The 45,964-nt window shown below is 63.6% G+C and carries 47 protein-coding genes and 4 pseudogenes; 23 read left to right on the top strand and 28 right to left on the bottom strand.

The features are described from left to right. Positions 1-413 precede the first annotated feature (413 nt). The 4 genes from FJ548_RS10540 (at position 414) to FJ548_RS10525 (ending at position 4,267) form a co-directional block, all read left to right on the top strand. Positions 414-1,319, top strand: a complete 906-nt coding sequence (locus tag FJ548_RS10540; RefSeq protein ID WP_140694717.1) for a Ku protein — start codon at positions 414-416, stop codon at positions 1,317-1,319. Then, positions 1,316-2,437 (top strand): tetratricopeptide repeat protein, encoded by a 1,122-nt coding sequence (locus FJ548_RS10535; RefSeq protein WP_140777828.1) that lies wholly within the window; start codon positions 1,316-1,318, stop codon positions 2,435-2,437. Before FJ548_RS10540 ends, FJ548_RS10535 begins: the two co-directional genes overlap by 4 nt. A gap of 232 nt (positions 2,438-2,669) precedes the next feature. After that, positions 2,670-3,323 (top strand): alpha/beta fold hydrolase, encoded by a 654-nt coding sequence (locus FJ548_RS10530; protein WP_140777827.1) that lies wholly within the window; start codon positions 2,670-2,672, stop codon positions 3,321-3,323. A gap of 173 nt (positions 3,324-3,496) precedes the next feature. After that, entirely contained in the window at positions 3,497-4,267 is a 771-nt protein-coding gene (locus tag FJ548_RS10525) for an exodeoxyribonuclease III (RefSeq protein ID WP_140694708.1), read from the top strand. Positions 4,268-4,417: 150 nt separating this feature from the next. On the opposite strand, the gene FJ548_RS30715 is transcribed toward FJ548_RS10525, so the two are convergent. From FJ548_RS30715 to FJ548_RS10500, 4 genes are all read right to left on the bottom strand, one after another. Further along, a complete protein-coding gene (locus tag FJ548_RS30715; protein WP_281407064.1) occupies positions 4,418-4,540 on the bottom strand; it encodes a hypothetical protein in 123 nt (40 codons plus the stop codon). A 460-nt stretch (positions 4,541-5,000) separates the two neighbouring features. Beyond that, complete coding sequence (locus FJ548_RS10510; RefSeq protein ID WP_140611413.1) at positions 5,001-5,207, bottom strand: hypothetical protein; 207 nt, start codon at positions 5,205-5,207, stop codon at positions 5,001-5,003. 343 nt (positions 5,208-5,550) lie between these two features. Further along, a complete protein-coding gene (locus tag FJ548_RS10505; protein ID WP_140611415.1) occupies positions 5,551-5,835 on the bottom strand; it encodes a hypothetical protein in 285 nt (94 codons plus the stop codon). A 116-nt stretch (positions 5,836-5,951) separates the two neighbouring features. Next, positions 5,952-6,692: a sulfotransferase family protein gene (locus tag FJ548_RS10500; RefSeq protein WP_140611417.1), complete on the bottom strand. Its 741-nt coding sequence runs from the start codon at positions 6,690-6,692 to the stop codon at positions 5,952-5,954. 122 nt (positions 6,693-6,814) lie between these two features. On the opposite strand from FJ548_RS10500, the gene FJ548_RS29810 reads away from it, so the two are divergent. The 4 genes from FJ548_RS29810 to FJ548_RS10480 all read left to right on the top strand — a co-directional run bounded on the left by FJ548_RS29810 (position 6,815) and on the right by FJ548_RS10480 (position 9,638). Then, positions 6,815-7,258: a hypothetical protein gene (locus FJ548_RS29810; protein ID WP_181165688.1), complete on the top strand. Its 444-nt coding sequence runs from the start codon at positions 6,815-6,817 to the stop codon at positions 7,256-7,258. Positions 7,259-7,374: 116 nt separating this feature from the next. After that, positions 7,375-7,593: an exopolysaccharide production repressor protein gene (locus FJ548_RS10490; protein WP_319022913.1), complete on the top strand. Its 219-nt coding sequence runs from the start codon at positions 7,375-7,377 to the stop codon at positions 7,591-7,593. Between the two features lie 688 nt (positions 7,594-8,281). Continuing rightward, positions 8,282-8,581 (top strand): DUF1236 domain-containing protein, encoded by a 300-nt coding sequence (locus FJ548_RS10485; protein WP_140611421.1) that lies wholly within the window; start codon positions 8,282-8,284, stop codon positions 8,579-8,581. Positions 8,582-8,843: 262 nt separating this feature from the next. Next, a complete protein-coding gene (locus FJ548_RS10480) occupies positions 8,844-9,638 on the top strand; it encodes a hypothetical protein (protein WP_246671570.1) in 795 nt (264 codons plus the stop codon). A gap of 47 nt (positions 9,639-9,685) precedes the next feature. Here the strand turns inward: FJ548_RS10480 and yghU are convergent, their stop codons facing one another. Then, positions 9,686-10,552, bottom strand: coding sequence for a glutathione-dependent disulfide-bond oxidoreductase (gene yghU, locus FJ548_RS10475; RefSeq protein WP_140611423.1), 867 nt, complete (start codon positions 10,550-10,552; stop codon positions 9,686-9,688). Positions 10,553-10,743: 191 nt separating this feature from the next. Here yghU and FJ548_RS10470 point away from each other — a divergent pair, with 191 nt between their 5' ends. Further along, on the top strand, positions 10,744-11,649 hold the full coding sequence (locus FJ548_RS10470) for a S1C family serine protease (RefSeq protein ID WP_140611425.1): 906 nt from the start codon (positions 10,744-10,746) through the stop codon (positions 11,647-11,649). A gap of 98 nt (positions 11,650-11,747) precedes the next feature. Here the strand turns inward: FJ548_RS10470 and FJ548_RS10465 are convergent, their stop codons facing one another. Next, on the bottom strand, positions 11,748-12,203 hold the full coding sequence (locus FJ548_RS10465; RefSeq protein WP_140611427.1) for a MarR family winged helix-turn-helix transcriptional regulator: 456 nt from the start codon (positions 12,201-12,203) through the stop codon (positions 11,748-11,750). 65 nt (positions 12,204-12,268) lie between these two features. Between FJ548_RS10465 and FJ548_RS10460 the strand changes: the two genes are divergently transcribed. Beyond that, a complete protein-coding gene (locus FJ548_RS10460) occupies positions 12,269-12,742 on the top strand; it encodes a cupin domain-containing protein (RefSeq protein WP_140611429.1) in 474 nt (157 codons plus the stop codon). Between the two features lie 142 nt (positions 12,743-12,884). Here the strand turns inward: FJ548_RS10460 and FJ548_RS10455 are convergent, their stop codons facing one another. Then, a complete protein-coding gene (locus FJ548_RS10455; RefSeq protein WP_140611431.1) occupies positions 12,885-13,229 on the bottom strand; it encodes a VOC family protein in 345 nt (114 codons plus the stop codon). A 184-nt stretch (positions 13,230-13,413) separates the two neighbouring features. On the opposite strand from FJ548_RS10455, the gene FJ548_RS10450 reads away from it, so the two are divergent. Further along, complete coding sequence (locus FJ548_RS10450; RefSeq protein ID WP_140611433.1) at positions 13,414-14,013, top strand: YdeI family protein; 600 nt, start codon at positions 13,414-13,416, stop codon at positions 14,011-14,013. 5 nt (positions 14,014-14,018) lie between these two features. Here FJ548_RS10450 and FJ548_RS10445 read toward each other — a convergent pair. Beyond that, positions 14,019-14,635 (bottom strand): annotated as a pseudogene (locus FJ548_RS10445) (glutathione S-transferase family protein). 239 nt (positions 14,636-14,874) lie between these two features. Then, on the bottom strand, positions 14,875-15,186 hold the full coding sequence (locus tag FJ548_RS10440) for a hypothetical protein (protein ID WP_181165689.1): 312 nt from the start codon (positions 15,184-15,186) through the stop codon (positions 14,875-14,877). Between the two features lie 409 nt (positions 15,187-15,595). On the opposite strand from FJ548_RS10440, the gene FJ548_RS10435 reads away from it, so the two are divergent. The 3 genes and pseudogenes from FJ548_RS10435 to fusA all read left to right on the top strand — a co-directional run. Further along, the gene (locus FJ548_RS10435) at positions 15,596-17,218 is read left to right on the top strand and encodes an ABC-F family ATP-binding cassette domain-containing protein (protein WP_140777826.1); all 1,623 of its coding nucleotides are present in this window, start codon (positions 15,596-15,598) and stop codon (positions 17,216-17,218) included. 165 nt (positions 17,219-17,383) lie between these two features. Continuing rightward, positions 17,384-17,725, top strand: a complete 342-nt coding sequence (locus FJ548_RS10430; protein WP_246678610.1) for a hypothetical protein — start codon at positions 17,384-17,386, stop codon at positions 17,723-17,725. A 106-nt stretch (positions 17,726-17,831) separates the two neighbouring features. Further along, positions 17,832-18,725: pseudogene (gene fusA / locus FJ548_RS10425) on the top strand (elongation factor G); the annotation flags it as partial. A gap of 2 nt (positions 18,726-18,727) precedes the next feature. Here the strand turns inward: fusA and FJ548_RS10420 are convergent. The 7 genes and pseudogenes from FJ548_RS10420 to FJ548_RS10390 all read right to left on the bottom strand — a co-directional run bounded on the left by FJ548_RS10420 (position 18,728) and on the right by FJ548_RS10390 (position 26,152). Further along, a pseudogene (locus FJ548_RS10420) lies at positions 18,728-19,371 on the bottom strand (glutathione S-transferase family protein). Positions 19,372-19,511: 140 nt separating this feature from the next. Continuing rightward, positions 19,512-20,234 carry a hypothetical protein gene (locus FJ548_RS10415; RefSeq protein ID WP_140777824.1) on the bottom strand — a complete coding sequence of 241 codons (723 nt, stop codon included), beginning with the start codon at positions 20,232-20,234 and terminating at the stop codon, positions 19,512-19,514. A 183-nt stretch (positions 20,235-20,417) separates the two neighbouring features. After that, a complete protein-coding gene (locus tag FJ548_RS10410) occupies positions 20,418-21,596 on the bottom strand; it encodes an ABC transporter ATP-binding protein (protein ID WP_181168753.1) in 1,179 nt (392 codons plus the stop codon). Next, on the bottom strand, positions 21,589-22,731 hold the full coding sequence (locus tag FJ548_RS10405) for an ABC transporter substrate-binding protein (protein WP_140777823.1): 1,143 nt from the start codon (positions 22,729-22,731) through the stop codon (positions 21,589-21,591). Before FJ548_RS10405 ends, FJ548_RS10410 begins: the two co-directional genes overlap by 8 nt. Then, positions 22,728-23,570, bottom strand: coding sequence for an ABC transporter permease (locus FJ548_RS10400; protein WP_140777822.1), 843 nt, complete (start codon positions 23,568-23,570; stop codon positions 22,728-22,730). The genes FJ548_RS10405 and FJ548_RS10400 overlap by 4 nt, the downstream gene beginning before the upstream one ends. Continuing rightward, on the bottom strand, positions 23,567-24,445 hold the full coding sequence (locus FJ548_RS10395) for an ABC transporter permease (RefSeq protein ID WP_140741370.1): 879 nt from the start codon (positions 24,443-24,445) through the stop codon (positions 23,567-23,569). Before FJ548_RS10395 ends, FJ548_RS10400 begins: the two co-directional genes overlap by 4 nt. 156 nt (positions 24,446-24,601) lie before the next feature. Next, positions 24,602-26,152, bottom strand: coding sequence for a winged helix-turn-helix domain-containing tetratricopeptide repeat protein (locus FJ548_RS10390; RefSeq protein WP_140777821.1), 1,551 nt, complete (start codon positions 26,150-26,152; stop codon positions 24,602-24,604). Between the two features lie 186 nt (positions 26,153-26,338). On the opposite strand from FJ548_RS10390, the gene FJ548_RS10385 reads away from it, so the two are divergent. Then, entirely contained in the window at positions 26,339-27,040 is a 702-nt protein-coding gene (locus tag FJ548_RS10385) for an alpha/beta hydrolase (RefSeq protein WP_140777820.1), read from the top strand. Between the two features lie 77 nt (positions 27,041-27,117). Here FJ548_RS10385 and htpG read toward each other — a convergent pair whose 3' ends face one another. Both htpG and FJ548_RS10370 read right to left on the bottom strand, forming a co-directional pair. After that, positions 27,118-29,004: a molecular chaperone HtpG gene (gene htpG / locus FJ548_RS10380; protein ID WP_140777819.1), complete on the bottom strand. Its 1,887-nt coding sequence runs from the start codon at positions 29,002-29,004 to the stop codon at positions 27,118-27,120. A 388-nt stretch (positions 29,005-29,392) separates the two neighbouring features. Next, a complete protein-coding gene (locus FJ548_RS10370) occupies positions 29,393-30,280 on the bottom strand; it encodes a hypothetical protein (protein WP_140777818.1) in 888 nt (295 codons plus the stop codon). 708 nt (positions 30,281-30,988) lie between these two features. On the opposite strand from FJ548_RS10370, the gene FJ548_RS10365 reads away from it, so the two are divergent. Continuing rightward, positions 30,989-31,300, top strand: a complete 312-nt coding sequence (locus FJ548_RS10365) for a hypothetical protein (protein WP_181168752.1) — start codon at positions 30,989-30,991, stop codon at positions 31,298-31,300. Between the two features lie 138 nt (positions 31,301-31,438). Here the strand turns inward: FJ548_RS10365 and FJ548_RS10360 are convergent, their stop codons facing one another. Together FJ548_RS10360 and FJ548_RS10355 are read right to left on the bottom strand one after the other, a co-directional pair. After that, positions 31,439-31,927, bottom strand: coding sequence for a hypothetical protein (locus FJ548_RS10360; RefSeq protein ID WP_140777816.1), 489 nt, complete (start codon positions 31,925-31,927; stop codon positions 31,439-31,441). A 186-nt stretch (positions 31,928-32,113) separates the two neighbouring features. Further along, the gene (locus FJ548_RS10355) at positions 32,114-33,133 is read right to left on the bottom strand and encodes an NAD-dependent epimerase (protein ID WP_140777815.1); all 1,020 of its coding nucleotides are present in this window, start codon (positions 33,131-33,133) and stop codon (positions 32,114-32,116) included. A gap of 324 nt (positions 33,134-33,457) precedes the next feature. Here FJ548_RS10355 and FJ548_RS10350 point away from each other — a divergent pair, with 324 nt between their 5' ends. Next, positions 33,458-34,210: a DUF1236 domain-containing protein gene (locus FJ548_RS10350; RefSeq protein ID WP_140777814.1), complete on the top strand. Its 753-nt coding sequence runs from the start codon at positions 33,458-33,460 to the stop codon at positions 34,208-34,210. A gap of 508 nt (positions 34,211-34,718) precedes the next feature. Here the strand turns inward: FJ548_RS10350 and FJ548_RS30815 are convergent. Next, complete coding sequence (locus FJ548_RS30815; protein WP_181168751.1) at positions 34,719-35,042, bottom strand: hypothetical protein; 324 nt, start codon at positions 35,040-35,042, stop codon at positions 34,719-34,721. Between the two features lie 175 nt (positions 35,043-35,217). Here FJ548_RS30815 and FJ548_RS10340 point away from each other — a divergent pair, with 175 nt between their 5' ends. Continuing rightward, on the top strand, positions 35,218-35,418 hold the full coding sequence (locus FJ548_RS10340; protein ID WP_226890652.1) for a hypothetical protein: 201 nt from the start codon (positions 35,218-35,220) through the stop codon (positions 35,416-35,418). Positions 35,419-35,629: 211 nt separating this feature from the next. On the opposite strand, the gene FJ548_RS10335 is transcribed toward FJ548_RS10340, so the two are convergent. Next, a complete protein-coding gene (locus FJ548_RS10335) occupies positions 35,630-36,607 on the bottom strand; it encodes a nucleoside hydrolase (protein WP_140777813.1) in 978 nt (325 codons plus the stop codon). Between the two features lie 276 nt (positions 36,608-36,883). Here FJ548_RS10335 and FJ548_RS10330 point away from each other — a divergent pair, with 276 nt between their 5' ends. Both FJ548_RS10330 and FJ548_RS10325 read left to right on the top strand, forming a co-directional pair. Continuing rightward, on the top strand, positions 36,884-37,945 hold the full coding sequence (locus FJ548_RS10330) for a hypothetical protein (protein WP_140777812.1): 1,062 nt from the start codon (positions 36,884-36,886) through the stop codon (positions 37,943-37,945). Between the two features lie 41 nt (positions 37,946-37,986). Next, on the top strand, positions 37,987-38,721 hold the full coding sequence (locus tag FJ548_RS10325) for a hypothetical protein (protein ID WP_140777834.1): 735 nt from the start codon (positions 37,987-37,989) through the stop codon (positions 38,719-38,721). Between the two features lie 240 nt (positions 38,722-38,961). Here the strand turns inward: FJ548_RS10325 and FJ548_RS10320 are convergent, their stop codons facing one another. The 4 genes and pseudogenes from FJ548_RS10320 to FJ548_RS30710 form a co-directional block, all read right to left on the bottom strand. After that, entirely contained in the window at positions 38,962-40,194 is a 1,233-nt protein-coding gene (locus tag FJ548_RS10320; protein WP_181168750.1) for a peptidoglycan-binding protein, read from the bottom strand. A gap of 401 nt (positions 40,195-40,595) precedes the next feature. Beyond that, positions 40,596-40,871, bottom strand: a pseudogene (locus FJ548_RS10315) (LysR substrate-binding domain-containing protein); the annotation flags it as partial. Then, the gene (locus FJ548_RS10310; RefSeq protein WP_140777810.1) at positions 40,807-41,715 is read right to left on the bottom strand and encodes a transcriptional regulator GcvA; all 909 of its coding nucleotides are present in this window, start codon (positions 41,713-41,715) and stop codon (positions 40,807-40,809) included. The gene FJ548_RS10310 and the pseudogene FJ548_RS10315, both read right to left, overlap by 65 nt. A gap of 22 nt (positions 41,716-41,737) precedes the next feature. Further along, on the bottom strand, positions 41,738-41,872 hold the full coding sequence (locus tag FJ548_RS30710) for a hypothetical protein (protein WP_281407063.1): 135 nt from the start codon (positions 41,870-41,872) through the stop codon (positions 41,738-41,740). Positions 41,873-41,928: 56 nt separating this feature from the next. Between FJ548_RS30710 and FJ548_RS10305 the strand changes: the two genes are divergently transcribed. The 3 genes from FJ548_RS10305 to FJ548_RS10295 all read left to right on the top strand — a co-directional run bounded on the left by FJ548_RS10305 (position 41,929) and on the right by FJ548_RS10295 (position 44,403). Next, a complete protein-coding gene (locus FJ548_RS10305; protein ID WP_140777809.1) occupies positions 41,929-42,111 on the top strand; it encodes a DUF1127 domain-containing protein in 183 nt (60 codons plus the stop codon). Beyond that, positions 42,108-43,004 carry an NmrA family NAD(P)-binding protein gene (locus FJ548_RS10300; protein ID WP_140777808.1) on the top strand — a complete coding sequence of 299 codons (897 nt, stop codon included), beginning with the start codon at positions 42,108-42,110 and terminating at the stop codon, positions 43,002-43,004. Before FJ548_RS10305 ends, FJ548_RS10300 begins: the two co-directional genes overlap by 4 nt. 283 nt (positions 43,005-43,287) lie before the next feature. Further along, positions 43,288-44,403, top strand: a complete 1,116-nt coding sequence (locus FJ548_RS10295; protein ID WP_140777807.1) for a KamA family radical SAM protein — start codon at positions 43,288-43,290, stop codon at positions 44,401-44,403. Positions 44,404-44,837: 434 nt separating this feature from the next. Here the strand turns inward: FJ548_RS10295 and FJ548_RS10290 are convergent, their stop codons facing one another. Then, the gene (locus FJ548_RS10290; protein WP_140777806.1) at positions 44,838-45,482 is read right to left on the bottom strand and encodes a 4'-phosphopantetheinyl transferase superfamily protein; all 645 of its coding nucleotides are present in this window, start codon (positions 45,480-45,482) and stop codon (positions 44,838-44,840) included. Then, on the bottom strand, positions 45,479-45,955 hold the full coding sequence (locus tag FJ548_RS10285; protein ID WP_140777805.1) for a GNAT family N-acetyltransferase: 477 nt from the start codon (positions 45,953-45,955) through the stop codon (positions 45,479-45,481). Before FJ548_RS10285 ends, FJ548_RS10290 begins: the two co-directional genes overlap by 4 nt. Between the last annotated feature and the right edge of the window lie 9 nt (positions 45,956-45,964).

The raw sequence follows: 45,964 nt of genomic DNA, 5'->3' as shown, positions 1-45,964 counted from the left end.
GCCGTGCAGAACTTGTCCCATAACGCATCCTTCCAGTCGGAAGAAAATATCGCACCATTAAAGCTCGGGATCAAACACCTAGGGTCTGCGCCGCGTCGCTTCGCTCCTTGCTACGCCCTAGGATGACGAAGCTTCGAGACATTCGCCTAATCGCAAGCACCCCGCCTGCCGTCGACTGCCATCGACGCTTCTTACATTTTGAATTATCCTCACCTCCGACCCCGCCGGCGACCTAAAACATTTCGTCAGGATTTGCCGGTATCGTGCGGGGCCGGTGTAGGATTTGCGCAGCCTTATTCGTCCTGCGGACGAACAGCGCTGCTTGGAGCATGGTCCCCAAAAGTGGGAACCGGTTTTTGGACAAGACCCATGCTCCAACATATTGTCAGTGCATGGCCGCGTAGGAGTGTATCATGGCGCCCAGGGCAAGTTGGAAAGGTTACCTCAAACTCAGTCTGGTCAGCTGTCCGGTGCGGCTCTATCCCGCCACCAGCGCCAGCGAACGCATCTCGTTCAACCAGCTGCACAAGAAGACCCACAACCGCATCAACATGAAGCCGGTCGACCCGGAACTGGGGCTCGTCGAGCGCGCCGATCTGGTCAAGGGCTACGAGTATGAGGACAAGCAGTACATCATCATCGATGACGCCGACCTCGACGCGGTGCGCATCGAGTCCAACCATACGATGAACATCGAGGCCTTCGTCGACGAAGGCGAGGTCGATGTGATCTATCAGGACGCGCCCTATTACCTGGCCCCCGATGGCGCAATGGCGGAGGAAACCTTCGCGGTGCTGCGCGAAGCGATGCGCAAATCCGGCAAGCTGGCGATCGCCCGGCTGGTGCTGTCCAGCCGCGAGCGGGTGGTGACGATCGGCCCGCGCGAGAACGGCATGTTCGTGTGCACGTTGAGGAACCCGAACGAAGTGCGCGGCACGGCTGAGTATTTCGGCAACATCCCGGCCGGCAAGCCCGATCCGGAAATGCTGGAACTCGCCGAAGCGCTGATCAAGCAGAAGGAAACCACCTTCGACCCGAAGAACTACGAGGACCGCTACGAGATCGCGCTGATGGCGATGATCCGCGAGAAGCTCAAGGGTCATAAGCCGATCATCGCGGCCGCACCCGAGCGCGGCAATGTCATCAACCTGATGGATGCGCTGAAGGCGAGCCTGTCGCAGTCGAAGCCGCCGGCCAAGTCGAAGAGCAAGGCCGAGGAGGCGCCTGCCAAGCCCGCCAAGAAGGCGGCAGCGGGCGGTGCGCCTGAAAATCCGCTGAAGGCCAATCTGCTGAAGGCGGTCGGCAAGAGCAAGAAATGACGGCACGAGCCGTCTCGGTCCCGGGCGCCGTCTTCGGCACGATCGGCGCACTGGCGGCGTTTCCGCTGCGGCTCGCCGCGCGCGAGGTCGAACGCCAGCACGGCCAGCTCCGGCGCGGCATCACCAGGCGCACCACGCACATCGTGTTCGGCCGGACTTTGCTTGCCAAGGCAGGGCTGACCCGGAACGGCGATGCCGGGATCGAGCGCCGCATCGCTGCCGAACGCGCCGCCGGGCGCACGCTGATCAGCGAGAACGGTTTCCTGCGCCTGCTCGGGCTGATGAAGGCGCCGCAGGCGTCCCTTTCCAGGCAATCGCTGATCGAGCAATCGCGGCTCTCCGGCGCCGACCTTGACCTTTTGTCGCTGTTCGATGCCTTCGAGCACGACGCGGAACCCTATTCCTTCCGCGACCTGATCCTGGCACGCAAATATGCCGGGCTGGTCGCCGGCGGGGCGACGTGGGGCGCCATCGCGCGTTCCGTGCACCGCTCCGGCCCGGTCGCCTCGCTCACCGCCAAGTCGCTCAATGTCGGCTCGCAGCATGGCCGGCCGGACGCGATCTATCTCGAAGGCGGCCAGAGCGAGCTCGACGGGCAGTTGCTGTTCGATCTCGGCGCGGCCGCGCAAGGCGACGACACGCTGGAAGAGCTGTTCGCCGACGCCGAAGCGGCGGAGGAGGGCGGCGACCATGACGGGGCCGCCGCGCTCTACCAGCGCTGCCTCGCCATCGACCCCACCGACGCGATCGCCGCCTTCAACCGCGCCAACTGCCTGCGCGCCGGTGGGCGTGTGGCGGAGGCGGCGCACGACTATGCCCGCGCCATAAAACTCGACCCGGCCTTCGTCGAGGCCTGGTTCAACCTCGCCGGGCTGATGAGCGAAGAGGGCCGCGACGCTTCGGCGCGAAGGCACCTGCAGAAGGCGATCGCGCTGGACAGCAATTATGCCGACCCGGTGTTCAACCTGGCCAGGCTGGAGTTCGATGCCGGCAATCTGGTTGAGGCACGGCGAAATTGGGTGCGGTATCTTGAGCTCGACGCGGAGTCCGAATGGGCCGGGGTTGCAGCCAAGGGCGTGCAGTTCGTGGACATGCAACTGGCGCGGACGGCGGTGTGAGCATGATTGGCGAAGGCCGAGATGACAGCCAATCTTCCCCCTTGTGGGGGAGATGTCCGGCAGGACAGAGGTGGGCGCTGCCCCGCCGACAGATCGGCCTTTTTCAAAGGAATCCGCCTCTTGGACATTTGACCGAAGGCTGGCATTCCTTCGCGCCCCCCTCTGCCCTGCCGGGCATCTCCCCCACTAGGGGGGAGATCAGCAGCGTCGGCGTCGCGCGAGTCATCACCCCATGACCAGCTTCCTCTTCGACGGCGACGACACCGCGCCTGTCACCATCCTGCTCGCGCATGGCGCCGGCGCGTCGATGGATTCGCCCTCGATGACCGCCACCGCCAAGGCGCTGGCCGCCGCGGGCTTCCAGGTCGCGCGCTTCGAGTTCCACTATATGGCGGCGCGCCGCTACGGCCACCGCAAGCCGCCGCCGCGCGCCGAGACGGTGAACCCGGAATACATCAAGGCGATCGCCGACCTGAGGGCGAGGGGCGTCGCCGGTCCGCTGATCATCGGCGGCAAGTCGATGGGCGGGCGCGTCGCCTCCATGGTCGCCGACGAGATGCTTGCCAAGGGCGAAATCGCCGGGCTGGTGTGCCTCGGCTACCCCTTCCATCCGCCGGGGAAGCCGGAGCAGTTGCGGACCAAGCATCTCACCGGGCTGAAGACGCCGACGTTGATTTTTCAAGGCACGCGCGACGAGTTCGGCACCATGGACGAGGTGGCGGGTTATGGGCTGTCCGACAGCATCAAGGTGATCTGGCTGGAGGATGGCGACCACGATTTGAAGCCGCGCAAGAGCGTTTCGGGTTTCTCCACCGCCGATCATCTGAAGACGGTGGCAAACACGGTGAAGGCATGGGTGGCGCGACAATCACTGTCGTCATCCTAGGGCTGAGCAAGGAGCGAAGCGACGCGCGCAGATCCTAGGATCCATGCCGTGACGCCAAGGCGATGCAAAGGTTCGGAGTTTTGCCCCGCCGCGTTCCACGGCGAGGGTCACGGCATGGATCCTCGGGTCAAGCCCGAGGATGACGAAGCGAGGGTCGCCTTCGGCATTCAAAAATGAAACTCGCCACCTTCAACATCAACAACATCAACAGCCGGCTCGAAAACCTGCTGGCGTGGCTGGCGACGGCAAAACCCGATGTCGTCTGCCTGCAGGAGCTGAAGGCGCGCGACACGCAGTTTCCGCTGACCAGGCTCGCCGCGGCCGGCTATGGCGCGGTGTGGAAGGGCGAACCGACCTGGAACGGCGTCGCCATACTCGCGCGAGGATCCGAACCCGTCCTGACCCGCGATGCGCTGCCCGGCGACGATGCAGACCGGCAGAGCCGCTACATCGAAGCGGCGGTGGACGGCATCGTCGTCGCCTGCCTCTATGCGCCGAACGGAAACCCTCGGCCGGGGCCGAAATTCACCTACAAGCTCGCCTGGCACGCGCGCCTGGAAGCCCATGCCGAACAGCTGCTCGACACCGGCCTGCCGGTGGTGCTGGCCGGCGACTTCAACATCGTGCCCGAGCCCCGCGACATCTACGCCACCCGCTCCTATGACGACAACGCGCTGGTGCAGCCGGAAAGCCGCGCCGCCTTCGCCGCCCTCCTCGAACAGGGCTGGACAGATGCGCTGCGCAAGAAGCATCCGAAGGAAACGCTCTACACTTTCTGGGATTACCGGCGGAACCGCTGGCCGCGCGATGCCGGGCTGCGGCTCGACCACATCCTGTTGTCGAAGACGCTCGCCCGCCGGCTGAACGGGGTGGGCATCGACCGCGAGGTGCGCGGGCAGGACGGCGCCAGCGACCATGCGCCGGTGTGGGTGGAGCTGAAGTAATCAGTCGACGTCGTCGGCCAGCGCCGTGATCCGCTCGCCCGGCGCCTACCGCTTCGCGGTTTCGACCCCGCCGGGCTGGCGCTTGCCGGCGCCAACGCGACGCAATCGCAGGATTTCCGGCTGACGCCCGGCTCGCCCGCCGGGCTGGTGTCACAGGACCTGCCACGGCCGGTCGGCCTGGCGCCGGCGCGCCTGGCCGGCAGGCTGGCCGACGCCACGCTTGAGAAGCTGTATGGCGCTGAACGCCATGGCCGACGCGGGCGGGGGGCGCATGTTGGGGTGTGCTGGGCGCCCGCGTCAACCAGGGCGGCTCGTACCGCCGCAACGACACCATTGCACATTGGCTGATGTTTGAAACTTCCGCGAAAGCGGAATAGGCAGGACCAGCAGCGCGGATCCGACGCCTGCTTCGCCGAAGCGCGAAGGGCTGGAAGGCCATGGCATCGTGGTTGGCGCCAGCGCCGACTTCGTCGCCATGCGGGCGCGGCACGTGCCCAAGCGGTCGCGGCCGTGGCAAAGGAGCGGTCGGTGGATCGACGTGGCAAGGCGGTGGCGAAGGACGGCAAGATAGCGCGCTGAGCGCGTCGCCGGCGGGCAGGAAAAGTGGCCCGGCGACCAGGTGCAAACAAAGGCACACCGGGCCAAGCCGGCTTCTGGCACTGGCCGGTTGATCATTATATTCGCAATATCTAATGTTTATTGCAAGGCGACCGCGCCGCCTGCCGCGCTTTCATCAGTTTTCCGCCGCACGATCGGCCGTCTGCACTGATCGGGCCGGCACGGAGGAAAGCGCATGCTGATTGGACGGCTGTTCGCCGAAATAGAGCGCGCCGCCCAGGACGAGGAACACGATGCCGACCACCACCAGCCCAACCGCCAGCACGGCAACCGCCGTGCCCGGACCGTGACCTGTCTTGATGATGATGGACCGATGGGACATCACGCTCCCTCCGGGGATGAGCCCGGTTCACAGACCTTTGCAAACGGCGGCAGGGGCCGGATGTTCCCGGAGGAGGGGCCCTCATCGGCCCTTTGCGTTTTCTTCTGGGACTAAGGTCTTGGGTCGCGCACGCAAAGGTCCGAGGGGGCCTGTTCGGTTCCGGCAATGTCCATTGGACGTTCCGCTATTTTAGCCAATTGCAATATAAAGCCTTTACCTTGTTGAGAGGCGAATACGGGCGTTGGACGGGCAAAAAGGCGACGCGCCACGGCTATTGTCGGCCGGGGTAGCTCCAAGCATTACGCGAACATTGCGGGGACGGCGGGAGTTTTTCGATGATCAATTACGTCTCGTCGAACCGGCCCTCCCGGGTCGGGTTTCGCGTGATCGCGGCTTCTTCCTCGTCGTCGGGCAGGGCCTCGTCACTCTCCTGGTAGGGATTGTCGTCATCCTCTTGCGGCAGGTCGCCCTCTTTCTCGGTGCCGTAGCGCATGTCGCCGTTTTCCGGCACGCTATCAGGCAGGATCTGGCCGCCCTTGACGGCGTCCCAATCCTGCTGCTCGATGGTCGGGCTATCCGCCTGCGGGCCGTCATCATCGTCGGTGCGGGGTTTGCCGCGCGGTGCCATTGTGGCCTCCAATACCTGTGAAGACTGGAGGCAAAACTCGGGCTGCCGGCGTTTGTTCCCGCACTCGCGAGTACGGGCCTGGCCCATCACGGATTGCCGTCTGCCTTGGTGGCGGGCTACCGCAGCCACAACCATAATGCGGCGACCACCGCCGCGACGGCCGCCACGCTCAGCCCCAGCATGATGTAGGAGCCCTTGATGATGTCGCGGATGATCTTCTTGATCGTTTCGCGGTCGTTGAGGTTGGGGAAGGGATCGTTGGGCACGGCGACGCCCAGAAAATCGCACAGCGGCCCCCAGCCTTCGGTCACCTTGTAGACCAGCAGCTTTTCGGGCGGCACCGCGGCCTTCACTTCGTCGATATAGGCGTTGTAGCGGGCCACCGCCCTGGCGCGATCGTCCATCACGCCCTTGAGCGCGCGGCCCCACACCAGCTTTTTCGACATGTCGCCGAATTTCCAGCCGAACGGCGTCAGCCATTCCAGGATCTTGAACTGCCAGACATTGTTGGTGAAATAGATCGTGTCGATCGTGCTCTCGTACCAGGCTTCGGCGCCGCGCGGGTGCAGCGTCAGCAACACCTTGGCGTCGGGATAGGCCACGAGCAGTTCCCGCCATACGCAGCAACCGGGATTGTCGACGGTGGCCGTATAGTTGGCGAACACCCGGTTCCAGTCGTGCTGGGTGCCGGGCGGACTGTTGGCCACCATGCGCCAGAAGTCGAGATGGCCCTTGTTGGCCTTGTTCATGATGACTTCCTGCATGTGGTAGGAAGGCAGGCCGAGCCTGTTCAGCGCGGCAAAGGTCGACCACGTGCCGGTGCGGCCGAAACCGGCCCCGATCAGCTTGAGCGTCATTTCCCAATCCCCATCGGACTTGTTTTTGCCCGGTCCGTGAGCAGCAAATTGCTCCCGATAGGGCCAGGGTGCAACAAATTTCGAGAGTCGGCGCCAAGCCGATCCTATAGGGGCCGGTCGTAGTGGGTCAGTTTGAAATTTCCGACAGCCGCCGGGTCTTTGCCGTCATCGACAGGTTCGGCGGTATCGCCCGTAACGAGATCTACTATCGATTTCGCCAACTGATTGGCATCGCGCGGGCGCTTTGGGTGCTTACCGGTCATAGTAACCAAACCTCGCCTGGCTGGACCCCCAACTTGTCAGCGGTGGGATTTGATACGGGGGACGGGCTGCCAATGTTGGCTTCCCCTATTTTTCGCCTTACTGCCTCTTGCGCCTCGATTGGGGCGCCATATCCCGCGATCCAGCAAAAAGCCATGGGTGGCTCATTCTCGGTCCAAACGGGGACGATCCAAGCCTTGATCTGTATTTTGGGGTTCATGCCAGGAATATGGCACTGCCATGCGCCACTTCAAAGGCTGGATTTCAAACTGACCCACTACCGGGCCGGTCACATACTTGCGTAGCTGCTAAAATAATGAAACGTTGGGCGCGGGTATCGGGAATTCGGGCAGGGGAATCGGCCGAATTGGAATGTTCGGCGATTTGGGCGTCGATGTATGTTGGGCGGTTTCTCGTGGGGATGTCGGCGACGACCATCCTTGTCGCGGTCTGGACCTATATGGCCACCGGTTCCTTCTGGAAGGCGCTCACCTGGACGGTGGTGACCCTGGTTGTCCTGCAGGTCGGATATTTCGTGCTCGTCGTGGGGCTGATCCATAGGCGCGCACAAGATGCCGTAAGGAGCCAGGATTCGATCGACGCAGTCCCGCCATTACATCGGGACGGTGTCTCGTTCTGACGCCCGGGCTCGGCCTGGACCGTGGCCGAGATGGCGCCGGTCGGCACGGCGATCTTGCCGAGCTGGCTGTAAGCGCAGCCCTACCTCATCCACCATCCATTCGGCCAGTGCGCCCGCAAATCCCTGCAAGGGCACCATCAGCGCGATGACGACAGACATCAGCGGGAAAAATCACGCAAGGTCGGGGGCCACATTGCCTCCTTCGGGGGAATTAGGACGACGTGGTTGCATCACACCGGCAGGCCACGCCGCCTGTCGGTGGAACCATAAGCCGAAGCGGGCGTTTCCCGATGCGACCGGTGAGGTTGCCACCTCCGCCGGTTATTGACGGCTCGTCCTGCTCCCGGCAGGGCGGGCCTTTTTTTTTGTGCACAGGGTTGTGGCACCTGGAACGACACCGCACGCTCCACGTTAGCTGTTGCTAAGGCAGGACAGCGGGTTCAGCATCGACGCAGCACGGCTGTGCTGTTCCGGGAAGGGAACCTTGTGTTCCATCTCCGATTGTTCCGTATCTGTAATCCACGAAATTTAGATGCGAATTTTAAGCATATTCGCTGATGCTATCAATAGAAGCCATCTTGTGATCTTGCGATAGCCACATTTGTTCCAAAATTGCGGATGGAACTTCGGAGCGGCGATGGAGTTTCCTTGCAGGGTGGCTTTCAGATATCCCGACAAGGAGGTTGTTATGAAGTATTATCTTTCAAGTGCGGCTGCTGCGATCATTCTGATGGGCGGCGTTGGTGCGGCCCTGGCCGAAACCGTTGTCCTGCAGCCGGAACAGGAGACAGTCGTACGCGAATACGTCAAGAAGGAGCCGTTGGCGTCGGTGAACCTTTTGGGCATCGAACTTAAGCTCGGCTCGCCGGTACCGGACAGGGTTGAGCTGCGCGAGGTGCCGAACGTCAAGTACCGCGTCGCGGTCATCAATGACCAGACCGTGCTGGTCGATCCCGACACGCGTCAGATCGTCGAGGTTCTGCACTGAGTTGCATCGCAGGCCCGCCTTGGAAAAGCCCGTCACGGTCCTGTGACGGGCTTTCCTTTTTGAATCCCTTTTGAAACAGGCTTGTTGAACCAGGCCTTGGGTGGGCATGGATCGTCTGTACCAGCCGCGTGGCCGGGCTGGCAAAGCGGCCCGCCAAGGTGCATGGTTGCGCTCGTGCGAAACTTCCCGCGCCAGCTGCGCCCGAGGCGGCAGACGATGGCAGGCGCGACCTGTCGCTCGGCTGAGACCTGAAAGCCCTTCGATGACCATCCAGCCAGCCGAGATGAATGTTCGCGAGGGCGCCCGCATTATCCTTCTGCTTGGCAGCGCGCCCGACGCGGTGCGTTGCGAGCCCTGGCCGAAGCAGGCCTTCAGCCGGATCGTCGCCATCAACAATGCCTGGCGCGTGCGCCCCGACTGGGATTTCCTCGTCCATGCCGGTGATTTCCCGCCGAACCGCCTGCCTCACGACGCGACCTTGCGGCAGGCTCAGATATTCAGCGCCACGCAGTATGTCCCGGCCCAGAACGCCTTCGGTGGCTTCGTCTATGCCGGCGCCACGATGGCGCTGACGGCAGCCTATTGGACCATTCACAGCCAGAAGCCGGATGTGCTGGCATTCCTGGGCTGCGACATGATCTACGACCAGCCGGGCAAGACGCATTTCTATGGCATCGGCCGTGCCGACCCTTTGCGCGATGACGTTACCCTGCGCAACCTCGAGGCCAAGTCGGCGCGCCTGCTTGTCCAGGCCCTGAAGCACGACTGCCTGTGCATCAACCTGTCCGACCTGCCGCGCAGCCGGCTGGTCTTTCCCAGCCTCGCCTTTGACCAGCTCGGCGGCCTGTCGCCGGCGCGGATCGCCGAAATGAAAGCGGAAATTCTGGGAACCATTCAACTCGACCAGGCCGAAAAGGCCGAACAGGTCGAGAAGGATCTCGGCTATTTCTATGAGGACGGCATGTACTGGAACCATCTCGACGAGATCGACGAGACGGTTCTTGCCGACATCGACCGGCTATGGATATCGGCCGTCGAGCAGAGAGCTGTGGGTTGAAGCGGCTGACCTCCCGCACGGGGAGGCCGGCGCGTCGTCCGTTCAGCTCACTCCGCCGCCAGTCTGTCCTGCGTCCTGGTTTCGAAATCGCTGGCATCGTGGCGCTCGTGCAGCTGCATGGCCGGTTCGCCGAAGGCGCGGTTGACCATGCGGCCGCGCTTGACCGCCGGACGTGCATCGATCGCCTTCGCCCAGCGCTGCACGTTCTTGTAATCCTGCACCGACAGGAAAGTGGCGGAATCATTATACTGCCGACCGAGCGCCAGTCCGCCATACCAAGGCCAGACCGCCATATCGGCGATGGTGTAATCCTTGCCGCCGAGATATTCCACCTCGGCCAGCCGCCGGTCGAGCACGTCGAGCTGACGTTTCACCTCCATCGAGAAGCGGTCGATAGCATATTCGATCTTCTCCGGCGCGTAGGCATAGAAATGGCCGAAGCCGCCGCCCAGATACGGCGCCGAGCCCATCTGCCAGAACAGCCAGGACAGCACTTCCGCGCGGGCCGGCTGCTCGGCAGGCAGGAATTCGCCGAATTTCTCGGCGAGATAAAGCAGGATGGAACCGGATTCGAAGACCCGCACCGGAGTGGCGCCGCTGCGGTCCATCAAAGCGGGGATCTTGGAGTTGGGATTGACCTCCACGAAGCCGCTGCCGAACTGGTCGCCATCGTTGATGCGGATAAGCCAGGCGTCGTATTCGGCGCCCCGGTGGCCGCGGGCCAGAAGCTCCTCCAGCATGATGGTCACCTTCACGCCATTCGGCGTCGCCAGCGAATAGAGCTGCAGCGGGTGCTTGCCGATGGGCAGTTCCTTGTCATGCGTCGGCCCGGCGATCGGTCGGTTGATGCTGGCAAAGGCGCCGCCATTTGCCTTGTTCCAGGTCCATACTTTCGGCGGGGTGTAATCGGTCATGTCGAGCCTCGGGCGGTGGGGAGGAATGAATAGGTCGCTGTACAACTAGGGTTGGCGAGGTGGAAGTTCAACTTGTGTTGAACTATTGTTGATGTGGCGCTGGGGCTTCTTCCCTTCTCCCCTTGCACCATGCCCCCCGAGGCATACCTATAGGAGAAGCCGCCAGGGCATTTGCATCGCAGGACAAAAGCATGACCATCAATCCCAATCCGCGCTCCGTCGTCGCCGTGCGGGCCACCGTGCCGGAGGATGCCTTCACGGCCGGCGCGCTGGGCACGCTGCGGGAAGGCAGCGGCGTCGTCATCAGGGATGACGGGCTGGTGCTGACCATCGGCTACCTTATCACCGAGGCCGAGGAGGTCTGGCTGACCTCGCATGATGGCCGCGTCATCCCCGCGCACGCCCTGGCCTATGATCAGGAATCGGGCTTTGGCCTTGTCCAGGCGCTGGCGCCGGTCGGCCTGCCGGCGGTTGCGCTGGGCGATGCCGGCAAGGCCAGGATCGGCGACGCGGTCGTGCTTGCCGACGGCATCGGCCGGGCGGTGGAGGCCAGGATCGTCACCAAGCAGGAATTCGCCGGCTATTGGGAGTATCTGCTCGACGAGGCGATCTTCATCGCGCCCGCGCACCCCTCCTGGGGCGGCGCGCCGCTGTTTGGCGCCGACGGCACGCTGCTCGGCATAGGCTCGCTGCGCCTGCAGATGAGCCGCGCCGGCGAGGTCGCCGACATCAACATGGTGGTGCCGATCGACCTGTTGCCGCCCATCCTCGACGACCTGCTGACGCGCGGCCAGGTGGCCAAGCCGCCGCGTCCGTGGCTCGGCGCGCTGTCGGCCGAAAGCGACGGCAAGGTGGTGGTGATGAGCGTGACCGAGGGCGGCCCGGCCGCCAAGGCCGGCCTGCGGGAAGGCGATGTCATTTCCGAGGTGCGCGACGGCGCGGTCGACGGGCTCGCTGATTTCTATCGCAAGCTGTGGGACAGCGGCTCGGCGGGTGCGGAGATCCCGATGCGCGTCGTGCGCGATGGCCGCGAGACCTGGCTGCGCGTCAAATCCGCCGACCGCGGCAGCTTCCTGAAGAAGCCGCAATTGCAATAGGCCGGGCGACAGCCACCCGATGCATGTCGATGGTGAAGCGCAACGGCGCGGAACGGCAACGCGCGGAACCGAGTGCCTTGTCGATGCGCGCCGCTCGTTCAGCGCACCAGCGGGCTGTCCCAGACGACGAACAGCAGCGCCTTGAGCTGGGCAAAGCGCTCCGGCCCGAGTTCGGTGCACCACTCCTCCTCGATGTCGCGCAATATATCGACCATTTTCCAGAAGGCGGCATGGCCGCGTTCGGTGGACCGCACGACGCGCGCGCCGCCTTCGCCGTCGGAGCGGACGAGATAGCCATAGGCTTCAAGACTGCTGAGCAGCTGGTTGATGGCCTGCTTGCTCATGCCGGCACGCTCGGCAATGGTGCCGGGCCGCGCGCCGTCGGGGCCGGGGAATTGCAGCACCGCCATGTGCGGCAGGCGCAACTCGTCGAAGCCGGCGGCGTTGAGCTCCTTGATCAGCCGGCGCTGGATCGCCTGGGCCGACACGCGCAGCAGGGCGCCGATCAAAAGATCATCGGTCTTGGTCTGCAGAACTTCAGTGGATGTGGCCATTGACCGCTTGGTAAATTGAGTTTACTGATTGCTAGTAAATGTAGTTTACCGGAGGAGTTTGCGCAATGCCAGCCATGGACCTTCAGGTCAATCCAGCCGACGAGACCATCGGTACCAAGGGATTGTCGGTTCGTTTCCTGGTGTCGGGCGAGAGTTCGAACGGCAGCGTCGCCACTTTCGAACTGATGGTGCCCGGCGCACAGCGCTTGCCCGCGCCGGCGCACAGCCACGATCACTACGAGGAGACGATCTACGGCATCGACGGCATGCTGACCTGGACCGTGAACGGCAGGCCGATCGAGGTTGGGCCAGGGGAGGCACTGTGCATTCCACGCGGCGCGGTTCACCGCTTCGACAATAACGGCACCACGGATGCGAAGGCGCTGTGCGTCATCACCCCAGCGGCGATCGGTCCGGATTATTTCCGCGAGGCCTTCGGCCTGCTCAACGCTGCCGCCGGCGGACCGCCGGACAAGGCCAAGATGATGGAGATCATGCGTCGCCACGGATTGACGCCGGCAGCGCCGCCACCGGCATAGGCATCTTGCCCTTCGAGGCGGGAGGGATATGCCCAGCGGCATTCCGGCATTCCTGGAGCGGTTCAGCGATAGAATCGTTGACCCGCTCTAACTCTTTGTTTTTACGGACGGAAAACCGCTACGCACTTTTCTTGGAATTGCTCTAGTCCCGCAGTGCGCTCGCGAACACCACCAGGTTCCCGTCGGGATCGCGCATGCGCATGATCCAGAAATCGTCGGCTTCTTCGATCGGGCCGGGTTCGAGGCCCGCCTCCACCAGCCTCTGCCTTTCGGGCGCCAGCGGCAGCACGCCGAGCGTCAGCGTCGAGGTGCCGGCCTTGTCCTTGTCCTCGAAGAGCTGCACCTCGGCGCTTTCGGTGAATTGCCATTCGGCCAGCCCCGGCATCGGCTGGCGCAGCGGCGCCTTGCCGAAGAGCTTTTCATACCAGCCGATGCTGGCCTTCAGGTCGGAGCAACTGACATGGGCAAAAATGGTTTGTATTGCCATGGCGATCTCCTTGGGCGTTGCACTCTTGCCGCAACGCGACGGCGGTTGGTGCGTTCCGTTGCTTCGCGGCAGCGTGTCCCGCTGCTGACGAAAGCTGACAGTGAAACATGCAATAATGCCGGAAATCGCATGATGCCGGAGGCAAGATCACAGTGACGCCAACACCGAACAGGCAGGCCGCCTGATGGCGCCGGTCAAGGTCGATCCCGGCAAGGTCCGGGAATTTCCGGATGCCGCGAGTTTCCATGCCTGGCTCGGCCAGCATCACGCGACGGAAACCGAAGTGTGGATCAAGGTGCACAAGGTGGGATCGGGGCTGAAGTCGATAACGCCCAAGGAGGCCATCGACGTCGCGCTGTGCTTCGGCTGGATCGACGCGGTGCGCAAGGGACTCGACGAGCACAGCTTCCTGCAGCGCTACACGCCGCGCGGCAGGAAGAGCATCTGGAGCAAGATCAACATCGACAATGTCGCGCGGCTGGTCGAGGAGGGCCGCATGACCGAGCATGGGCTCAAGCAGGTCGAGGCGGCCAAGGCCGACGGGCGCTGGGCGCGCGCCTATGGCAGCGGCAAGGAGATGAAGATCCCCGACGATCTGCAGGCGGCGATCGATGCCGAACCCGAGGCAAGGGCGATGTTTGAAAAACTCAGCGCGCAAAACCGCTTCGCGCTCGCCTTCCGCACCCACAACATGAAGACAGAGGCCGGCCGCAGGAAGAAGATCGAGACTTTCGTCGCGATGCTGAAGCGTGGCGAGACGATCCACCCACAGGGCAAGAAGTAGAGCCCTCAGGCTCCGGAATGTGGGTCGATGCCATAGGGGTGGACGGGATAGCCGGGGCCGATTGCTTCGCGCACGCGGGGAATGCCGGATAGTCCGGGAGATGGAATCCGCAATCCTCGGCGCGGTGGCTGTAGGCATAGACGGCGATGTCGGCGATGGTGAGATCGTTTCCGGTGAGGAAGCGCGTCTCGCCAAGGCTGCGGTTCAGGGCGGCGAGCGTTCGTGCTCCGGCTTCGCGCTTGCCGGCCACCATGGCCAGGTTGCGCTCAAGTCGTCCGGTCAGGGTCCAGAAGCGCAGCGAGCCGATGACGGGCTCGACATTGTACTGTTCGAAGAACAGCCACTGCATGACCTTCGCCTGCCGGTAACGGTCATCAGGCAGCAGGGGCGTGCCTTCGGCAAGGTAGGTGAGGATCGCATTGGATTCGGCGATGGCGCTGCCATCCTCGAGCTGAAGCACGGGAACCGCACCGGCCGGGTTGAGCGCCAGGAACGCGTCGGTATGGCTCTCGCCCTCGAAAATCGAGACGATGCGCGTGTGGTGAGGGATCTTCAGCAGCCCAAGCAGGGCCCGGACTTTCCAGCCATTTTGCGACGGCAGATAATCGTGAAGCGTGAGCATGGCCGATCCTCGTGATGGATCGATGCTCGCATGGTGCGCTGCGCGCCGACACCCGATTCATGCTGATGGCTTTCCTGCCACCGGCAAGGGGACCGCCGTGGTGATGTCTTGAACGGCAAGCACCGCCCCGGAGGTGACGCTGTGTGTTTCACGGTCTGAATCGTACAATTGCCGTAAGTGATTGTTTTTGCGGGCTTCTGCGGGTGGCGGCTTTTTCCGGGAGGAAGTCAAGGTTGCCGTCACTGGTCGAGGTCTACCGGCGTCACGCCCAGAAGCTTCAAGGCGTTGGCGTAGGTCCGGATGCCTTGCGCCTGCTTGCGCTCGGTACAGAACCGGTTCGCTCTGTCCTGGAGGGCCGTTGCCTGGGCGATCCGGCTCGCATTGGCACCGGGGGCGGCTTTGGTCCGGATGGCTCCGTCGAGTTGAAGACCGAGCCGGCTGCAATATTCGCTCCGGGTAACCGCCGCTTCCGCGCCCGACTGTGCGACCGCAAGCATGGCGAGAGAAATGCCGGCTACGGCACCCATCCATTCGGTCGAACGTCGTTGCATTATTGGGACCATCCCTTCGCGTTGATGTGGCGACCGCTGTTCGGTTGCCGCGCGCTGCATATGCCTGCTGATGTTTTCCTCAGTTTTTCTGAAGTGTTGAATCTTGTTTCCGGAATGTTTCCGGGAGGCTGAAGCTGCCAATCTCCCCCCTTGTGGGGAGATGCCCGGCAGGGCAGAGGGGGGCGCGAAGGATCACTAACTTCGTAGGCGTTGCCATAGTTACTAACGCTTCCGCACATGCCGACGGCCAGAGGGGCGGCGGGACAGCGCCCCCGCTCTGGCCTGCCGGCCATCTCCCCGCAAGGGGAAGATCGGCTATCTGCGGCGCTTCTGCCTCTTCCCCCCGCACTGTCATTCGCGTAAGGGCGCGGGCAAATCCTCCAATCCGCTTGAGCTTCCCGGACCACCCATGATCAGACTTGAAAGCATCGGCAAGCAGAACGGCCGACAGATCGTCTTCATTGAAGCCTCGGCAGCCTTGCAGAAAGGCGAGAAGGTCGGGCTTGTCGGTCCTAACGGCGCCGGCAAGACGACGCTGTTTCGCATGATCACCGGCCAGGAGCAGCCGGACGAGGGCCAGGTGCAGGTCGATCGCGGTGTCACCATTGGCTATTTCAGCCAGGATGTCGGCGACATGGCGGGCCACAGCGCGGTCACCGAAGTGATGAACGGCGCCGGGCCGGTGAGTGACGTGGCGGCCGAGATGGCGGAACTCGAGGCCGCCATGGCCGATCCCGACCAGGCCGATCGGATGGACGAGATCATCGAGAAATATGGCGAGGCGCAGCACCGTTTCGAGGAACTCGACGGCTATGCGCTCGACGGACGCGCGCGGGAGGTTCTCGATGGCCTCGGCTTCAGCCAGGAGATGATGGACGGCGATGTCGGCAAGCTGTCGGGCGGTTGGAAGATGCGCGTGGCGCTGGCCCGCATCCTGTTGATGCGGCCCGACGTCATGCTGCTCGACGAGCCGTCCAACCATCTGGACCTCGAAAGCCTGATCTGGCTGGAGCAGTTCCTGAAGGGCTATGACGGCGCGCTGTTGATGACCTCGCACGACCGCGAGTTCATGAACCGCATCGTCAACAAGATCGTCGAGATCGATGCCGGTTCGCTTACCGCCTACTCGGGCAACTATGAGTTCTACCAGCAGCAGCGGGCGATCGCCGACAAGCAGCAGCAGGCGCAGTTCGAGCGCCAGCAGGCAATGCTGGCCAAGGAGATCGCCTTCATCGAGCGCTTCAAGGCGCGCGCCTCGCATGCCGCGCAGGTGCAGAGCCGGGTGAAGAAGCTCGACAAGATCGACCGCGTCGAGCCGCCCAAGCGCCGCCAGGTGGTGAATTTCGAGTTCCAGCCGGCGCCGCGCTGCGGCGAGGATGTCGTGACCTTGAAGAACGTCCACAAGGCCTATGGCAGCCGCACCATCTATGAGGGGCTCGACTTCCAGGTCCGCCGCCGCGAGCGCTGGTGCATCATGGGCGTCAACGGGGCGGGCAAGTCGACGCTGCTCAAGCTGGTGGCCGGCGCTTCCGATCCCGATACCGGCACGGTGGCGCGGGGGCCGAGCGTGAAAATGGGCTATTTCGCCCAGCACGCCATGGAACTGCTCGACGGCGAGCGCACCGTGTTCCAGACGCTGGAGGACAATTTCCCGCAGGCCGGCCAGGCGTCGCTTCGCGCACTCGCCGGCTGCTTCGGCTTTTCCGGCGACGAGATCGAGAAGAAGTGCCGGGTGCTGTCGGGCGGCGAGAAGGCGCGGCTGGTGATGGCGCTGATGCTGTTCGACCCGCCCAACCTGCTGGTGCTCGACGAGCCGACCAACCATCTGGACATTACCACCAAGCAGATGCTGATCGAGGCGCTGTCACAGTATGAAGGCACCATGCTGTTCGTCTCGCACGACCGGCATTTCCTGGCGGCACTCTCCAACCGCGTGCTGGAACTGACCCCGGAAGGTATCCACACCTATGGCGGCGGTTATACGGAATATGTGGAGAGGACGGGGCAGGAAGCGCCGGGACTGCGGAGCTAGGGGCGACCGATCGCAGCCACCCGGCTCGCGATTGTATGCGCCGGCCTGGTGCAACCGCGTCCCGGGCTGCCCTATCAGAGCGATCTCCTTGTGGGGCAAGAGTTCCGTGTACTCTCCACAATGGTCGGGAAGGGGCTTCCGGATGGAATTGCGGTGAGACTTGCAATGTCCGCATTGGCCGCGACATTAGCTGGATGCGCGACCTCTCCGGTCGACTATGGAGCGTCGCTTTCGCCGCAGGACCAGAAATGGGCATCGCCGGCATGCCAGCAGGCCCGGGCGGCGGCTTCAGACTACGAGCTTCGCGAAAAACAGCACCCGGGTTGGGAATTCGCAGCACTCGGCCCGTATGGATTGGGGCTCATAGCAGCCGTCAAGGAGCATGAGCAGAAGCAGCGAAAACTGTTCGCCCGCAATGTGCACCTGCAATGCTCGAGCCGTCCCCTGCCAAAGGAGTTGCAGGGCGATACAAGTTCGGCAGGCGCAAGTCAGATGAAATATCCGTAAGCGCACCTGCCTTATTCGCAGGAGGCGCCGGGCTCTGAGAAGGTGAGAAGGGAGACGGCGGCGCCTTTCCTCTCCCGTTGCAGACATCTGGCCAAACTGCGATCATATCGTCATGGAAACGCCCGCCGCGCCATGGCCTTTGCTGCAAATCGCAATCGAGCCAAAGTCGAAAGCCGATCAGGAGAAACTGTATATCGCCTTGTCGAAGCTGGCGGACGAGGATCCCTGGTTCAACGTCAAGCGGGATGAGGAATCGGGCCAGACGATCATCGCCTTCATGGGTAAACTTGAGCTCGACAACATCATCGACCGCGTGCGCGGGGAGTTCAAAATCAATGTGAATATCGGCTCTCCGCAGGTGGCCTATCGCGAGACGATTACCCGCAGCCACCGGCAGAACTACACCCACAACAAGCAGTCCGGTGGCGTGGGTCAGTTCGCCCGCGTCAGGATCATGTTCGAGCCGAACGCGTATGAACCGGACTTCGCGCTCGCGTCCAGCATCGTCGGCTCTGCGGTTCCGAACGATTGTATTGCAGGGGTCGAAAAAGGGCTGCGCAGCGTCCTCTCGGCGGGGCCGTTTGCGGGCTTTCCGATGATCGGTGTCAAGGCGACCCTGGTGGATGCCGCCTGGCACGATATCGAGCCCCTTGCTTTCGAAATCGCCGGTCGCGCCTGCATTCGCGAAGCCGCTCCGCATCTCGGCGTAAAACTGCTGGAGCCGATCATGAAGGTCGAAGTGGTGACGCCGGCGGACTTTGTCGTGAGCATCATCGGCGAATTGAAAAGCCGCCGTGGCCAGATCCGGGAAGAGGAAACCCGCGATGTCGCCATTGTCATCAACGCCATGGTGCCGCTGGCAACCACGTTCGAATTGGAGGAGACACTGCGGTCACGTTCGAAAGGGCAGGCACGCTTGAGCGCCCGTTATGTCGGATACGCTCCCGTTCCGCTGCCTGACGACCGCGACCCGCCGCCGGCGGCGGCAATGTTCGCCTGACCTCATCCGTCGCTCGATGCGGCGGTGAAAACCGCCAGCTGGGCGGCGAAGGCGCGCTGGAAGGCGGGCCGCGCTTCGCCGCGCGCGACATAGGCGGCGAGGTTTGGGTGTTCGTCCAGCAAGCCCGACCGCTTCAACCGGCGCAGCACCATTATCATCAGAAGGTCGCCGGCGCTGAAGGCACCGTCGAGCCACTCGGCATCGCCGAGCCGGTCGGAGAGTTCGCCGAGGCGACCGCGAATACGATCCTCGACCATGGGCAGGCGCTGCTCGTGCCAGCTCTCCTTGCCCTCAACGAGCACGGCGACTTCCCGTTCGACGATCGCCGGCTCCATCGTGCTGACGGCGGCAAACATCCACATGACCGCGCGGGCTCGGGCATTCGCGTCATCGGGCAGCAGGCCCGCATGGCGCGCGGCGATATGAAACACGATCGCGCCAGAGTCGAACAGCGCGAGATCACCTTGCTCATAGGTCGGAATCTGCCCGAAAGGTTGGAGCGCAGGCTCCTTCATCGCGCGGAACGACACGAGGCGAACGTCGTAGGGCTGGCCCACTTCCTCCAGTGCCCAGCGAACGCGCATGTCGCGTGCCTGTCCGCTGCCGCGGTCGGGGATCGTGCAAAGGCGGTGATGGTGGGGGTCATTGGAAAGGCTCCGGATGGGTAATCGGTCGGGTTCGATCGTTGCGCCTGGCACCCATAGGACGAACGACCAGGGTCGTTCCCGACAGTGCCCCGGATTTCGGCGTTCGGTCTCGCGGGCCAAAGCGGCTGAGAGCAGCCCCTTAGCGGAGCAATCCTTCCGCCTCGAACGCGTCCCAGCCTTCGAGCCGTGGCGCTGGAGCATCGTCCTTTGCCGGATTTCTGGTCTTGCGAGCCTTGTCCGTCCGCTTGCCTGCACGAGTGAGCGCCGCCTTGCCGGCCCCGCGCCGTCTGTTTTCGGACACTTCCCGCGCATCGTCCTCCCGCCAGGTGGCCGCAAGGTCACGATCGAGAATGTCCTCGATGTGCCGTGGGTCGAAGACATGGAAGGTTACCTTCCTGGATCGCCCGCGCATCTTCACGGTGCGCGTGCCGATGCTCTTCAGGCGGCCATCCTTCAGCCATTTGTGGCGCTCGCGCGCAGAGATGGCGAGAATGTCCTCCGCCTCTCGCGGAAGCACGGCCAGGGCTTCGATCCCCTCCAGCGTGTCGGAGATGATCGCCGATGCGGCCTGGAACGCATCCGCATCGGCTTGCGGCATGCGCAACACGATGCGGCCCGTCTCGGCCTTGGCGAATTTCCTCACCGTCCAAGGCAGCCTGGCGCGGATTTCGCGTTCGATCCCCTTCAGGCGCAAGGAGGAGCCAAGCGTTGCCGACGGCGGCAGCGGCCATTCGGCGACCATTGACGGCGTGGCGGTGCTCATGCCGCGCTCCGCTGGGCGGTCAGGGGCGGCGGCGATGGTGGCAACGATGCCGCTCAGGATCTTGCGAAAGGAACCGCGTTGTCTTTTCGCCGGGTTCATGTGTCATCTTCGCTCTTCAACTGCCTCCGTGGAACGGCGCACAGGAGACAACCGAAACCGGGCTCAAACAGTTCCTTTAGCACGGGGAATCGCTGGAAGGCTCGATTTCAGCGGCGAAGGTCGCCGGACGCCATGCCAAGGCGTTGCGTTGATCCGCAACGCAGATAGCCGCATGACGCTGCATCACGAAATCCGCCGGCCGTCCCCGTCGAGCAGGACGCAGCCCTCGGGGTCGAAGCCGAGGTCGATTGCCTCGCCTTCGCGAAGCACGCGGCCACTGATCGGCGCATTGGCGCGGATGTTGGCCTTGGTGCCGATATCGACCTCGTAGATGGCGCTGCCGCCAAGATACGAGGCCGAAACGACACGGCCGGACAGACGGTTGGCGCTCGCCGCCTCGCCGACCGACAGTTTCTGCGGCCGCACGACCACGGTGACCTTGCTGCCCTGGGCAAGCGTCCTCGGGCAGGCCACGTTGATCGTCTGACCGCTGGCAAGCACCACCGATGTTGCCTGGCCGGATCCGCTCACCATGCCGGCAAGCATGTTGGCCTTGCCGAGGAAATCGGCGACGAAGGCGGTGGCGGGCCGCTCATAGACTTCTTCCGGCGTGCCGATCTGCTCGGCCGAGCCGGCGTTCATCACCACGATGCGATCCGACATGGAGAGCGCTTCTTCCTGGTCGTGGGTGACGAAGATGGCGGTGATGCCGGTTTCCTTCTGGATCTTCTTGATCTCGACGCGCATCTCCTCGCGCATGTTGGCGTCGAGCGCCGACAGCGGCTCGTCCAGCAAAAGCACCTGCGGCTCGAAGACGATGGCGCGGGCAAGCGCGATGCGCTGCTGCTGGCCGCCCGACAGTTGCGACGGCAGTTTCTTCTCGCTGCCCGGCAACCGCACCATGTCCAAAGCCTTGCCAACCCTGCGCTTGATTTCGGGCTTCGGCACGTTGCGGTACTTCAGGCCGAAGGCGACATTGTCGAACACGGTCTTGTGCGGGAACAGCGCGTAGCTCTGGAAGACCAAGCCGATGTTGCGCTTGTAGATCGGCACGTCGTCGACGCGCCGCCCGCCGATCATGATCTGGCCGCCCGAAATGTCGACCAGGCCGGCGATGGAGCGCAGGATCGTCGTCTTGCCGCAGCCCGAAGGCCCGAGCAGGGTGACGAAGCTGCCCTTGCGGATCGACAACGAGAAATCGCGCACGGCGACGAACTTGCCATAGGCGATGTCGATGTTGCGGAATTCGACCGCCGGGCTGTTCGCCTCGGCGCCGACCGGGGCGGGTCTCGCCGCGCCGGCTTTGGCCACCCCGGCCGCTTCCGGCCGGGGTGCTTCGGTCAGGTTCTGGCTGTCAGGCACCTTTGGAGATCCTGTTCCACTGCTTGGTCCAGGCGTCCTCGTTGGTCGCCCAGTAGACCGGATCGGCGAAGGTCAGTGCCTTCATCGTGCCGGTCTTGTCGAAAGCCGGCAGCTTCTCGATCTTCTCGGTCAGCTTGACCTTGGTCGGGTCGAGCGACGGCGGATAGCTCTGGCCCTCGGCCACGGCGATCGAGGTCGCCGGGTCGAGCATGAAGTTGATCAGCTCCTCGCATTCGGCCATCGGCGAGCCCTTCAGGATCAGCATGTCCTCCATCCAGGCATAGGAGCCAGCCGGATCGAGATAGCCGATCGGATGGCCCTGGTCCTGGAGTGCGGCGACGCGGCCCGACCAGGCGTCGGTCACCACGATCTCGCCCTTGGAAAGCAGGTCCATCAGCTCGGCGCCGGAACTCCAGAACTTCTTGGCAAGGTCGCGCGTCTCGCGCACCTTGGCCCAGATCGTGTCCATGTCCTTGATGTTATTGGGGCCCTGGCCGGTGGCGAGCGCCGCGTACCAGACGCGCGTGGTCATGTCGTCATAGCCGCCGACCTTGCCGGCATACTTCTTGTCGAGCAGCAGTGCCGCGCCCTTTTGCTTGGCTTCCTCCGGCGAAATCACCTTGGTGTTGTAGGCGATGCCTGTCGTGCCGTAGTCGTAAGGCACCGCCGACAGCTTCGGCGTCAGCTTGCGGAACGGCTCGATCATCGGCTGCAGCACATTCACCATGTTGGGAATGTTGGCCTCGTTGATCTCCGAGGTCAGGCCGCCGTTGACGTATTTGATGTAGTAGTTGACGCCAGAGGAATGGATGACCTGGTAGTCGCCGGGCTTGGCGGTCTTGATCTTGGTGATGATTTCGTCCTCGTCGCCGAACGTGCCCTGGACCACCTTGATCTTGGTCTTGGCGGTGTAGGGCTGGAAGGCATATTTGTCGATCGCGTCCTGCACCGTGCCGCCCCAGCCGTCGAAGCGGACCTGTTCGACGGCCGCGAGCGCCTGCCGCATCCATGGCATGTCGAGGCCCGCCGCGGCCGCCGCGGCAGCGGTCAGGGTCAGGAAGGTGCGGCGGCTGACACCGCCGTTCATGTACCGGTCTTGCAGCCGTTCCAGCCGCTTGCTGTTGGTGAGTTTCATTTCATCTCCTCCTTTGGTTCGCCACGTCTTTTCAATCTTGTCAGGCTCTGCAGGATCAGGCCGCCGAGCAGCGGGATGCCGACGGTCACCAGGATCATCACGGTGCCGAGCGCGTTGATCTCCGGGCTGATCGAGATCTTGAGCATCGACAGGATCTGGGTGGGCATGGTTTCGACGCCCGCCGGCCGCCAGAACAGGCTGGCCGAGGTGTTGTCGAAGGAGATGGTGAAGGCGAGCAGGGCGCCCCCCACCACGGCCGGGATGAGCAGCGGCAGCGTGATTTCGCGGAAGGATGAAAGCCGTGAGGCGCCAAGCGAAAGTGCGGCCTCCTCATAGACGCGCCTTATGCCGACCATGCGCGCCTGGGTAATCAGCACCACATAGGGCACGGCGAGCAGGATATGGCCGAGCACCAGCAGAAGCATGGTCCTCGGCTGGTCGATCGCCTTGATCAGCACCAGGAGCCCGACGCCGAGAATGGTCTCCGGCACCAGCGCCGGCAGGATCACCAGCGTGCTCAGCGCCTGCTTGCCGGGGAATTCGAAGCGCACCAGCGCGAAGGCGGTGACGACGCCGACGGCGGTAGTGACCATGGCGGTGACCAGCGCGATCCATAGCGAGGTGCGGAAGGCGGCCAGCACGGCCTCATTGGCCATCAGCTTGCTGTACCATTGCAGGGAAAACCCGGTCATCGGGAAGCCGCCGAACATCGAGGCGTTGAACGACAGGACCACCGTCGCCACGATCGGCGCGAACATGAAGATGTAGACGCAGACCGTGACGAAGCCGGTCAGCCGCCAGGCCCATCTGCCTTCCTGCTTGCGCCGTGTCCCTCTCATCCGCCAAGCCCTTTGACGATCTGTGACATGCCCATGTAGCGGGTGTAAACGGCGGCGAAGAAGCCGAGCACGACGAACAGCACGATCGAAAGCGTGGCGCCCATCGGCCAGTTCAGCTCGCCCATGATGGTGTCGTAGATCAAATTGCCGAACAGCGCGTCGCGGCCGGAGCCGAGCAGCTGCGGCGTCACATAGCTGCCGGCGGCCAGCACGAAGCAGAGCAGCAGGCCCGCCGCCAGGCCCGGCAGCGACAGCGGAAGTGTGACCTCGCGGAACGCCTGCGCGCTGGTGCAGCCCATCGAGCGGGCCGCCGAAATCAGCGTGCGGTCGATGCCTTCGAGGCTGACATAGACGTTGAGGATCATGTAGGGCAGCAAGAAGTGCAGCATGCCCAGGATGACCGCGCCCTCATTGTAGAGCATCGGCAGCGGCTCGTTGATGATGCCGAGCTTCAGCAGCGCGACGTTGATGACGCCCTGTTCGCCCAGGATGTTGATCCAGGAAAAGGTGCGGATGGTGAAGCTGATCCAGAACGGCACGATGAGCAGAAGCAAGAGCAGCCATTTGTGCTTGAAGGTCGTCGCCCAGATGAAATAGGCGGGAAAATAGCCGAGCACCCCGCAGAGCAGCGCGGTGATCGCGCCGACCCGCAGCGTCTTCAGAAGGAAGCCCGAATAATAGCTGTCGGTCAGGAATTCGTGCCAGTTCGCGGTCGTCAACGCGCTGGTTTCCACGCCGGCGGTGACGAAGGTGAAGAAGGTGTAGGCCGCCATCACGGCGATCGGCAGCACCAGGAAGAAGATCAGCAGCAGGAGCACCGGCGCGACCAGCATCCACGCTAGCCGCGGATCATACAATGTCCATCGTCGTTTCATGAGCACCCGGACGTCCGCGCTTTCTTTGAAGCGCCTGTTTTGTTCCCGGGCCAAGATTGGGTGATTGGCGGCCCGATGTCTACAGTCGGCGATTGAGCCAGTGGATATCCGCGTGTTGCCGGCTGGACGCCGAACCTGTCGGCGGCAGATCGCCTTCTACGCCGGCAGGCCGGCCACGCGCAGGGCATCGGTGACGTCGTCGATTATGCCAGGCGCAAGCCCGACGGCGGCGGCCCAGCGGCCGATGGTGAAATGCGGGTCGAGCGCCAGGAGCCGCGCGGCCGACGCTCTTGCCTCCTCGATCCGCCCGAGCCTCGCCAGCGGCGCGGCCAGCCAGCCGTGCAGGATGCTGAAACCGGGGTTCAGCTCCACCGCCCGCCGGCCGGCCGCGACGGCCTGTTCATGCCGGCCGGACAGAAAATTGCCGAAGCCGATAATGCCTTGCGGCACGCAGCTCATGGCGTCGAGCGGGGAGAGCCGCATCGCCTGCTCGCACCAGTCGATGGCGCGGGCCGCGTCGCCGCCATAGGCCACCGGCACGCAGCCGAAGGCATAGACGAAGGCGCAGGAGGCGCTGAGCGACAGGGCCTGCGCGAACGCCTCGTCGGCCAGCCTGCGGTCGTGCTCGACCAGGCCGATAGTAAAGCCGGCCAGGGCCAGCGCCATGGCGTCGCCCGAGCCGTGCTCGATCGCCGCATGGGCGTGGCGCGACGCCTTCTCGCGGTGCCCGGCCATCATGCCGCCGCGGATGAAAAGGGTTTGATGCGCCCAGGCGGCAAAGCCATGGACAAGCGCATAATTCGGCTCGATGGCCAGCGCCTGGTCAAGCAGCGGCAGGCCCTTGGCGGCGCCCTGCGGCATGAAGGTGTAGACGTCGGGCAGGGCGCGCAGAAAAAGGTCGTAGGCGTCGAGACTGTCGGGGCGCTGGCGCTTGACGCGCTCGATCTCGGCCCGGCGCAGATTGGGCTCTATGGCCGCGACCACGCTGACGGTGATCTCGTCCTGCAGCGCGAATACGTCGGTCAGTTCGCGGTCGTAGCGTTCGGCCCACAGATGGCTGCCATCCTCGGCGTCGATCAGCTGGCCGGTGATGCGCACGCGGCTGCCGACCTTGCGCACCGAGCCTTCCAGCACATAGCGCACGCCGAGCTCACGCCCGACCTGCTTCACGTCCACCGCGCGGCCCTTGTAGGTGAAGCTCGAATTCCGCGCGATGACGAACAGCCAGCGGATGCGCGACAGGCCGGTGATGATGTCCTCGACCATGCCGTCGGCAAAATAGTCCTGATCCGCGTCGCCGCTCATGTTCACGAAAGGCAGAACGGCGATGGAGGGGCGGGCCGGAATGCCGAGGTCGGGCTTCGGTTTCTCCACCGGCGCCGCCGCCTCGGCGCCGGCTTCCTCGCGCACGGTGCCGACGAAACGAAAGCCCCGGCGCAGGATGGTGCGGACGAGGCGCTGCTGCTCGCCATTGTCCTGAAGGGCGCTGCGGGCGGCATTGACGCGGCTGGCCAGCGTGGCGTCGGAGACGATGCGCCCCTGCCAGACCGCATCGACCAGATCGTCCTTGCTGACCACCCGCTCGCGGTTGCGGATCAGATATTGCAAGAGGTCGAACACCTGCGGCTCGACCGGGACCAGCTCGTTGCCCCTACGCAGTTCGCGCCGGTCGCCGTCCAGAGCGAAATCCTCGAAAAGATACGGCAAATTGCTGGCTCCAGATGAGGCGGAAAAGCTGACCTGGACACTGTAGACGTGTCATGGCCGCAAAATCAAAGCCCTCTCAAGGGAAAATCAAGAGGTCCTGAATGCCGCCTCAAAGCGGGCGCGGCGGCCCCGGCGCATAGTCCTCCTGCAACCAACGCAAACAGCGATTTGAAAAGGAGAACTCAAATGTCCAACACCGCAGCAAATTCCGTCGTCCTCGTCCATGGCGGCTTCGTCGATGGCTCCGGCTGGGAAGGGGTCTATCACCAGCTCAAGAAGGACGGCTACGACGTCACCATCGTCCAGAACCCGACCACCTCGCTCGCCGACGACGTCGCTTTCACCAAGCGCGCCATCGCCGCCGCCCCAAGCAATGTCATCCTGGTCGGCCACTCCTATGGCGGCGTCGTGGTGTCGGAAGCCGGCACCGATCCCAAGGTTTCGGCCGTCGTCTACATCGCGGCCTTCGCGGCCGATGTCGGCGAGTCGGTCTCGACCCTGATCGCCAACCCGCCTCCCGGCGCCGCCGTGCCGCCGATCCTGCCGCCCGTCGACGGCTTCCTGATGCTCGACAAGGCCAAGTTCGCCGCCTCGTTCGCCGCCGACGTGCGTCCCTCGCTCGCCTCCTTCATGGCGGACTCGCAGGTGCCGTGGGCCGTGGCCGCACTCGAAGGCAAGGTCACCAAGCCGGCCTGGAGGGTGAAGCCGAGCTGGTATCTCGTCGCCACCGACGACCATATGATCCCGCCGCCGGCACAGCGCCAGATGGCAAATAGGGCTGGCGCGACAACGGTGGAAGTGCCCGGTAGCCACGCGGTCTACGTCTCCGATCCCGCATCTGTCGCCAAGCTCATCGAGCAGGCCGCCGCCGGCGTCGGCAAGAACTGAACCGGGATGATCGAGATCAAAAGCCTGGGCGCTTGGCGGCGCCCGGGCTTTATCCTGTTCAGGCCATGAAGCGCCCCTCAGCCCTTCGAGATGCCGCGCTCGATCAGCCGGGCGAGGCGCTCTGAAAACGCCCTGGCGTCCGCCGGCTTGTCGCCGTCAAGCACGCGCGCCTCGTCGTAGAGAAGGTGGGCCGCATCGTCCTTGAAGGCCTGCTCGTCGTCGCCGAGGCTGGCCAGCGCCAGCACGCGGTCGTGCCGGGGGTTGATCTCGAGAATGGGTCTGGCGGCCTTGTCGAGGCGGCCGGCGGCGTTCATCAGCCGCTCGAACTGCCGGTCGGGACCGTGTTCCGGCGCTACGAGGCAGACCGCACTTTCGGTCAGGCGGTCGGAGGCCTTGACGTCCGAGACGGCGTCGCCGAGCGCCGTCTTGACGAAAGCCAGGAAGCCATCGACCTCAGGCGTCGCCGCCATGTCGGGCTTCCTGGCCTCGTCGAGCAAGGGAATGTCGGAGAGCTCGGCCACGCCCTGCGTCACTGACTTGAACGGCTTGCCGTCGAATTCCGGCGCCATCGTCACCCAGAAACTGTCGACCGGGTCGGTGAGCAGCAGAACCTCGATGCCGCGCGCCTTGAAGCCTTCGAGCTGCGGCGAGGCTTCGAGCCGGGCGCGATCGTCGCCGGCCATGAAGAAGATCGCCTTCTGGCCTTCCTTCATCGCGGCGACATAGTCGGCGAGGCCGCGCCAGCCTTCGCCCGATGCGGTCGAGCGGAAGCGGGCAAGCTTCAGCAATTGCTCGCGCCGCTCGTAATCCTCGTAAAGCCCTTCCTTGAGGACGACGCCGAAATTGTCCCAGATCTTGGCATAGGCCTCGACTTCATTCTCCGCCAGCTTGGCGAGGTCGCCGAGCACGCGGTTGGTGAGGCCCTTGCGGATCGCGGCGAGCAGCGGGCTTTCCTGGATCATCTCGCGCGAGACGTTGAGCGGCAGGTCGGCGGAATCGACCAGTCCGCGCACGAAGCGCAGGTAGCGCGGCAGAAGGTCGGCGTCGTCGGTGATGAAAACGCGGCGCACATAGAGCTTCATGCGGCCCTTGCGGTCCTGGTCGAAGAGGTCGAACGGGCGCGAGCCGGGCACGAAGGCGAGCACCGAGTATTCCTGTCGGCCTTCGGCGCGGAAATGGATGGTGGCGGCCGGCTCGTCATACTGGCCGGCGACGCCGCGGTAGAAGTCGGTGTATTCCTCGGGCTTGATCTCGGTCTTCGGCCGGACCCAGAGCGCGGTGCCGTCGGCGATGTCGCGCGCCTCGGCGCCGGGTTTTTCGACCAGCGTGATCGGCACCGGCACATGGCCCGACTGCGACTTGGCCAGTTGCTCGAGCCGGTAGGACCCGGTGTAGGATACGGCATCGTCCACGAGATGCAGCATGACGCGGGTGCCGCGCTTGGGTGCTGCTTCAAGCGGGGCCGGCGCGATCTCGTAGGAACCCTTGCCGTCGGACGACCAGCGCCAGGCCTCCTCGCTTCCCGCCAGCCGGCTGATGACGTCGACCCGGTCGGCCACCATGAAGGCGGAGTAGAAGCCGACGCCGAACTGGCCGATGAGCTGCGTGTCCTCGGTGCCGGAACCGACGCGCTCGATGAAGGCGCGCGTGCCCGAGCGGGCGATGGTGCCCAGCGCCTCGGCCATGTCGTCGCGGCTCATGCCGATGCCGTTGTCCTCGACAACGATCCGTTTGTTGTCCGGATCGGCCGAGATCGAGATGCGCGGCTTGGGATCGTCGGCCAGCAATTCGGGATGGCTGACGGCCTCGAAGCGCAGCTTCTCGCAGGCGTCGGCGGCGTTGGAAATCAATTCGCGCAGGAAGACGTCCTTATCGGAATAGACCGAGTGCACCATCATGTGCAGAAGCCGCGAAACATCAGCCTCGAACGCCCTGGTTTCCGTCGCTTTGGTATCCGTCGTCATTTCAAGATTCCCACATAGTCGTTCTGCCCACCGCGCCATGCACGTTCCGGGATCATCCTTCAACCATTTTCAATTGCGCTGGCAACCACGTTCAACAGGGCCAGCGCGCCCGACAATATCGTGACGTGGTGCGAAGGTGACAAAGGATAAGGTGGGCGCCGCGTTGGAACTGCCGATCTCCCCACTTGTGGGGGAGATGCCCGGCAGGGCAGAGGGGGGCGCGAAGGAACTCAGCCTCGCTCATTCGCCGGGCCGAGCGGTGCGCGTCCTTCGAAGGATTAGAGCAATCCAATGCTATGAGATGTCGGCGGGACTGCGCCCCCCTCTGGCCTGCCGGCCATCTCCCCCACTTGGCGGGAGATCGGCAGCTTCGCCGCCAGCGCTCGTCCTACTTGCCCGCCATGTGGTCGGCAAGCGTCTGCGCCTGGGTGAGCAGCGCGGGGAAGGCTGGGTCGCTGGGCAGCTTGTCGCCCATGCATTTGCGATAGTCGCCGTCGCCTTTTTCCCAGGCGGCATTGGCGGTGTCATAGAGCTTCTCGTCCTTGGTCTCGGAAGCCTGGGCGGCCAGTTTCTGGGCGGCTTCGTCCGCGGACGTCCACAAGGCCTCGCAGGCCGGGATCCTGGGAACAGGTGGCGTGGCGGGCGCCGAAGCGATCATGACGCTGTTGCCCTTGACGAGTGTGACGACGACCTGCTGTTCGTGGATCGGCCCGACATCCTGCGTCCAGCCGCCGAGCCGCGCCATGGCGATGTCGGCGCCTTCGGGCTTTTTCAGCGGAAAGTCGAGCGTTCCCATGAAGGCGGCGTCGCTGTTGATCGCCTGGGTGTAGAAGGCATCGAGCTTCAGCGCCTCATCGACGCTGGTGGGCAATTTGAGGCCCTCGTCGGTCTCGGCGGCCCGGGCCTGGAGCCAGCGATCCAGCAGCCCCCGCGTCGTGGCCACGAGGGTCGGGCCATCGTCGCCCTGGGTATATCGCAGCCCGTCGAGCATGCCGTATCCGACATCGGAGTCACTCAGGCTTTCCAGATTGATGGTGCCGTTTGTCGGGAAATCCTTGACCGTCAAGGGGCCGAGAAGGGCGGACAGGCGCCCTTCGAGGTCGGCCCGCGCCTTGGCATCGGCGGCATCGAGGGTTTCCACGGGTGCATTCGAATTGTTCAGCTCGGTGATGGCCGCGATCGCCTTGTCGCGCGCGGTGATATAGTCGTCCTCGGGCGACGCCGCGAAAGCGGCAGTGCTCGCGAGCGCAAACATGACCGTCCAGACCAAGCGCATGACAGAACCTTTCTTCGTGGCGATCAACAGGCCTGGCAGCCATCGGGCAGCTTTGCGGCTATAATCTGGCGGAGGGGCGCGAACGAGGCAGCAGCCAACGGACCAGCTAATCCGGTTGGCAAGAGCTGGGCCGAAAGGCCGTCGGTGAAAGCATTGATTAGCCGGCTCGCGGTTCGATGCCGGACCGGCTTGGGCCGGCCGCGTGACAGTGGCGAAGCTTATGGCCGAGATACGATCTACGCGCCGATCTTCGCCAGCCAGAAGTCTCAGATCGCGGCTGAAGAGGCGAGGGGCGACTTTGTCGTTCGCGTCCGGGCAATCGTTGCTGCTCAGGGCGCGATGCTTTGACGATTGCGATTGTGCGCCAGTGTTGCGCCTTCGCCGTATCAGCGCTCTATCCAGAGGCCAATTGGCTGAACAGGCAGGAACTATTTCGTTCGAACAAGGTTTGTGCCCGTCGAGTGCTCATTCACCGGACTGTGAACGAGCAAAGCCCGTCCCGGCCAAGCCGGGGCGGGCTTTGTGTTTGGAACTTACCGGCAGACGAGACGCCGCCGAGGATTGCGGTCGGCGCGGTGCTGGGAAATCCGCACGAAATTGCCCTGCTTGGGAAGGCGGTCTCGAATCTCAGGCCGCAGCGGCCGGGACGGATTGCGGAACGAGGCGCCAGAATCCGCGTTATTCAAGACCGAACTAATGGAGGTAACCGTGAGAAAACTGATACTCTCATCCGTGCTCGCGCTTGCTGCCACAGCCGCTGTGACGTCACCGACCAAGGCACAATTTCTCTTCCCACCCTTCGGCGGCTATTTTGGTGGCTTCGGAGGGATGCCCTTCGCCTACCGCCCGTATTACAACCCGTATTACGGTCCGTATTACGGCGATCCGTACTACCAGCCTTACCGGCCGTACTTCGGCTACCGGCACAGGTATTACCACCGATACTACTACCCGCGCCGGTACTACTACCCGCACCGGTATTACCACCACAGGCGCTATCACAGGCACCACCAGCGGTAGCTAGGCGTGCCAGCGTTGGCCCTCGGCAGAACGACCAATCGCCTGGTGCTTATCGTGAGATAACGGCACTCATCGTTGAGGAGCCAAGCTCGCCTGCTCCGCGGCGGCCGGTGTTCGTCCCGGGATGCCGTGTTCCGCTCATCCGGCGGCATTGACCAGCCGATCCAGTACGGGGAAATCCTCCAAGTCCCGGTAGGGCGTCAAATCGAGGTCGCGAGGGACAGCTCGCACCTTTTCCTCGTCAATCGACTTCTCGTTGCGCTTCATCAAGGCTTGGTAGGCTCGCCATGAGACACCGGCCGCGCGCACGGCATCCCGCTCGGTCCGCAGTGCTATCTGATGGGCATGCAGATAGTGAAGCCGCAATTGGTCAAGGAGGGATTTCTCGACGATTTCATGTGTGACCAAAAAGGGCGCAAGCTTTACTGACTGACCTTGCCAAGCCATGGTTCGCGGCAAGTGGCGATCGATATAGACGGTTCGCCCGTCCTTGCTGTAACCGGCAAGATAAGGGATATCGAACTGGTGGTTCACCTCGATGCGTCGCTGCAAAGCCAGCACGACTTCCGCAAGGACGGAGTTGCTCACATCTTCGGATTTGTGACGGGCTTCATCCTGGAGCTTCATCGGGAGCATCCCAAAGCAAACGTGCCGGTCCATCAACGAGGGCTTTCCCGCGTTGTTCCCGTGCGATCGTGCCCGAACCGGATCGGCAAACAGGGGATGCCGGAGCAGGAGTCTCATGCGAATCCGAAGCAACCTCGGCGAAGGCGAGAGAGCGGCTTCACCGTTGCGAGCGAACTGGGAGCGCTTTCATACCCGATAGAATTCGCGATACCAGTCCACGAAACGCGGAACCCCGATCTCGATCGGGATATTCGGCTTGAAACCGGTCGCCTCCTCGAGCGAACTGACATCGGCGAACGTTGCCGGAACGTCGCCCGGCTGAATCGGCATCAGGTTGCGAATGGCTTTGCGCCCGAGTGCGTCTTCCAGCACATCGATCAACCGGCTCAACTGAACGGGCGTATTGCCGCCGATGTTGTGAATCCTGAACGGCGCGTTGCTGGTCGCTGGATCCGGCGCGGCACTTGTCCATTCCGGATTGGCCGTCGCGGGCTGCCGCATCACGCGGACAATGCCTTCGACAATGTCGTCGATATAGGTGAAGTCCCGCTGCATGTTGCCATGGTTGAAGACGTCGATCGGCTCACCGGCCAGGATGGCCTTGGCGAAGATGAAAAGGGCCATGTCGGGCCGTCCCCACGGGCCATAGACGGTGAAGAAGCGCAGGCCTGTCGCCGGCAGCGCGAACAGGTGGCTGTAGGTGTGCGCCATCAGCTCGTTTGCCTTCTTGCTTGCCGCGTAGAGGCTGAACGGATGATCGGCCGGATCGTGCACGGAGAACGGCATGCGCGTGCTGCCGCCGTAGATCGAGCTCGACGATGCATAGACCAGATGGCCGACCGAGGTGTGCCGGCATGCTTCCAGGATGTTGAGGAAGCCGCTGAGATTGCTTTCCGCATAGGCGTGCGGATTGGTCAGCGAATAGCGCACGCCGGCCTGCGCCGCGAGATTGACGACGATCTCCGGCGCGGTTGACTGAAACAGCGCCGAAATACGGTCTCGCTCGGTGAGATCGACATGCTCGAAACGAAAATTCGGGAATGCTTTCAACCGGTCGAGCCGGGCCTGTTTCAGGGTGACGTCATAATACGCATTCATGGAATCGAGGCCGACAACCTGCCGGCCTTCGGCAAGCAGCCTCTGACTGAGATGGAAACCTATGAAACCGGCCGCGCCGGTGATCAGAACTGGCCTGCTTGATGTCACGGCGTATCCCCAGCTTTCGTTTCGGGCCGAGCCTCACAGGTTTCAATATTCTATCTCGCCAGGAATTTCATCCGGCTTGATGGCAGGCTTGATGTCGGACAGCGTTCCACACGGCCCGATCGTCTGAAAGATATGGACCTTTCGCCCTCCAGATCATGCTTGTGAGGTCCCGCCAGAACAAGCCCCTGCAAATCGCACGAACGGCAGGATCGTTTCGCCATGATCGCGCCGGTCGCTTTGGTATCGCCTCCTGACCCGGGGAACCATCCCTTTTTGGAGAAGTTTTACCCATTGAAGGGCGAACCTTTCAAAGGAGATTTACCTATGAAACATGTTCTCATCACCAGCATGCTCGCGATCGGACTCGGCTGTGGCACGGCAATGGCCCAGACGCAGCAGCCGGCCGACAACCAATCAGGGGCGGACACGAACTGCACCTCCGGAACGGCTAACTGTAAGCCCGGCTCGAAGATGAACGGCCAGGCCCAGGACAAGTCCACTACCAAAACGGACAAGCAGGCCCAGGGCAAGGCGAAGGCCCAGACCGATCAGCAGGCGCAGGGCAAGGCCGGCACCAGTACGGACCAGCAGGCCCAGGGCAAGGCCAAGGTCCAGACCGACCAGCAGGCGCAGGGCAAGGCCGGCACCAGCACGGACCAGCAGGCCCAGGGCAAGGCCAAGGTCCAGACCGATCAGCAGGCCCAGGGCAAGACCGGCACCAGCACGGACCAGCAGGCCCAGGGCAAGGCCAACGTCCAGACCGATCAGCAGGCGCAGGGCAAAGCCTCCACCCAGGACAAGACTTCGACTGCCTCGATCAACAATGTGACGGTTGAACAGAAAACCCAGATCACGCAGGTGATCAAGGAGACGAAGGTCCAGCCCGTAGCCAATGTCGATTTCGACGTTTCCGTGGGCGTGGAAATTCCGCGGCACAAGATCAGATTGCACCGCTTGCCTGCTCGCATCGTCAAGATCGTGCCGGCCTACGAATCCTACGAATATTTCGTGCTCGCCGACGGGCGGATCGTGATCGTCGATCCGGATTCACTCAAGATCGTTCTCATTTTGACCTGATGCATGTCGCGCAAAAGTGACCTCGGTCTTGAGAGAACGACAGGTATAAAACAAGACCCCAAAGCGCGTCGCCTCAATCGGTTTCGAGGCGACGCGCTTTGAAAGGACATAGGCCGCCTTGCCATTTTGGTGGGTGGGCCGAGCATATCCGGCCGGGAGGACGATCGGCGCCATCGGCAAGAAAAACAAGTCCAGCAGCGGCGGCAGTCAGTCACGCTGGCGGAGAGCCCAACGGATAGCTCGCTATTGCAGAGAGGATCCTGCGCTGAGCGCCTGCCACTCATTTTAGCGCTTAAGTGGAACGCATGGAAAAGCCCCGCCGACCGGGAGTCAAGCGGGGCCCTTGGAGCAATCCGCAAGGGACTGGCTGCGGGATTACTCAGTGATCCGGTAGGATCATCTTCAATATGGCCCTCAGGATAAGGTAACGCATCAGTCAAATAGATGAAGCGGACCACCTATTGTGCCGCGAGACCGGCGGACAAGGCCTCTCACCGACATCTCTCAGTCAAACCGGAACAAAAGCGTTTGGGCGGTGTTTATCGGGTGAAGGGCATCTTAGTTTTTTGGAGAATTCAAAATGAAAATCATGATCTTGGGCACTTTGGCGCTGTGCTTGGCCGCGCCTGCTGTGGCTTCGGCGCAAGACACCGTCGTCATCAACAGACATCACCATCATCATCGCGCCAATGTGGTCATCAATGAGGACGGCCAGCGCCTGCATCACCGCCACCATGGCCAGATCGCATTCTACGATCACGGCCGCCGGCATCATCGGCACGACAATGTCGTCGTGACAACGTCCATATCCCACCGCCATCACCATCATCACGTCGTGATCGAAAACGGCGGTTACTGATCTGACGTCAACTTGCCTGGCTCCGCGATCTCGACGGAGCCGGGCAACGTGGCGGCGCTGCCGAGCTGACAAACGGCTGGAACAAAAGCATCGGGGAGAGGTTAACGATCGAAGGGACCGCAACGGATGCGGAACAATGATAGAACTTATGAACCTGGAACTGGCGCGGGCAAGGCAGCGAGTCAAACGGGCTGAGCTGGCCCTGTCTCGGGCCAAGGAATTGATGGATGAAGACTGTGGTGTCGGCATCAATATCGCGCTGTGCAGCCGGATCAGGTCTGCGCAGCAATATGTGGCCCAAGCCAGGGCCCGCCTGACGAAGATCAAACCGCCAGCTGCCAATCCTTAGGACGCCGACAGCCGCGCTCAGGCGCATCTTCCCTGAGCCATGACCGCAGTGGCAAGCCAGCCACGTCTCGACGTCCGCGCCCATAGCCGCGCGCATGAGAGATGCATCGCCTGAAGCGGTCGCTCGGACGGGACCAAGCCAAGTCTGCAGTTCCGCTGGGCTGCCCCGGTTCACAACCAGCCGCGTCTTGTTCGTTCGGACAGCGCTTGAATTACGCCTCCTTCTGGCTGGTGAGCCGCTCGAGCGCATCGACGATCAGATCACAAAACTTCGCATGGTCGAGCTTCATCGCCACGGTATGGCGGAAGTCGACCTGCTCGCTTGCCGTGCCGCCGAAATGGTGCATGCCACCCATCTTCTCGAAATTGCAGATCGTCATGCCCTTGGTCCACCGTCCGGCAATTTCGACGCGGATATCGGCCTTCTCGGTGGTGAAGACGCTTCCGTCGATCATGGCGGCGACGCAGCATGCGTCATGGACGGCGGGATACTCGATTTGCAGCAGGGCGCCATGCGTGGTCGCAATGAACTCCCAGATGTCGAGGATGAACCTGGCGATCGGACCGCCGACGGCGCGCACCCTGTCCTGCAGCTCCGGGGTGGCCAGCGCCTGGTGCGTGAGGTCGAGCCCCACCATGGTGACATCCCAACCGGCGCGGAACACCACGTCGGCGGCCTCCGGGTCGCCATAGACGTTGAACTCCGCCGCGGGCGTGATGTTGCCGCGCGTGTAGCTTCCGCCCATCGCGACCACCCGCTTCACCCGCTCGACGATGCGCGGGTCCTTGCGGACGGCTAAGGCGATGTTGGTGTAGGGACCGACCGGGACAAGCGTGATCGTCTTCGGCTCATGCGCCATGACCGTGTCGATGATGAAGTCGACGGCATGCCGCTTGTCGAGCTCGAACGAGGCAGGCGGCAGCACCGGGCCATCGAGCCCGGTATCGCCGTGGATCTCGACCGCCAGCACCTGATCGATGATCAAAGGGCCGGGGGAGCCCTTCGCCACCGGCACCTTGATGCCATAGGCGGTGCACACGGAAAGCGCGTTGCGCGTGGTGTTCTCGACATTGTGGTTGCCCGAAACCGTCGTGATGCCGAGGAGATCGATCTTCGGATTGCCCGCCGCCAGCAGGATGGCGATGGCGTCATCATGCCCGGGGTCGCAGTCCAGGATGATCTTCTCCATGGTGGCACCTCTCTTGTCGGCGGATTCCGTTCGAACAAGAGACTGTCGGGTCCATGCAGTCAAGGTTGCGGTGGCCAAGCGACACGGGCACCCGCTCCCTAGGCAGGTCTGTCGCGCGATCGCAATGATGGGACGGCGAAACGCTCTTCGTTCGTTCGAATGACAACAAGCAAGGGATCAGGAGGTAGCGTGCGGGCGGGGCGGCATAGAGCGCCCCAGCTCGAACCAAGTGGAGAATAGAATCGCGGTGAGGGTCGCGACAGGTGGGATCAAGTGATGATTGATTTGCCGGATACCAGATCGAAATCTCCAAGCAGCGGCTTCACCTTTATCAAAAGACGGCCTTTGATTTCAAGTCATGGGACGTCTGGAAGGGGCAACGCCATGCTGTCCCTCGTTCCTTCAATCCTCATTCTGCTGTTGGCGTCCCCGGCCAACAGTCAACTGGCGCCCGAAACGTCAGCGGTTGCCGCAGCCAATGGCCACTCGCCGGTCGTGGACCACACCGATATCGCGAAAGAACCGGACAAGGTGCCGCCCGGCGAGGATGAGGGGGCCTTGCGCCGCGAATTGGCCGCGGCACGAGCCGAACTGGCCAGGCAAGCGCAGGTCCTGAAAGAGCAGCGGCAAACGGACGAAGCGCTCACGCTCAATCTGGAGACGGCTCAGCGTGTCATCGAAAACTTCAGGGCGGAAGCCAGTCACTGGGACAGCGGGAAAGGCGCCATGGCTGAAGCACAGCCCGCAAGCGAAGCCTCGCAGGCCGCCGCGACGCGAGCGCTTGATGACGAGCGCCACAAGGCAGAGCTCCTGGAACAAGAACTCACCGCGGCTCGCCAAACGATCGATGCCCTCAAGGCAGCCGCAAATCTGGCCGCGCAGGAGCGGGCCAAGGCCGTGAAGGCCCGGCAGGTGGCCGACGCCGCTTCAAACCAAGCGGGACAAGCACTCAAACTGGAACGTGAACGAGCAGATGCAGCCATCCGTGACCTTGAGAGTGCCCGCAAGGAACGCGATGCCCTGAAGCAGAACTCGATGGAATTGAGTGCGGCGCTGGAGCAAGAGCGTGAAAGGGCCAACGGCTTAGCCCGCAGCCTCAGTGCCGCGCGTGAGGAAATCGACGTCGCGAGGGATAAGCGTCGGAGCGCGGCCGTTGAGCGCGCGCCCAAGGCACGTACGAATGCACTGGCAAGTTCATCATCGCGTTCGGGCGCAGCCCGTAACCCGGGTTTGCCGAAAAAACAGAAAGTGAAGGGTCCAAAGCCGCCGCAAACTGTGTTGCTGGCAACCACTGCTCTTCCCATTGCATTGCTCCCAACCCGACCACCGGCGCAGTGAAAGGCAAGCGAGCGAAATGCATCCCGCAGGGGAGGATGATGATGAAAGAGTACTTCGCCGCCGCGTTGGCGATCGGTATCGCAATTGGCCCCGCCTCGGCTCTCGATGCAGGTGTAGGCGGTAAGGTTGGCGGCCTTGGGGTCGGCGCCGGAGCGAGCGTCGGTTCGCAAGGCGGATCCGTGGGGATGGGCACGAAGGTGGGCGGTGCAGGCGGAGCAAATGTCGGCGCGTCGGTCGGCGTCGGTAACGGGTCACCCGCCGCGGGCGTTGGTGCCAGCGGAAAGGTTGGCAACACAAGGGGGAGCCTTTCGAAAGGTATCGGCCTCGGCAACGCCCCGCCCGCCGAAAACGGTTCGGCGACCGTTCCCGGCAAGCCGGCCGCTGCCAAGCCGGCCGCGGCCACGACAGCCACTGCCTCCGCCAAGGCCGCCAGGCAATCGAATTTCCTGCCGCCCATCCTCAGGCCTTCCAAAGCCGGCGAGGGCGACCCCACCCCGGGATACCTTCTTCGATCACTGGAGCCCGTTACAGCGAAACCCGGCAGGCCAACCGCGATCGCGCGAGCCTGCCGCGCGGCGATCATGTCCGCCGCGAAGCCGCTTGGCGCCGTGCGCGTCAATGCCGTCAGCGCGGGTGCCTTGCACCACCATGGAGGTGTACTCACGGCGCCGATCAAGGTGCGAATAGACTATGCAAGACAGGGCGGCATCGAAGTTCGGCAAGCGCAAGTCAGTTGTCGCCTCAATAAAGCGGGCAGGGTCACCGCGGTAACATAGCACCGAGGCTGAAAGAGGCATCGAGCGTGGCGATTTCGTCCTCGATGCGAAAGCGCTGAACGGCGTCCTCATAGCGCGGCAAGCCGGTTTCAATCCTGGTCATGGCAATCTTCCCCTGGCGGCGCTCCATCGCATGGCGCGCTGTCGCGGCGACAATGGCATCAGATGGCGCCGATGGGCAACGATCGACACCTGCCCCCATCTTCTTGTCGAGGGCGTCGGTGGGGCTAAGACGGATCCCTACTTCTTCAACGTAACGTCGAGCAGGGCGAGCGACATTCCTCCCAACAGGTCGAACGCTCTTTGCATTTCGGCTGTTCCTTCGTCCGTGGTTTTCACGCCGCCCGGATCGCGATTTGGCGACGGCGGCGCCACGGTCGTCATCAAGCCGATGCTCTTCGTGACTTCGATATAGCAGATGCCGTGCGAGACGCGATCTCCGAAGTGTTGCACGCAACCGAAATCGACCACCCGTTTTTCTCCGTTCTTGGTGGTGAACGTCGCCTGCGACTTCCTGTCGAGATGGTCGGCGCCGCCTTCCTCGCGCGACCTCTTGTCGGCCATCGCCTCCATTTGCGCGAATACGTCCGATCCATCGACATGGTAGAGATCGACGATATCCGCTTCCGGGCTGGCCGGATCGGTCACCGTCGCCGTGCACCTGATCTTGCTGTCGCCCGCCAGGCGGCCGCAGGTGAAAGTTCCCTGGAAACTGAAATTATTGCCCGTCTGGCCATTGATGTTGCCGATGCCTTCCGACAGGGCACCGTTCAGGGCCTCCTCGTTCACGCCGAATGCGTCGAGCGGGGAGGTCGGTATGTTCTGCGACGTCGATGGCTGCACGGCCTCGGCGCGCGGCGCTGCCGTTTTTATGTGCCAGTCCGAAGTGTCGACATCGCGATTCCCCTCCAGGATGGCTGCCACGAGCGCGCCGGCGCCACCGAGCTTGGCCGTCAGCTGGTCGAGCGTTTTCTCGTCAGGTTCGCTGGTAACCGGCAAGCCTGCCTGGCTTTGAAACGACTTCAACGCGCTCTTTGTATCCGATCCCGCGTGGGCGTCGATCCGGCCCTTGTAGTAACCCAGTTTGAGCAGCAGGACCTGCGCGAAAATCGTGCGGTCAAACAGCGCGTTATCCTCCTGGCTGATGGACTGATTGCGCTCGGAGAAGGTGGTTTGCGTGTGGCACAAGCCTTTCACCGCGAAGGTGCATGCCAGTTGGGCCTGAATGCGTGCGTTGACCTCCATGGAGGCCTCACAGGCTATGCCATAGCCGCCATTGTCGCCTGTGGCGACCGCCCCCCATCCGCCCTGGCATTCCAAAGCCAGCTGGCAATTGACGCCTTCTGCTCCCTTGCATTGCTCGAGCGCGCATTTACGCGCGGCTTCCCTGCTTGTGTAGCCGGAGCACCAACCATAGGACTCATCATCGCCGAAGAAGACCGCGCCAGCCGCCAGAGTGCTGCCGGCCGGCAAGAGACCCAGCAGAAGACAGCCAAGCATGAGACAGAGGCGCTTCATCGCAGCCTCCGATTTCCGTCTCGGAACATCTTTCGCAGGCGGTGACGGCGGCGGCTGTGTTCGGCGATGCCGCGGCCGAACGGGAAAGGCCTCTCAAGTGTCGGGAGCATCAATCCGCTCATGGCGACCAGACCTGGACAGGTCCGCCTTTTGCGGCCTGGATTTCGGGCAAGCGTGTGTTTGCCTTGCCAGACATCATCTCACGGCCGCCGGCTCGCGTCCCCCTTCATAGTGATGAAGACCGCTGCATTTGCGATGCCTCGATGTCGGGTCGGTCGAAGCCGCGGCAGAGGAGGCACGCTGCGCAGCGCCTGGCCGCCCGAGCGCGGCGGGCAGGGGCCGGATTGCGGGGCCTCTTACAAGTTCGCCTCGGCGAAGATGCGCGCCGCCCAGTCGAGGAACACGCGCAAGCGCGGGGAGAGCTGCCGGTTCTGCGGGTAGAGCGCCGACAGCGGCGTCGGCGAGGGCGGGTAATCGGCCAGCACCTCGACCAGCATGCCGTCCGCAAGGTCCTTCTCGAAGCGATAGCGTGGCGCCTGGGAATAGGCGCGTGCGGCCATTAGCCACTCAACTGCTTGTCGCACCGGCCCAGTCTGCCGCGATCTCGGCGAACAGCCAGTCGCGGAACGCCCGGACCTTCTTCTGGCGCAGCGCGCCGTCGGGATAGACGACGTAGTAGCGGGCGGCGGATTTCAGCGCGAGGTTGAACGGCCGCACCAGTCGTCCGGCCGCAAGGTCGGCCGAGACGAGCGCGCTGCGGCCGAGCAGCACGCCTTCGCCATGCACGGCGGCCTCCACCGCGAAGGTGGCGGAATCGAAGCGCACGCCGCGCTTGGGGTCGATGTCCTCGACGCCGGCCTGCTGCAGCCATGTCGCCCAGTCGATGCGAAAGGCATCGTGGATCAGCTTGTGATGCCGCAAATCCCCAGGCTGGCGCAACGGATGTTCGCCTTGCAGGACTTCCGGGCTGCAGACGGGGAAGACCTCCTCGTCGGCGAGAAACTCCGCCGTCACACCGGGATAGCCGCCACGGCCGTAACGGATGGCGATGTCGATGCCGTCGCTGACGAAATCGGCGAGCACACCGGAGGTGGAGAGCCGCACGTCGATGTCGGCGTTGGCCCGGTGGAAGCGGTGCAGCCTCGGTACCAGCCAGCGGCCGGCGAAGCCGTCCGACGTGCTGACGTTCAGGATGCGCGTCGAACGGTCGGGCGTGGCGGCGATGGTCGCGGCGGCGATCTGGTCGAGCGCCTTGCCGACTTCCACCGCATAGGCAGCGCCCACGGTTGTCAGGCGTACGGACCTTGTCTCGCGATCGAAAAGTTGGATGCCCAGCCTGTCTTCTATGTTGCGGACGGCGCGGCTGACCGCGCCATGGGTGAGGTTGAGCTCTTCCGCCGCCTTGGAAAAACTCAAATGCCTGGCGGCAGCGTCGAAGGCGGGCAGGGCGGTTAGAGGCGGCAGTCGGCGCGGCATGATCTCGACCTGTGAGCGTTGCTCACAAATCCTGCACAAAGAGTCGTTTGTCGTCCAGCCCGAAAACACCCAATATCCAGGTGTAGCGCGCATCCAGATCGGCCTTCGGAACACCGGATGCGCTGAAATGACCAATCACAGTGTGAGCAATCGTCATGCTCGCCCTCGCGGCGGCACCGGCGCGCTTGCGCACAGTGAAACAGGAGACGGACAATGACCTTGACCCTTGGACCCATCGGCGCGGCGATGAGCGGCCTTGCCAGGCGCAGTGCCGCAACATTCGAGCGCCGCCGCACGCTGCACCAGATTTCCCGGCTTTCCGACCGCCGGCTGCATGACATCGGCCTGGAGCGCGACTGGGATGGTTCAATCCTTGGCAATGGGAGGCGGATATGACCAGCACCCTTATCATCGGCGCCACCGGGCTGCTCGGCAGCGAGATGGCCAAGGCCAGTGCACGCGATGGCGACAGCGTCCATGTGCTGGTCCGACCGGCAACCGTGGGCAATGAACAGCGCATACGCCCGCTGAAGGAGCTCGGCGCCACGGTCCATGTCGGCGATCTCGACGATTATGACAGCCTGGTGCGCGCCGTCGGCAAGGTCGATCGCGTCATCAGCTCCGTGCATGTCGGTTCGGCCAGCGAGATGATGCTGGTGCGCGCCGTCAAGGATGTCGGCGTTTCCCGCTATGTGCCTTCCGCCGGCTTCGGCCTCGACTTTGCCGCCGCCGCGCCGGGCTCGATCGAACCGCTCGACCTCAAGAGAGCCGTCTTCGATGCGATCAGGGAGGCCGATCTGCCCTATACGGTGATCTACACCAACGGGTTCTTCTCGACCTGGGTGGCGACGCTGGGCGACCTGACGCGCTTCGGTTCGACGCCCCTGCCGCCGGACGAGGTGACGCTCTATCGCGACGGCAATGTGCCGGCGACATTCGTCAGCGAAAAGGACATCGCCGCCGTCACTATGCGCGCGCTGGAGGATCCCGGTGCTGTCCGCCGTGAAATCCGCATCGCGCAGAACAGGATCACGCAAAGCGCGATGATCGATCTGTGGCGGCGCGTGAGCGGCCGTTCGCCGCGCATCGTGCGGCAGAGCGCCGAAGAGCTGGAGAGGATGATCGCGGCAGTCCCCGGCCTCGGATTGCTGCGGGCGTTCTGGATCCGTGGCGAGACCGCGCTGGAAACGGCTAGCCCGGAAGCGGGCGCGCTTTATCCGGAGCTGACGTTCGAGACGATTGAAAGCGCCTTCGTGGCGTTGGCGGCGACGAGCGGAACAGGTGGCTAGGCGCGGCGCCGCATGCCTTGGGTTCCTCGCCCCTGCCGAAGGCGGGGGAGAGGTGGCCGCGAAGCGGCCGGAGAGGGGCGTAAAGCTCCGGCTTTGCAAATGGAACCTCTAGACATAATGCGCGAGGCCGGCGCTGCCCCCGCTCCGTCTCGGCTTCGCCGAGCCACCTCTCCCCCATTTCATGGGGGCGAGGAACCCAAGCTTTCTGGCCGCTTCGCCACCAAGAACCTTCAGCCCTTGCCTCCAATGCTGTATTCAGCGGCCCGAGTACAAGGAGCTTTGGATGACCGCAACCCTTACCGCCCCCGCCGACACCACCTGGCAGGACGATGTCCGCGAGGGGGTGCGCCATGTGCGCGACCTGGCCTCCCTGCCGCTGTCGCCCGCCGAGCGCGAAGCCGCGCGGGAAGCCGCCAGCCGCCACAAGGTGCGCGCGCCGAAAGCCTATCTCGACCTGATCGACTGGAACGACCCCGCCGATCCGATCCGCGCTCAGGTCATCCCGTCGCCCGGGGAGTTGGAGGAGGCGGAGGGCGAGCTTGGCGACCCGATCGCCGATCATGAGTTCAGCCCGGTGCCCAGGCTGACGCATCGCCATGCCGACCGGGTGCTGTTGTTCCCGACCTATCAATGCGCGGTCTATTGCCGGTTCTGCTTCCGTAAGGAATCGCTGACCTCAATCGGCCGTGGCTATACGCGCGAGGCGCTGGAGCCAGCACTGGCCTATATCGCAGCTCATCCCGAGATCCGCGAGGTGATCCTGACCGGCGGCGATCCGCTGTCGCTGCCGGACAAGGCGCTGGCCGAGATCCGTGCCCGCATCGAGGCCATTGCCCATGTGCGGCTGCTGCGCATCCACACGCGTGTGCCGGTAGCTTTGCCTTCGCGCATCACATCCGGGCTGGTGGAAGCGCTGCAGGGCCGGCTGATGGTTACCGTCGTCACCCATTTCAACCACGCGCGGGAGATCACGGACGCTGCCGAGGCGGCCTGCCGGACGCTGCGGCAGGCGGGCTTCGTGCTGCTTAACCAGAGCGTCCTGTTGAAGGGCGTCAACGACAATGTCGAGGTGCTGGAGGAGCTTTGCCGCGAGCTGATGTACCGGCTCGGCGTCAAGCCCTATTATCTGCACCATGGCGACCTGGCGCGTGGCATGGCGCACAGGCGCACCACGATCGCCGAAGGCCAGGCGCTGGTGGAAGCGCTGAGGGCGCGGCTGTCCGGCATCTGCAATCCGGTCTATGTGCTCGACCTGCCCGAAGGCGGCGGCAAGGTGCCGCTCGGGCCGTGTCACCTCGAAAGACGCGACGGGGACAGCTGGCGGATACGCGGGCTGGATGGCGCGGTGAGAGATTATCGGGAGATCGTCGGCGCAGGGGACGACGAGCACGGCGCCTAGGATGTAGACTCACTATCGCATAACCAGTGCGGAACTGAGCAAGCGGTCATCGGTTTGAACCTCGCTGGACCATCTCACACGCGGGAACTATAACGTCGCAATGGCCTATTGGGTGAAGCGTATTGCGCTAAAGGATGGCGAAGTAGTCACGGAGCGTGAGCTTCGCGAAGATGAAAACCGATTTGCTGGACCGGCTCCCGTGGTCGGTGATTTGATTGAGGTCCAATGTCGCGGCCGCAGGTTTATGGCGGAAGTGAAATGGGGAAATTGGCCCGGTCGCGTTCATTCAGACGATTCTGTTATACCGCTACGAGTTGCCGAGGTTGGACTTGATCCGGCAACCCCGCTTCGCTTTCCTACTCTGGGGCCAACCGCATCGCGGGAATGACTGCTTTCCACCAAGTTCGGTCATTTCGCATTAATGAGTTCACCGCCTAGTTCGTGTCGTCAACAAAGGCCAAAACCACCACGCGCGGGGCGGCGCAGTAGGCGAGGCTGACCTTGCGGCCCGTCCTCGTCATCGCGCGGCCCGTGCCGAGGTCCACGGCGATATCCTCATAGCCGAGGATCTGGCGATCGAGCGGATAGGCCGCCTTGTAGACCGCCTCCTTGGCGCAGAAGAGGATGCGGCCGGCAAGCTGCCGGTCGGTAGTGCCGATTTGATCGGCATTTGTCGAGACAATTTCGAAAATGTCGTCCGGCAGGGGTTGGGCGGGCTCGACGTCGATGCCCAGCGAGCGGATGCGGCCAACAGGTGCGACCGCCGCCACGGCCATCTCGTCGTCATGGGCGAGCGAACCCGTTATGCCGCGCGGCCAGACCGGAGCGCCCGACGGCGCGCGCAAGATGGCGACGTCGCGGATGCCGATATCGGCCAGCAGCCTGTGCGCGACCAAGCGCGCCGCTCCGCTGGCGCGCCGCATGGCCGGCTGGCGCGCGGGGATGGAACGCGCTTCCTCGGGCATCAGATGGGTTTCGTCAGCCTCGCGTATCAACCGGCATCCGGTTCGGATATCCCCGGGCGCGATTGCCGCCATGGCCTCGAGCAGCGCGCCTTCGGCGGAGGGCGGCCGCGTCAACGACCGTCCGCCGGCAGGACGAGGTCGGCGATCATTTCGCCGTCCTCGTCGAGACCTTCCTCGACGAAACCGGCGGCGCGATAGAGCCGGCGCGCCGCTTCGTTCTCCGGTTCGTAGCAAATCGAAACGTGGCTGATATGGCCGAGCCCGGCGATCTCGTCCAGCACCTGGCGCAACGCGGCCTTGCCGTAGCCTCTGCCCTGCCAGGCGCGGTCGATCATGAAGCGGTAGATGCGCGCCTCGTCGTCATCGTCGGGCGCCTCGTACATCAGGAAGCCGACGACACGGTCGCCGGCCATCACGACGCGGGGCCTTGCATCCCGGTCGGATCTCGCCTCCTTCAGCGACTCCGCGTTGCTCGCGACAAAATCCACCTGGTCCGGGGCCAGTTCCAGCGACGCGACCAGGGCCCGGTTGGCCTTGGTCACGGGCGCGAGACGGATATCCACGGTCCTGGCCGACCAGTCCGTCACGGCCCGGTT

Source organism: Mesorhizobium sp. B2-4-17 (assembly GCF_006441275.1).
Classification (GTDB): domain Bacteria; phylum Pseudomonadota; class Alphaproteobacteria; order Rhizobiales; family Rhizobiaceae; genus Mesorhizobium.
This window is presented reverse-complemented; position numbering and strand designations above follow the sequence as displayed.

Coding starts and splice junctions, on each gene's coding strand:
- FJ548_RS10485 (WP_140611421.1), top strand. CDS start 8,282: ATGAAGTATTATCTTTCAAGTGCGGCTGCTGCGATCATTCTGATGGGC.
- FJ548_RS10540 (WP_140694717.1), top strand. CDS start 414: ATGGCGCCCAGGGCAAGTTGGAAAGGTTACCTCAAACTCAGTCTGGTC.
- FJ548_RS10370 (WP_140777818.1), bottom strand. CDS start 30,280: ATGCGCTTGGTCTGGACGGTCATGTTTGCGCTCGCGAGCACTGCCGCT.
- FJ548_RS10480 (WP_246671570.1), top strand. CDS start 8,844: ATGACCATCCAGCCAGCCGAGATGAATGTTCGCGAGGGCGCCCGCATT.
- FJ548_RS10455 (WP_140611431.1), bottom strand. CDS start 13,229: ATGGCAATACAAACCATTTTTGCCCATGTCAGTTGCTCCGACCTGAAG.
- FJ548_RS10330 (WP_140777812.1), top strand. CDS start 36,884: ATGATTGATTTGCCGGATACCAGATCGAAATCTCCAAGCAGCGGCTTC.
- FJ548_RS10430 (WP_246678610.1), top strand. CDS start 17,384: ATGTCCGCATTGGCCGCGACATTAGCTGGATGCGCGACCTCTCCGGTC.
- FJ548_RS10490 (WP_319022913.1), top strand. CDS start 7,375: ATGTCGGCGACGACCATCCTTGTCGCGGTCTGGACCTATATGGCCACC.
- FJ548_RS10400 (WP_140777822.1), bottom strand. CDS start 23,570: ATGAGAGGGACACGGCGCAAGCAGGAAGGCAGATGGGCCTGGCGGCTG.
- FJ548_RS10500 (WP_140611417.1), bottom strand. CDS start 6,692: ATGACGCTCAAGCTGATCGGGGCCGGTTTCGGCCGCACCGGCACGTGG.
- FJ548_RS10325 (WP_140777834.1), top strand. CDS start 37,987: ATGAAAGAGTACTTCGCCGCCGCGTTGGCGATCGGTATCGCAATTGGC.
- htpG (WP_140777819.1), bottom strand. CDS start 29,004: ATGACGACGGATACCAAAGCGACGGAAACCAGGGCGTTCGAGGCTGAT.
- FJ548_RS10510 (WP_140611413.1), bottom strand. CDS start 5,207: ATGTCCCATCGGTCCATCATCATCAAGACAGGTCACGGTCCGGGCACG.
- FJ548_RS10535 (WP_140777828.1), top strand. CDS start 1,316: ATGACGGCACGAGCCGTCTCGGTCCCGGGCGCCGTCTTCGGCACGATC.
- FJ548_RS10350 (WP_140777814.1), top strand. CDS start 33,458: ATGAAACATGTTCTCATCACCAGCATGCTCGCGATCGGACTCGGCTGT.
- FJ548_RS10335 (WP_140777813.1), bottom strand. CDS start 36,607: ATGGAGAAGATCATCCTGGACTGCGACCCCGGGCATGATGACGCCATC.
- FJ548_RS10460 (WP_140611429.1), top strand. CDS start 12,269: ATGCCAGCCATGGACCTTCAGGTCAATCCAGCCGACGAGACCATCGGT.
- FJ548_RS10405 (WP_140777823.1), bottom strand. CDS start 22,731: ATGAAACTCACCAACAGCAAGCGGCTGGAACGGCTGCAAGACCGGTAC.
- FJ548_RS10310 (WP_140777810.1), bottom strand. CDS start 41,715: ATGCCGCGCCGACTGCCGCCTCTAACCGCCCTGCCCGCCTTCGACGCT.
- FJ548_RS10440 (WP_181165689.1), bottom strand. CDS start 15,186: ATGCAACGACGTTCGACCGAATGGATGGGTGCCGTAGCCGGCATTTCT.
- FJ548_RS10360 (WP_140777816.1), bottom strand. CDS start 31,927: ATGAAGCTCCAGGATGAAGCCCGTCACAAATCCGAAGATGTGAGCAAC.
- FJ548_RS10385 (WP_140777820.1), top strand. CDS start 26,339: ATGTCCAACACCGCAGCAAATTCCGTCGTCCTCGTCCATGGCGGCTTC.
- FJ548_RS10295 (WP_140777807.1), top strand. CDS start 43,288: ATGACCGCAACCCTTACCGCCCCCGCCGACACCACCTGGCAGGACGAT.
- FJ548_RS10465 (WP_140611427.1), bottom strand. CDS start 12,203: ATGGCCACATCCACTGAAGTTCTGCAGACCAAGACCGATGATCTTTTG.
- FJ548_RS10435 (WP_140777826.1), top strand. CDS start 15,596: ATGATCAGACTTGAAAGCATCGGCAAGCAGAACGGCCGACAGATCGTC.
- FJ548_RS10305 (WP_140777809.1), top strand. CDS start 41,929: ATGACCTTGACCCTTGGACCCATCGGCGCGGCGATGAGCGGCCTTGCC.
- FJ548_RS10300 (WP_140777808.1), top strand. CDS start 42,108: ATGACCAGCACCCTTATCATCGGCGCCACCGGGCTGCTCGGCAGCGAG.
- yghU (WP_140611423.1), bottom strand. CDS start 10,552: ATGACCGATTACACCCCGCCGAAAGTATGGACCTGGAACAAGGCAAAT.
- FJ548_RS10525 (WP_140694708.1), top strand. CDS start 3,497: ATGAAACTCGCCACCTTCAACATCAACAACATCAACAGCCGGCTCGAA.
- FJ548_RS10470 (WP_140611425.1), top strand. CDS start 10,744: ATGACCATCAATCCCAATCCGCGCTCCGTCGTCGCCGTGCGGGCCACC.
- FJ548_RS10395 (WP_140741370.1), bottom strand. CDS start 24,445: ATGAAACGACGATGGACATTGTATGATCCGCGGCTAGCGTGGATGCTG.
- FJ548_RS10530 (WP_140777827.1), top strand. CDS start 2,670: ATGACCAGCTTCCTCTTCGACGGCGACGACACCGCGCCTGTCACCATC.
- FJ548_RS30715 (WP_281407064.1), bottom strand. CDS start 4,540: ATGCGCCCCCCGCCCGCGTCGGCCATGGCGTTCAGCGCCATACAGCTT.
- FJ548_RS30710 (WP_281407063.1), bottom strand. CDS start 41,872: ATGACGATTGCTCACACTGTGATTGGTCATTTCAGCGCATCCGGTGTT.
- FJ548_RS10340 (WP_226890652.1), top strand. CDS start 35,218: ATGAACCTGGAACTGGCGCGGGCAAGGCAGCGAGTCAAACGGGCTGAG.
- FJ548_RS10505 (WP_140611415.1), bottom strand. CDS start 5,835: ATGGCACCGCGCGGCAAACCCCGCACCGACGATGATGACGGCCCGCAG.
- FJ548_RS10415 (WP_140777824.1), bottom strand. CDS start 20,234: ATGAACCCGGCGAAAAGACAACGCGGTTCCTTTCGCAAGATCCTGAGC.
- FJ548_RS10450 (WP_140611433.1), top strand. CDS start 13,414: ATGGCGCCGGTCAAGGTCGATCCCGGCAAGGTCCGGGAATTTCCGGAT.